Below are 57,377 nucleotides of genomic sequence, written 5' to 3' on the forward strand. Positions count from 1 at the left end.
GGGGGGGGGGGGGGGGGGGGGGGGGCGGGGGGGGGGGGGGGGGGGGGGGGGCCGGGGGGGGGGGGGGGGGGGGGGGGGGGGCGGGGGGGGGGGGCGGGCCCCACCCCTCCTTCGTACCGGGCTACTTGAGCTGCTTCAGGCAGAGCACGTAGTCCAGGGCCGGGAGGTTGGGGTGCTTGCTGGTGTACCAGCTGTCCGACTTCGGCTGCTTCTCGCAGGCCTTCTCGTCGGAGGTGGCGAGGTACTTGAAGACGATCTTGTACTGCGCCTTGGTGTCGGTGCAGGGCACCACGGTGATCTTCGGGTTGGTGTCGGTGGTCTCGCTGGTGCCGTTCGCGTTGCGCAGGCAGTCACCGGGGTTGGCCGAGTCCACCTTGCTGTCCGAGTCGGTCGGCGTGGTGACCGGCGGGAACGTCAGCGTCGGGACCGGCAGCGTGAAGGTCGGCATGGGGATGACCGGTGACGTGTAGGTCGGCTTCGGCAGCGGCATGGGCGAGAAGGTCAGCACGGTGGGGGACGGCGTCGGGTCGGCGACCGGGTCGCCCTTCTTCGGGCCGAGCACCCCGGTCGCGGCCAGGGCCACGGTGACCGCCAGCGAGACCGGCACCAGCAGCATCGCGATGTGCGGCCGGCGGGTCAGCGGAACGCCCGGGTTCAGCTGGGGGCCGTGGCTGCCCGGGACGGGCGGCGGCAACTGCTTGAACTTGTTGTGCGGGCCGAGGTTCAGCAGCAGCGTGATCGGGGTCAGCAGCCAGGACACCAGGCTCCACCAGCCCTGGACCAGCGTCCGGGCCGACATGTCGCGCACCGTCGCCGTTCCGCAGGTGCGGCAGAACGGGCCGGTCATCCGCAGCATCCGGTAGGCGATGATCAGGCCCTGGTGGCCGCGGACGGTGGCGTTCACCGCCGGGTAGCCGCCGCAGAAGCGGCAGGTGGTCCCGTCCGTCGGCGGCGGCGGGTACCCGTAGCCGTAGCCGTCCGGCGGGGGCTGGACCCCGTACGGCTGCTCGGGCGGCGGGGCGCCGGGGTAGCCGTATCCGGGCCCCGGCGGTGGTGCGCCGTATCCGGGCGCCGGCGGCGGTGGGGGCGGTGCGCCGTAGGAGCCGCCGGAGGCGTACGGGTTGCCGTCGCCCGGTGGCGGGCCGTACGGCATCTGCGGTGGAGGCGGAGCGGACAAGGGGGTCCCCCGGGAAGGAAAGGAGAGGCGGAAGGGGTCAGGACTTCTTCACCGGCGGGACGCCGGTGGTGGTGGGCGCCAGCGGGCCGAGGCAGAGCACGTACCGCTTCTTGTTCCAGCGGCGGCCGCTCTTGCCCGAGACCGCGCTCGTGGTCTGCGGCGTCTGCTTGCAGCGGGTCACGTCCGTGGTGCCCTCGAACTTCGACAGAACACGGTAATTCGCTTTGCTGTCAGTGCACTTGACGATCTCGACGTCGCGGGAGCCGCTCGCCCGCACACAGTCCCCGGGCTTGGCGCTGCTGACGCTGGGCCCGGCCACGAAGTAGCCCACGGCCAGTGCCACGCAGCCGCCGACCAGCCCGACGATCCGCAGCTTGGACCGGATGCCGCGCTTGGCGGCCGGCGCGGGCGGCGCCGCCGGGGCGGGCTGGGGCGGGCCGTACGGTCCGGCGGGCGGCTGCTGCCCGTACGGTCCGGGGGCCGGCTGCCCGTACGGCTGCTGTCCGTAGGGCGGTTGGCCGGGCGGCTGCTGCCCGTAGGCGGGCGGCTGTCCGTACCCGGGTGGCGGGCCGTAGCCGGGCGGGGCCGGTGGTGCGGGCTGCCCGTAGGCCGGCGGCGGTCCGTACGGCGCGGCCGGCGGGGGTGGCGGTGCCCCGTACGGCGTGGCGACGGGCGGCCCCACCGGGGCCGGGCCGTACGGATTCGGCGGTGTGCTCATCAGTTCGTCCCCCGAGACGGAGTTCTGTCGATCCGACAGGTTCGAGTACCTTAGCGAGTCGGTCGGACGCCGTCGGCCGCGAGCCCCGAGGGTTCCCAGGAGCCCTGGTCACCGGGGGAGCGGGCTCCGGCGGGCGGCGCGCAGGTAGAGGACCGCCGTCAGGGCGTATACCCCGGCGACCCCCAGCACCACCGCGACCGAGCGGCCGGACAGCGGCAGCACCAGTGCCGTGACCAGGGCGGCGGCCACGAAGGCGACGTTGAACAGCACGTCGTAGATGGCGAAGACCCGGCCGCGGTACTCGTCCTCGACCGACTCCTGCACCGCCGTGTCGGCGCAGATCTTGGTGCCCTGGGTGACCACCCCGAGCAGCAGGGCGGCGATCAGGCAGGGCACCAGGGTGAAGCTCAGGCCCAGGGCGGGGACGAAGGCCACGGGGGCGACCAGGCAGGCCGTCATCCACCCGGCCAGGCCCAGCCGACGGGTGCACCAGGGGCTGACCAGCGCGGCGACGAAGAACCCGGCGGCGGACAGACCCACCGCCTGGCCGAGGGTGACCAGCCCGGCCGCGCTGTCGGTCGGGTCGTTGAAGGTGTACCGGGCGAGCATCACCACGACCACGATCAGCACGCCGTAGCAGAACCGGGCCGCGGTGACGGCGGCCAGCGCGTGCACGGCGGGCCGGCAGTCCCGCACGAGGTGGCGCACCGCGGCGCCGAGTTCGACGGCGGCCCGGACCAGTGCCTGGCCGAGCGCCGGGCGGCCCTCGTGCTGCTCCGGGCCGAGCAGGTCGCGGTCCATCCGCCGGGCGGCCAGCGCGGCCGACAGGTAGAGCAGCGCGGCCACCGTGACCAGGGCGGCGTCGGCCCGCGGCCCGGGAGCCATCAGCTGGTGCAGCGCGAAGCCGATGCCCCCGCCCGAGGCGGCGGCGACCGTCCCGAGGGTGGGGGAGAGGGCGTTGGCGGTGACCAGCTGGTCCTGCTCCACCACCCGGGGCAGGGCGGCGGACAGGCCGGCCAGGATGAACCGGTTGAGCGCGGTGACCAGCAGGGCCGAGGCGAAGAACAGCCAGGTCGGCGCCTGCGCCAGCAGTAGCGCGCCGGTGCCCAGGCCCAGCACGAAGCGGGCCAGGTTGCCGAAGTAGAGCACCTGGCGGCGGCGCCAGCGGTCCAGCAGCACGCCGGCGAACGGGCCGATGACCGAGAACGGCAGCAGCATCACGGCCAGCACCGAGGCGATGTCGGCGGGGGAGGACTGCTTCTCGGGGGAGAACACCACGTACGCGGCGAGCGAGACCTGGAAGACGCCGTCCGAGAGCTGGGAGAGCACCCGGGCGGTCAGCAGCCGCCGGAAGTCGCGGCCCTTCAGCAGGTCCAGGAGCGTGGCGCGGGGCGCGGACTGGTGGGTGCTGCCGTTCTCGGTGATCGCCACCCGCCCAGAGTGCCATGGAACCGGCCACTGTTTCACGTGAAACATTGGCCGCGAGAACGTGAAGGGCCCACGATCCGAAGACCGTGGGCCCTTCCTACGGCTGTGCGAGCCGTGAGCGGTCAGCCGCTCAGCGCTCGACCTCGCCGCGGATGAACTTCTCGACGTTCTCGCGGGCCTCGTCGTCGAAGTACTGGACCGGCGGGGACTTCATGAAGTACGAGGAGGCCGACAGGATCGGGCCACCGATGCCGCGGTCCTTGGCGATCTTCGCGGCGCGGACGGCGTCGATGATGACACCGGCGGAGTTCGGGGAGTCCCAGACCTCCAGCTTGTACTCCAGGTTCAGCGGGACGTCGCCGAACGCGCGACCCTCCAGGCGGACGTACGCCCACTTGCGGTCGTCCAGCCAGGCCACGTAGTCCGAGGGACCGATGTGGACGTTCTTGGCGCCCAGCTCGCGGTCGCGGATCTGCGAGGTGACGGCCTGGGTCTTGGAGATCTTCTTGGACTCCAGGCGCTCGCGCTCGAGCATGTTCTTGAAGTCCATGTTGCCGCCGACGTTCAGCTGCATGGTGCGCTCGAGGATGACACCGCGGTCCTCGAACAGCTTGGCCATCACGCGGTGCGTGATGGTGGCGCCGACCTGGGACTTGATGTCGTCACCGACGATCGGCACGCCGGCCTCGGTGAACTTGTCCGCCCACTCCTTGGTGCCCGCGATGAACACCGGCAGGGCGTTCACGAAGGCGACCTTGGCGTCGATGGCGCACTGGGCGTAGAACTTGGCCGCGTCCTCGGAACCGACGGGCAGGTAGCAGACCAGGACGTCGACCTGCTGGTCCTTGAGGACCTGGACGACGTCGACCGGAGCCTCGTCCGACTCCTCGATGGTCTCCAGGTAGTACTTGCCCAGGCCGTCGAGGGTGTGGCCGCGCTGGACGGTCACGCCGGTCGGCGGCACGTCGCAGATCTTGATGGTGTTGTTCTCGCTGTTGCCGATGGCGTCGGCCAGGTCGAAGCCGACCTTCTTGGCGTCGACGTCGAAGGCGGCGACGAACTCCACGTCACGGACGTGGTAGTCACCGAACTGGACGTGCATCAGCCCGGGGACCCTGCCGGCCGGGTCGGCGTCCTTGTAGTACTCGACACCCTGCACCAGCGACGCGGCGCAGTTGCCCACGCCCACGATGGCTACGCGAACCGAACCCATTCCGGTTGCTCCCTGTGATCTCATGAGGACCGCCGGGGTCGGCGGAACTCGTCCTGCTTCTTCGATGACTGCATGTACGGGCGCGAGGCGCCCGATCCTGCCGCGCGGCACAGGGCTGGCGCGGTGTCAGCGCTCCTGGGCGGAGCGCCCCGGGCGGTCGTACGGTGGCCCGGGCGGGTCCTGGGACCCGTCCTCCTGGCCACGGCCGTCCGAAGTCTTGTGGGGGCCGGCGGCGGGGCCGCCGGCGTCGGAGCCGGTCCGACCGGTGCGGTTGGACCGCTCGGTCTCGATCAGCTCGTTGAGCCAGCGGACCTCGCGCTCCACCGACTCCAGTCCGTGCCGCTGGAGTTCGACGGTGTAGTCGTCGAACCGCTCGCGGGCGCGGGCCAGCGAGTTGCGCATCCGCTCCAGCCGCTCCTCCAGCCGGCTGCGGCGTCCCTCCAGGACGCGCATCCGCACGGCCCGGTCGGTCTGGCCGAAGAAGGCGAAGTGCACGCCGAAGTGCTCGTCCTCCCAGGCGTCCGGGCCGGAGTCGGCGAGCAGTTCCTCGAAGCGCTGCTTCCCCTCGGCGGAGAGCCGGTAGACGATCTTGGACCGCTTGCCGTTGAGCGCGGTGGCCGGGACGTACTCGACGTCCGGGTTGTCCTCGACCAGGAAGCCCTGGGCGACCAGGCTCTTCAGGCAGGGGTAGAGCGTTCCGTAGGAGAGCGCCCGGAACGTGCCGAGCAGGATGTTCAGCCGCTTGCGCAGCTCGTAGCCGTGCATCGGGGCGTCGTGGAGCAGTCCGAGGACGGCGAACTCCAGCACTCCTGAGCGTCTGCCCATTGCCTTCGTCCTCCTCCCGCTCGGTGTCCGTCCGGCCGCCGCATCCGGCGGTATTCCGCTTCGATGTATCGGCTCGATATATCGAGAACAGTAAACCCGGCCCTCGGAACGAGCAAGGGGGGCACGCGTGAATGTGATCACAAGCCGACGCGCAGGTGAGGTTGGCAACGGGCTTGTAATGATCTGTTGCCGTTTTGCGGGCATTGGCAACTGATGTCCGATTAGTTGTATATCCGTGCTGCGTACGCTGTCGCGTGTGCACGAGGACCACCTCCGGGATCAGGGCGGTTTGCGGGCATCGGACGTGAACCCTGCCTTCAGGCTGGAAACGCCTGGCGAGGAGTGGCTGGAAGATGAGCGAGCGACGGCGAAGGACGCCCAACCCGGGCGGTGACGGGCAGCAGCCCCCGGGAGGCGGCGGCCGTCGGGGAGGTGGGTCGGAGCCCGACGAGCTGAGCTCGGACGGCGTCGGCCGACGCCGCCCCTCGGGGGTGAGGGAGACCGCACAACAGCCCCGGATGACCCGTGCGGAGATGCGCAAGGCTGCCCAGAAGAAGGGCAAGGGGGGCGGCCGGCGCGGTGACGCCGCGGCCTCCGCCGCCGCGGCCGCGGGCCCCGGCAAGAAGCGCTTCATCGACTACCCGCGGTTCGGCAAGAGCGGCATCCGGCGCTGGCTGCCGTCCTGGAAGCAGTGGCTGAGCGGCTTCCTGCTGGTCTTCGGCTGCTTCGTCGGCCTGGTGTTCTACCTGTACCAGAGCACCAAGGTCCCGGAGCTGAACGATCTGGTGCAGAACCAGAACACGATCTACTACTGGGCCGACAACACGGAGATGACCCGCAAGGGCCAGACCAACCGTCAGATCGTCGAGCTCAAGGACATCAGCCCCAACCTCCAGAACGCCGTCATCGCCGCGGAGAACAAGAGCTTCCAGACCGACAGCGGCATCGACCCCAAGGGCATGCTCCGCGCCGTCTGGAACATGGCGAAGGGGGGTGAGACCCAGGGCGCCTCGACGATCACCCAGCAGTACGTGAAGAACGCCTACCTGAGCCAGGAGCAGACCCTCAGCCGCAAGGTGAAGGAGTTCTTCATCACGCTGAAGATCAACCAGGAGAAGAAGAAGCCCGAGATCCTCACCGGCTACCTGAACACCAGCTGGTTCGGCCGCGGCGCGAACGGCGCCCAGGCGGCCGCCCAGGCGTACTACGGGGTGGACGCCAAGGACCTCAACGTCTGCCAGAGCGCCATGCTGGCCGGTCTGCTCAAGGGTGCGGCGTACTACGACCCCACCAACCCGGACAACAAGGAACGGGCCCAGGGCCGGTGGAGCTGGATCCTGGACCAGATGGTGGACACCAAGGCCATCACCCCGGACGAGCGCGCCAAGTGCAACGTGTTCCCGGACCCGATCCCGCAGAAGCCCAGCTCCAACATGAACGGTGAGATCAGCTACCTGGTCGACACCGCCAACAAGTACGTGATGGCCACCGACAAGTCGATCAACCCGCAGATGATCGACCGGGGCGGCCTGAAGATCTACACCACCTTCGAGAAGGACAAGGTCGACGCGCTGAAGAGCGCCGTCGACGCCGTCAAGTCGGAGAACCTCAACCCGCAGAAGCGGCCGGACAACGACACCAACATCCAGTTCGGCTCCGCCAGCATCCGCCCCGGCGACGGCGCGATCGTCGCCCTCTACGGCGGCGACGGCGTGGAGAACGGCCACTTCGACAACAACGCCGACGCCACCGGCGTCCAGGTCGGCTCGACCTTCAAGCCCTTCGTGCTGGCCACCGCGATGCAGACCGGCGTGCAGACCGCGAAGGACGACAAGGGCAAGCCGAAGCGGATCAACGCCGACAGCCGCTACCTCGCCGACGACATGTCCGAGATCCGCAAGCCGGACGGCTCGCTGGTGATCGGCGACGACGGCAAGCCGTACCGGCAGAAGAACGAGGACTCCGGCAAGCGCGGCTACGTCTCGCTGCGGCAGGCCATGCAGTACTCGTACAACGTGCCCTTCGTCCAGCTCAACCAGGACGTCGGCGGCCAGAACGTGGCCGACATCGCGGTGCAGATGGGCGTCAAGAAGGAGAGCCTCGCCGACCCGAAGACGGCGACCTTCCCGCTCGGCACCTCCACCATCAGCCCGATCCGGATGGCCACCGCCTACGGCACCCTGGCGGCCAGCGGCAAGGAGGCCGAGCCGTACTCGGTCACCAAGGTCGAGGTGAGCGGCGTGGAGCGCCCGGGCTTCGGCAAGAAGGAGCCCAAGGTCGCGCTGGAGCCGGCCGTCGCCGACAACGTCACCGACGTGCTGGTGAACGTGGCCGTGAACGGTACCGGAAAGAAGACGAAGGACCTGGGCCGCCCGGTGGCCGGCAAGACCGGTACCACCGACCAGAACAAGTCGGCCTGGTGGGTCGGCTACACCCCGCAGCTGGTGACCAGCGTCGCGATGTGGCGCGAGGACCCGACCAAGCACGAGCGGCAGTCGCTCAACGGGACCGGCGGCAAGGAGTCCATCCACGGTGGTGACATCCCGACCGACGTCTTCACCCGGTACATGAGGGCCGCACTGGCCAACGAGAAGAAGATGGACTTCCCGACCCCGCAGCCGGTCGGCACCGAGGTCGACTCCTCCGGTGCGCCGTCCACGGCCTCCGCGACGGCCACCCCGACCACGGCCGACACCCCGACGGCCCCGGCGCAGCCCCAGTCGCAGGCGCCGCAGCCGCCGGTGCAGCCGCAGCCCACCCAGACCTGCGTGCCCGGCGTGGACTGCCCCGGCGACCAGCCCAGCCCGTCCAGCACCAAGAACCCGCACCCGGGCAACAGCTGTCTGCCGTTCGTCGGCTGCCAGACGCAGCCCCCGGGACCGACGGACAGCTCGTCGCCGGGCGGCGGCGGAAAGCCGGGCGGTGGCGGCAGGCCGACGCCGAGCAGCACCGGCGGCGGCCAACAGGGCGCGGCAGCCGGGCAGTAGCCCGGTCCCGGCTCGACCCCGAACGGCGGTGGCGGTCCTCCTCGGAGGGCCGCCACCGCCGTTTTCGTCCGGATCACCGCCGTTTCCGGGCCGGCCGTCGCGTCGCGACCGGCGGCCCGCCCGCCGTGCGGGGGCGCGGACCGTTGCGGGGGCCTCCTCGTCCCGACGGGATCGGTGCGGCAGGATGTCCGGCATGACGTCGAGCGATCGTGACGAAACCGCCGGCCCGGTCGGGTCCGGCGCCGCCGCAGGGCCCCTCCCGGCAGCCGTCGCCACGGCCGCGCCACCGGTCAACACCGTGGTCGTCCCGGCCGACGAGGACCCGGTGGCGGCGGCCGGCAGCGAGGTGTTCGGCGGGCCGCCGGGCCGCCGGGCGCTGCTCGGCGTCTCCTGGTGGATCCCGGCGCGCTTCCTGGCGCTCGCGGTGATCGTGGTGTCGGTGCTCGGCATGGTGCAGAAGCTGCCCTGCTACGAGCAGGCCTGGTTCCAGCCGGGCTCGCCGCAGTACATCCACGCCTGCTACAGCGACATCCCGCACCTGTTCTCCGGACGCGGCTTCGCGGCCGGGCTGCACCCGTACGTGGACCGCATCCCGGGCTCCTCGGGGGACCTCCAGTACCTGGAGTACCCGGTGCTGACCGGCCTGTTCATGCAGGTCGCGGCCTGGCTGACGCCCGGCGGCGGCGACCAGCAGAGCCAGGAGCAGTGGTTCTGGGCGATCAACGCCGGGCTGCTGATGGCCTGCGCCGTGGTCGCCGCGGTGGCGCTCTCGCGCACCCACCGGCGCCGCCCGTGGGACGCGCTGCTGTTCGCGCTCGCCCCGGTCCTGCTGCTCAACGGCACCGTCAACTGGGACCTGCTCGCGGTCGCCCTGGCCGCCGTGGCGATGGCCTGGTGGGCCGGTGCCCGGCCGGGCTGGGCCGGTGTCTTCATCGGTCTGGCCACCGCGGCCAAGCTCTATCCGCTGCTGCTGATCGGCCCGCTGCTGGTGCTCTGCTGGCGGGCCGGCAAGTGGCGCGAGTTCCGGGTGATGCTGGGCGGCGCGGTCGGGGCCTGGCTGGTGGTCAACCTGCCGATCATGCTGGCCAACTGGCGGGGCTGGTCGACCTTCTACGTGTTCAGCAAGCACCGCGGCGAGGACTACGGCTCGTTCTGGCTGATCCTGATGCAGCGCCGCGGCGCCGGGCTGGCCGACCTCGACGTCTACATCGGCGTGCTGATGGTGCTGGGCTGCCTGGCCATAGCGTGGCTCGGCTTCTCGGCCGCGCGCCGGCCGCGCTTCGCCCAGCTGGCCTTCCTGGTGGTCGCGCTGTTCGTGCTGGTCAACAAGGTGTACTCGCCGCAGTACGCGCTCTGGCTGCTGCCGCTCGCGGTGCTGGCCCGGCCGCGCTGGCGGGACTTCCTGATCTGGCAGGCCTGCGAGGTGCTCTACACCCTGGGCATCTGGTCCCACCTGGGCCTGGTCACCGGCTCCAAGCAGCACGGGATCAGCGAGGGCTGGTACCACTTCGCGATCGGACTGCACCTGCTGGGCACGCTCTACCTGGTCGCCATGGTGGTCCGCGACGTCCTCCACCCGGACCACGACCCGGTCCGCTGGGACGGCAGCGACGACCCCTCCGGCGGGGTGCTGGACCACGCCCCGGACGTGTCCGTGCTGGGCACCGCCCGTCGGCTGCGCGAGGAGGAGAGCTACGCCGCGTACGCGCCGGCCGGCCCCGGGCAGTGGCTCGACGAGCCCGAACTGCCGGAGCCGGCCGAGAAGCCGTAGCTCAGCGGTCCACCACGCGGTCGAAGTGCGTGGTGGTGTGCCGGACCTGGAGACCGAGCTCCTCGCCGATCGCGGGGGGCGTGGTCTCCCCGTCCAGGAACAGCAGCGAGACCTGCATGTGCGGCGGCTCGGCGAACCACAGCTGCTTGCCGGCCCAGTGGAACGGCGACTTGGTCTTGTTGACCGTCGCCAGGCCGGCCCGGGCGATGCCCTTGGCCCGCGCCCCCATGCTCTGGACGTACTTGGGCGCCTCCAGGCCGATGCCGTGCGCGGTGCCGCCGGCGACCACCAGGATGTGGCCGTCGGAGGGCGCCGGGTGCTGGCGGTAGCCGTAGCGGTCGCCCTTGCGCAGCTGGGTGACGTCCAGGACGGTGGCCCGGACCTCCAGTGCGGCGTGGTCGCCCAGCCAGAGCCGGGTGCCGATCCGGGCCCGGAAGACCGTCTGCGGGTAGCGCTGGGCCAGCTGGTCCAGCCCGGCCGCGCCGAGGTGGCTGACGAACACGGTGTGCACCGGGATGCCGGCCGCCCGGGCGGTGTCCACCCAGTACGCGACCTCCTCGACGGGGCTGGAGCCGTCCGGCCGGTCCATCGGCAGGTGCAGCGCCAGGCCCTCGAAGCTCACGCCCTCCAGCTCGGCGGCGACGGTGCGCAGGTCGTCCGCGCTCACGCCGTGCCGGCGCATGGTGGTCATGCACTCCAGCACCACCCGGGCGCCGTGCAGCGCGCGCAGCGCGTCCACGCTGGCCACCGTCCGGATCACCCGGGCGTGCGGCAGCGGCAGCGCCTCCTCGCCGACCCGGTACGGGGTGAGCACCAGCAGCTCACCGCCGTACCATTCGGCGGCGTCGGCCGCCTCGTACGCGGTACCGACGGCGAGCACCCCGGTGCCCAGCAGCGTCGCCTCCTCGGCCAGCCGGTGGTTGCCCAGGCCGTAGCCGTTCCCCTTGGCGACCGGCACCAGGCCGGGGAACTCGGCGAGGACGGAGCGCTGGTGGGTGCGCCAGCGTTCGGTGTCGAGGTAGAGCGACAGCGTCATCGGGGCAGCCTCCTCAGCGGCGGGACATGTAGAGGTCGAGGGCCTTGTGCAGCAGCTTGTTGAGCGGGAAGTCCCACTCGCCGAGGTACTCGGCCGCCTGGCCGCCGGTGCCGACCTTGAACTGGATCAGACCGAACAGGTGGTCGTCCTCGTCCAGGGTGTCACTGATGCCGCGCAGGTCGTACACCCCGCCGCCGAGGGCGTAGGAGTCGCGCATCATCCGCCACTGGATGGCGTTGGACGGCTTGACCTCGCGCTTGTGGTTGGCCGAGGCGCCGTAGGAGTACCAGACGTGCTCGCCGACCACGAGCATCGTGGTGGCGGCCAGCGGCTCGCCCTGGTGGTAGGCGATGTAGAGCCGCATGCGGTTCGGGTCCTCGGCCACGAGGGCCTTCCACATCCGCTGGAAGTAGGCCAGCGGGCGCGGGGTGAACTTGTCGCGCTCGGCGGTGACCAGGTAGAGCTGGTGGAAGATCGGCAGGTCGTCGTAGCCGCCCTGGACGACCTCGACGCCGCTCTTCTCGGCCTTCTTGATGTTGCGGCGCCAGAGCTGGTTGAAGTTCTTGTGGATGTCGTCCAGCGAGCGGTTGGCCAGCGGCACCTGGAAGACGTAGCGGGGCTGGACGTCGCCGAAGCCCGCGCCGCCGTCCTCGCCCTGGAGCCAGCCGGCCTTGCGCAGCCGGTCGGCCACCTCGAAGGCGCGGGCCTCGTACCAGTCGGCCTCGACGTCGCGCAGGCGCTTGGCCTGCTTGGCGGCGATGGCCTCCTTGATGGTGGGGGCGTTCCAGCGGCGGATGACGATCGGCGGGCCCATCTTCACCGAGAACGCGCCCTGCGACTTGAGGTGCGCCAGCATCGGGGAGAGCCAGCGGTCGAGGTCGCGGTCGAACCAGTCGATGACCGGGCCCTCGGGCAGGTAGGCGAGGTAGCGCTTGAGCTTGGGCAGCTGGCGGTACAGGACCAGGCCGGCGCCGACGAGCTGGTTGGCCTCGTCGAACCAGCCGATCGACTCGGACCGCCACTCGGCCTTCACGTCACCCCACGACGGCACCTGCATGTGGCTGGCCGAGGCGCGGCTCCTGATGAAGGCGAGGTGCTCCTCGCGGGTGATCGTCCTCAGGCGCAGGCTCATTGCTCGGTGCTCCTCGTCGGTCGGGCTGCGGTGGCCCCAGTTCTCGGGCTGACCCTATCGTCCGGGGCTCGGGCACCCGTCGTGGTGGGCACGACGGCGCCCCCGCCGGGTACCTGTCTCCTCTGCAGATACGCGACGGGGGCGGCGAGGGTTCCGGGCGGGCCCTGTGGGCTCGGTCCCAGTGGCGGTGGCGCGGGGCGGGCGCGGGGGAGGGGTCAGCCCCAGAGACCGCCCCGGGCGATGCCGAGGTAGAAGCCGAGCGCGGCGGCGCCGAGCGAGACCATCAGGACGAAGCGCTCGGCGGTGGTGACCGAGACGAACATGCCCCACAGGCCCGTGACGATGCCGAACAGGCCGGTCCACGAGGTCAGCAGGTGCAGGTTGTGGAAGAACGAGGTGGTGAACGCGATCACGCCCAGCAGGGCGGTGACGCCCACCAGGGTGTTCTCGCGGGGGTGCGGGTGGCCGTCGGTGTTCAGCGTGAGGGCGGGCATGCGGTGGACGGACTGGGCCATGGGTCCCACCTCCTGGCGTGGAGACGAACGGGCAGGAATCCCGTTCCGTCCAGATTGCGGTGCTTGGGTCGCTCTCACAACCCCTATGCGTTTTGTTCGGCCGTCCGGGTGCAGGTAGGCTGTGCCGTCTGCACTGGTGTAGTTGTGCCCCCTTTGCGTCCGCTTCCGGGCGACGACCACTTTCGGGTGGAGCAGGGGGCCGACTGTCCGACCCGGCCGCTACGGTGGGCCGGAGTCGTCACTGCTCCGGTGCCGACGCTACGCACAACCCTCCTGCCACGGAGAGACCGTGGCCGCTGAGTCCAAAGGAGGTGGGTTACTCATGCGTCACTACGAGCTGATGGTCATCCTCGACCCCTCGGTCGAGGAGCGCGCTGTCTCCCCCCTGATCGAGAGCTTCCTCGCCGTCGTCCGCAACGCGGGTGGCAAGGTGGAGAAGGTCGACACCTGGGGTCGCCGCCGTCTGGCTTACGAGATCAACAAGCAGTCCGAGGGCATCTACTCGGTCATCGACCTCAAGGCCACGCCTGAGGTCGTCAAGGAGCTCGACCGCCAGCTGGGCCTGAGCGAGTCGGTTCTGCGGACCAAGGTCCTGCGCCCGGACACCCACTGAGCCACCTCTGAGGCCTTCGGGTCTCGGGTAGCTCGCGTCCGCTGTTTCACGTGAAACAGCGGCGAACGGACATCTTCCCGAGAGGTCATCACCACCATGGCAGGCGAGACCGTCATCACCCTCGTCGGCAATCTCGTCGACGACCCCGAGCTGCGCTTCACCCCGTCGGGTGCGGCGGTCGCGAAGTTCCGCATCGCGTCCACCCCCCGCACCTTCGACCGTCAGACGAACGAGTGGAAGGACGGCGAGAGCCTCTTCCTCACGTGCAACGTCTGGCGGCAGCCGGCGGAGAACGTGGCCGAGTCGCTGCAGCGCGGCATGCGCGTCATCGTGCAGGGCCGACTGCGCCAGCGGTCTTACGAGACCAAGGAAGGCGAGAAGCGGACGGTCTTCGAGGTCGAGGTCGACGAGGTCGGTCCGAGCCTGCGTTCGGCGACCGCCAAGGTCACCCGGGCCAACCGGTCCGGCGGCCCCGGTGGCGGCTTCGGCGGCCAGCAGGGCGGCGGCCAGCAGGGCGGCGGTAACTGGGGCGGCGGCGGTGGCGGCCAGCAGGGCGGCGGCAACTGGGGTGGAAACTCCGGTGGCGGCCAGTCCGGTCCCTCCGACGACCCCTGGGCCTCCAGCGCCCCGTCCGGTGGAAACCAGGGCGGCGGCTGGGGTGCCCCGTCCGGTGGTAGCGGTTTCTCGGAAGAGCCCCCGTTCTAAGAGCTGACAGATTTCGTGCGGCCCGGCGGCCGGCGTCCTCGGACGCCCGCCGGGCCGTGAACCCCAAATGGAGCACACAATGGCGAAGCCGCCTGCTCGCAAGCCGAAGAAGAAGGTTTGCGTCTTCTGCAAGGACAAGGTCAACTACGTTGACTACAAGGACACGAACCTGCTGCGGAAGTACATCTCCGACCGCGGCAAGATCCGTGCCCGTCGGGTGACCGGCAACTGCACCCAGCACCAGCGTGACGTCGCCACGGCCGTGAAGAACAGCCGTGAGATGGCGCTGCTGCCCTACACCAGCACCGCGCGCTAAGAGAGGGTGACCAAGTAATGAAGATCATCCTCACGCACGAGGTGCCGGGTCTCGGCTCCGCCGGCGAGGTCGTCGAGGTCAAGGACGGCTACGCCCGCAACTACCTGGTCCCGCGTGGCTTCGCCATCCGCTGGACCAAGGGTGGTCAGAAGGACGTCGACGCCATCCGTCGCGCCCGGAAGATCCACGCCATCCAGACCCTCGAGGCCGCCAACGAGGTCAAGGGTCAGCTCGAGGGCGTCCAGGTCAAGCTGGCCGTCCGCTCGGGCGAGGCCGGCCGTCTGTTCGGCTCGGTGACCCAGTCCGACGTCGTCGAGGCCATCAAGGCCGCCGGCGGCCCGGCCGTGGACAAGCGCGCCGTCGCGATCGGCTCGCCGATCAAGACCGTGGGCTCCCACAAGGTCTCGGTCAAGCTGCACTCGGACGTCGTGGCCAACCTCGACGTCGCCGTCGTGGCTGCCTGAGCTCCGTAGCCAAGGCCCGAGGGCCGGACTCCTCCGGGAGTCCGGCCCTCGGTCATTTCCGGACGGGACCCCCGAGGGAGTCCCATCCGGAGGCGTTTCAGCCGCGCACCGCCCCGGTGACCAGCCACTTGCCGCCGCGGGCGCGCCAGGCCAGGAAGCCGGCCCGCAGCAGCATGAACAGGTTCATCGCCCACCAGAGCCCGGCCAGTCCGGTGCCGGTGGCCGGGACCGCCAGCGCCACCGGGACGAACACCGCCAGGGTCGCGAGCCCCGCCCACGCGAGGTACGGCCCGTCCCCGGCGCCCATCAGCACGCCGTCCAGCACGAAGACCAGGCCGGCCACCGGCTGGGTGAGCGCGAGCAGCAGCAGGGCGGTGTCCAGCTGGGCCCGGACGGCCGGATCGGGCGTGAACAGCGGGACGTACAGCGGGCGGGCAAGGACCACCAGCAGGCCGAGCACCAGCCCGGAGACGATGCCCCACTCGACCATCCGCCGGGTGGCGGCCCGGGCGCCGGGGGCGTCCGAGGCGCCGAGGTAGCGGCCGATGATGGCCTGGCCGGCGATCGCGATGGCGTCCAGCGCGAAGGCCAGGAAGTTGAACAGCGTCATGGTGATCTGGTGGGCGGCCACCTGGTCGTCGCCGAGCCGGGCGGCCACCGCGGTGGCGGTCATCAGCACCGCGCGCAGGCTGATCGTCCGGACCAGCAGCGGGCCGCCGGCCCTGGCACTGGCCCGGATGCCCGCCGTGTCCGGCCGCAGCGAGGCCCCTTCCCGGCGGGCGCCGCGGACCACCACGACCAGGTAGGCGGCGGCCATCCCGGTCTGGGCGAGCACGGTGCCCCAGGCCGACCCGGCCACCCCGAGCCCGGCGCCGTACACCAGGCCGACGTTCAGGCCGATGTTGGCGGCGAAGCCCGCGACGGCCACCACCAGCGGTGTGCGGGTGTCCTGGAGGCCGCGCAGCACACCGGTGGCGGCCAGCACCATGAGCATCGCCGGGATGCCCAGGGAACTGATCCGCAGGTACGTCACCGCGTGCGGCGCGGCGGTCGCCGAGGCGCCCAGCACGTCGGCCGCCCAGGGGGCCAGCAGCAGGGTGAGGAGCACGACCGGGACGGCCAGGCCCAGGGCGAGCCAGATGCCGTCGATGCCCTGCTGCACGGCGCCCCGGCGGTCTCCGGCGCCGATCCGGCGGGCGACCGCCGCGGTGGTGGCGTAGGCGAGGAAGACGAACACGCCGGTCGCGGTGGAGAGCGCGGCGGAGGCGACGCCCACCCCGGCCAGCTGGGGGGTGCCGAGGTGGCCGACGATCGCCGAGTCGGCCATCAGGAAGAGCGGTTCGGCGACGAGCGCGCCGAAGGCCGGGACGGCCAGGGCGAGGATCTCCCGGTCGTGCCGGCGTCGCGAGGGGGCCGGGGTCGGGGTCGTGGGCGAGGCGGTCATGGGCTCCAGGCTACTCATCCACAGGTAATGGATGTAAGTGCTATGTGACCATTACTCGAAATCTTGAGCGGTGCGGTTCGCCCGCTCTGTGCCCACAGCCGTTCGGAGGTGTGTGAAGAATTTCTCATGCACAGGCCCGGAACGAGGTAATCCCAGGTCAACAGGTTGACGGTGGATCGATGGTCCGGTTATCCACAGGAGCGTCCACAGGGGTGTCCACAGCTTTGCGGCAGTTCTCCACAGGAGAGGGCCGGTCATCCACACCCCCTGTGGATAACCGCCTTGGCGCAACGGCGTCCGGCGCCTTAGCGTGGGCCCTCCGCCCGACACTCCCGCCGCACCGGCGTCCGATTTGTCGGAGCCGTGGCGTACAAAGAGGAGCGGATCCGCTCCACCCAGCCACCGGCAAGCCCGCTCCAACTTCGCACCACTCGCTGATCGGGGAACACGCGTGACCGGCCCCCAGTACGACGACCACGACGCCCCGCCGCCGGAGGAGGACTGGCAGACCGCCGAGGACCCCTTCCCGGCCGGCGCCTTCGACGACGCGCCCTTCCCGGACGGCCCGGGGGACCGGCTGCCGGTCTCGCGCGGCCGCGGCGAGGGACGTCAGGGCGGTGGCCGCGACGGCTTCCAGAAGGGCGGCTTCCAGAAGGGCGGCAAGGGCGGCCGGTCGGATGGCGGCCGGCAGCGCCGGGACGAGGGCGACGGCGACGGCGGCGGCGGGGCGGACGGCTTCGAGCGCGTCCCGCCGCAGGACCTGGCCGCCGAGCAGTCCGTCCTGGGCGGCATGCTGCTCTCCAAGGACGCCATCGCCGACGTGGTCGAGGTGCTCAAGCCGGCCGACTACTACCGGCCCGCGCACGAGATGGTGCACGGCGCGATCCTCGACCTCTACGCCCGCGGCGAGCCGGCCGACCCGATCACCGTGGCCGGCGAGCTGACCAAGCGCGGCGAGCTCCAGCGGGTCGGCGGCGCCTCGTACCTGCACACCCTGGTCAACTCCGTCCCGACCGCGGCCAACGCCGAGTACTACGCCCAGATCGTGCACGAGCGCGCGGTGCTGCGCCGGCTGGTCGAGGCGGGCACCCGGATCGCCGGCATGGGCTACGCGGCCGAGGGCGACGTGGACGAGATCGTCAACGCCGCCCAGGCGGAGATCTACGCCGTCACCGAGCAGCGCACCAGCGAGGACTACGCGCCGCTCGCCGACATCATGGAGGGCGCCCTCGACGAGATCGAGGCGATCGGCTCCCGGCAGGGCCAGATGTCCGGCGTGCCGACCGGCTTCGCCGACTTCGACCAGCTCACCAACGGGCTGCACCCGGGCCAGATGATCGTCATCGCGGCCCGTCCCGCGATGGGCAAGTCCACCCTCGCGCTGGACTTCGCGCGGGCCTGCTCGATCCAGCACAAGCTGCCGAGCGTCATCTTCTCGCTCGAAATGGGCCGCAACGAGATCGCCATGCGCCTGCTCTCCGCCGAGGCGAGGGTGGCGCTGCACCACATGCGCTCCGGGAACATGACGGACGACGACTGGACGCGGGTGGCCCGCCGGATGCCCGACGTCAGCGAGGCGCCGCTGTTCATCGACGACTCGCCGAACCTGTCGATGATGGAGATCCGGGCCAAGTGCCGTCGGCTGAAGCAGCGCAACGACATCAAGCTGGTCGTCATCGACTACCTCCAGCTGATGCAGTCCGGCGGCTCCCGGCGGGCCGAGAACCGTCAGCAGGAGGTCTCGGACATGTCCCGTAACCTCAAGCTGCTGGCCAAGGAGCTGGAAGTCCCGGTCATCGCGCTGTCCCAGCTGAACCGTGGTCCCGAGCAGCGCACCGACAAGCGGCCGATGGTCTCCGACCTCCGCGAGTCCGGCTCGATCGAGCAGGACGCCGACATGGTCATCCTGCTGCACCGCGAGGACGCCTACGAGAAGGAGTCCCCCCGCGCGGGCGAGGCCGACCTGATCGTCGCCAAGCACCGAAACGGTCCGACCGCGACCATCACGGTGGCCTTCCAGGGCCACTACTCGCGCTTCGTCGACATGACCCGGGACTGAGCCCGGAGCGCGCGGGGCCCGGTCAGACGGTGACGGTGGCGCGGAACAGCGTGCTGCCGGTGCCGCGGAGGCGGGTCGGGGTGCCGGTGGCGGGGAGGAAGGCGCACTGGCCGCGGGCCAGGTCCAGGACGGTGCCGTCGGCGGCGGTCAGGCGGGTGGCGCCCTCGGTGCAGAACAGGATCTGCGGGGTGCGGCCGTCGATCCCGCGCTCCGTGCCGTCCAGGACGAAGCGGGAGAGCCGGAACTCGTCGATCGGGACGGGGTAGAGCTCCTCGCCCGGGGTGCCCGGGACCGGGGCCGGTTCCAGCACCTCGGGGGCGCCGGCCTCGAAGACCACGACCTTCAGCAGCTCCGGCACGTCGATGTGCTTCGGGGTGAGGCCGGCCCGCAGCACGTTGTCGGAGTTGGCCTGGAGCTCCACGCAGACGCCGGACAGGTAGGCGTGCGGCACGCCGGCGCCCAGGTAGAGCGCCTGGCCGGCCCGCAGCCGGACGTGGTTGAGCAGCATGCCGGCGATCACGCCGCGGTCGTCCGGGAAGTCCTCGGCGATCCGGGCGTACGGGGCGTACTCCCCGTCGGGGTCGGTCAGCGCCAGCACCTCGACGGTCCGCCGGACGGTCTCCCCGTCCAGCGTGAGGGCGGCGGTCAGGGCGCCGCGCAGCGCCTCGGACTCTCCCCCGGCCTTCGGCCGGGAGGTGCCCCCACCGGCGGCCAGCCGCTCGATCACGGGGGCGAGCCCGGGCACCGCGAGTCCGGTCAGCAGCCGGGCCGCCCCGGCGGGCCGGCGGAAGCCGCACAGGCCCTCGAAGTCGCCCAGCGCGCAGACCATCTCGGGCTTGTGGTTGGCGTCCCGGTAGTTGCGCTCGGGGGCGTCCAGGGGGATCCCGAGGGCGTTCTCGGCGGCGAAGCCGGCCCGGGCCTGGTCGAGGGTGGGGTGGGCCTGGATGGACAGCGGGATGCCCGCGGCCAGGACCTTGAAGAGGAACGGCAGGGCCGGGCCGAACCTGGCGACGCTCGCGGCGCCCAGTTCGCCCTCGGGGTCGGCGGCGATCAGCTCGTCCAGCCGGCGCGGGCCCTCGCCGCGGTCGGCGCGCGACGGCGCCCCGGGGTGGGCGCCCATCCACAGCTCGGCCTGCGGTTCACCGGTCGGCCGCTGCCCGAGCAGCTCGGGCAGGGCGGTGAGCGACCCCCAGGCGTACGGGCGGACGGTGTTGACGAGCCTGTCCATGCGCGCGGTCCTACTCCTTCGCTGTCTGGGCGGCCCCGGATGTCCCGAGTCCGGATCGCCGGGATGGTCCCGGCGGTGCGGGCGGTCCGGGCACGGGCAAGGGAAACGACCCTAGCCGACCGGTGTCACCCAACGGGAAACGGCGGGCATCGGGTGGGAGTGCCACGGTCGGGCGGGCGGTTCCCGGCGCGGTAGTAGGATGCCAGGACGCAGTAGCCTCCGCCCTGCGCGCAGTTCGCCACCGGGTCCTCCCCGGCGGGTTGCCGGCGGAGCCGCGTTCCAGAGTGCGGGCGCCGGTGTTCCGAGACCCCCGCCATCGGCCGAGAGGTTTGTACGTGACCGTGAACCAGCAGAGTTTTGCTGATCTCGGCAAGGTCCTGGTGATCATCCCGACCTACAACGAGGCGGAGAACGTCGAGCGGATCGTCGGCCGGGTCCGTGCCGCCGTGCCCGAGGCGCATGTGCTGGTCGCCGACGACAACAGCCCCGACGGCACCGGCGAACTGGCCGACAAGCTGGCCGTCGAGGACGAGCACGTCCACGTCATGCACCGCAAGGGCAAGGAGGGCCTGGGCGCCGCCTACCTCGCGGGCTTCCGCTGGGGCATCGACAACGGCTACGACGTCCTGGTCGAGATGGACGCGGACGGCTCGCACCAGCCCGAGGAGCTGGACCGGCTGCTGGGCGCGCTGCGCGGCGCCGACCTGGTGCTGGGCTCGCGCTGGGTGCCGGGCGGCCGGGTGGTGAACTGGCCGAAGTCGCGGCTGCTGCTCTCGCGCGGCGGCTCGACCTACTCGCGGCTGATGCTGGGCGTGCCGATCCGGGACGTCACCGGCGGCTACCGGGCGTTCCGCAAGGAGACCCTGCTGGGCCTGGGCATGGACGAGGTCGCCTCGGCCGGGTACTGCTTCCAGGTCGACCTGGCCTGGCGCACCGTGAAGGCCGGGTTCAAGGTCGCCGAGGTGCCGATCACCTTCGTCGAGCGCGAGCTCGGCGCGTCCAAGATGAGCCGCAGCATCGTGGTCGAGGCGCTGTGGCGGGTGACCACCTGGGGCGTCACCGACCGGCTGGCCCGGCTGGCCCGGCTGCGCGGCGCCCGGCGCTGACCGACCGAACAGCCCTCGCCGTGGCCGAAGGGCCCGTCCGCCGGAACCGGTGGACGGGCCCTTCCGCATGTGATCCACCGGGACCTCGCCGCCGAGCGGGCCGCCGTCTTCGCGCCGCGCGGGCAGGTGAGGGCCGAGCCGGAGCGGGCCGCCCGCCGGGCCGAGGGACCGGCCGCCCGGAGCGCGGTGTGACGTGGAGCGGAGGCGCGCCCCGCCGGGCGCGCCTTCCGCGCATTCGGCCGCCGGTGCTCCCATGCTGTAGGGCGCAGGACATCCGACCGCCGACCAGAGGGAGCAGCCCGTGACGACGTCCCCGTCCGAGGAGAGCGCCGGCGCGGAGCGTGCCCAGGCCGGGCCGGACCGCTCCGGCGGGCCCGCCGGGCCGGCCGCGGGCGCCGAGCCGCCGGAGGCCGGACAGCCGGCCCGGCCGCTGGAGGTCGCCGTCTTCACCGGCCCCGAGTCGGCCTTCTTCGCCACCTCCACCCTGATCCTCGGCGAGCGGACCGCGATCCTGGTGGACGCCCAGCTGACCCGCAGCGCCGGTCGCGAGCTGGCCGAGTGGGTCGCCGGCAAGGGCAGACGGCTGCTCGCCGTGGTGGTCACCCACCAGCACCCGGACCACTACTTCGGCGCCGAGGAGGTGCTGCGGCTCTTCCCCGACGCGCAGCTGCTGGCCGCCCCGGCCGTGGTCGAGGGCATCCGGCGCACCGTCGCCGCGAAGGTCGCGCAGTGGAAGCCGGTGTACGGCGACGACATCCCGGACCACCCGCTGATCCCCGCCCCGCTGCTGCCGCAGCCGCTGATGCTGGACCGCCAGGTGATCCCCGTGCTGCTGCTCGGCCAGGCCGACTGCGGGGACTCCACGGTCGTCCACGTGCCGAGCGTCCGCACCGTGATCGCCGGGGACTTCGTCCACAACGGCACCCACGTCTGGACCGCCGACACCACCCCGGCCCAGCGCACCACCTGGGGGCACAACCTCGGCCGGATCGCCGACCTCGGCGCGGACCGGGTGATCGCCGGCCACCGCGCCCCGGGCCAGGGCGACGACGCCGCCCGGGTGCTGGCCTTCACCGGCGAGTACCTCCAGGACTTCGACCGGCTGCTGGCCGAGCACCCGGACGACCCGGAGGCGCTGGTCACGGCGATGAACGAGCGGTACGGGGAGCTGACCCTGCCGTCCATCCTGGAGCTGGGCGCGGCGGCCAACACCGCCCGCGCGGCCGGGGCCGCGCCCGGCGCGGACGCGCAGGACGCGCAGGAGGCGCAGGACACGCAGGAGCGGCCGGAGGACGACGGGACCGCGGCGCGGTAGGGCGGATACTGGCCGCATGACGCCGTACGACGTGATCGTTCCGGCGGGCGGGGCCGCCCGGCGCCTCGGCGGCGCCGACAAACCCGGGCTGACCGTGGGCGAGACCACTCTGCTGGACCGGGTCCTCGCCGCCTGCGCGGGCGCCCGTACCGCCGTCGTGGTCGGCCCGGCCCGGCCGACCGAGCTCGGCGGCGTCCACTGGACCAGGGAGCGGCCGCCCGGCGGCGGGCCGGTGGCCGCCGTCGCCGCCGGGCTCGGCCTGGTCACCGCGGACACCGTGCTGCTGCTCGCCGCGGACCTGCCCTTCCTGGACCGGCGGACGGTGGAGCGGCTGGTCGCCGCCCTCGACGGGGCCGGCGCGGCCGCGGACGCCGCCGTGCTGGTCGACGCGGGCGGCCGCGACCAGCCGCTCGCCGCCGCCTACCGCACCGGCCCGCTGCGCGCCGCGCTGGCCGCGCTCGGCGATCCGGCCGACCAGCCGCTGCGCCGCCTGGTCGGCGGGCTGGCCCGGCTGCGGGTGGCCGACACCGACAACGTCGCCTACGACTGCGACACCTGGGAGGACCTGGAGCAGGCCCGCGAGCGCGACCGGACCTGACCCTCACCGGCACCGTCACCGGCGTGTGAGCGAAACGACGCGCGCCGCACCCGGGGCGAACACCTCGGCGAACCGGCCATCGGGCAGCATGGGCGCATGGAGCGCACGCTGGATGACTGGATCGCCGAGGTCAAGGCCGACCTGGGCATCGACCTGGACGTCGACGTCCGTGGTCTGCTCGACACGGCCCGGGTGGTCGCGCACGGAGTGGCCCGGCCGGCCGCACCGCTGACCGCCTTCCTGATCGGCTACGCGGCCGCCCGGCAGGGCGGCGGGGCGCAGGCCGTCGCCGAGGCGGCCCGGCGGACCGAGGCGCTCGCCGAGCGCTGGGTCGCCGCCGAGCGGCCGGACGAGTCGTGAGCGCGGTCGGACAGTCCACCGTGGCCGCACCGTCCACCGGCCCCGGCGTGCTGAGCTGGCCCCGGGCCCGGGAGACCGCGCGCCGGGCCGGGCTGCGCCCGCTGCCCGGGGTCCGGGCCCCGCTGGCCGAGGCGCTCGGCCGCACCCTCGCCGAGCCGCTCTCCGCGCTGACCGACCTGCCCGCCTTCGACACCTCCGCGATGGACGGCTGGGCGGTCGCCGGCCCCGGTCCGTGGCGGGTCGCCGGCCGGGTGCTGGCCGGCCGGGCCGAACCGGCCGCGCTGGCCGACGGCACCGCCGTGGAGATCGCCACCGGCGCCCAACTCCCGCCCGGAGCCACCGCCGTACTGCGCCGTGAGCACGGGCGGACGGACGGCTTGCTGCTGCACGACCGCGGTCCGCAGCCGCTGACCACCGGCCAGGACGTCCGCCCGCGCGGCCAGGAGTGCCGCCGGGGCGAGGAGTTGCTGCCGTCCGGCGCTCCGGTCGGGCCGGCCGTGCTCGGCCTGGCCGCCGCCTGCGGCCACGACCGGCTGTCGGTCCACCGCCGCCCGGAGGTCCAACTGCTCGTCCTGGGCGACGAGTTGCTCACTGCCGGGGTGCCCGGTCCGGGGCTGGTCCGGGACGCGCTCGGGCCGCTGCTGCCGCCCTGGCTGCGGGCGGCCGGCGCCGACCCGGCCGAAGTGGGGTACGTCCGGGACGACTTCGGGCTGCTCCGGGACGCGCTGCGGCACTCCACCGCGGACCTCGTGGTCACCACCGGCGGAACGGCCGCCGGGCCGGTCGACTTCCTGCACCGGGCGCTCGCCGACGTCGGCGCCCGGCTGCTGGTGGACGGCGTCGCCGTCCGGCCGGGCCACCCCATGCTGCTGGCCGAACTCCCCGGCGGACGCCACCTGGTGGGCCTGCCCGGCAACCCGCTGGCCGCCGTCGCCGGGACGGTCACCCTCGTCCTGCCGTTGCTGCACGCCCGCAGCGGGCGGACCGTCGGCGCCCCCGTCCTCGCCCCGGCCGCGGCGGCCCTGCCCGGGCACCGGACGGACACCCGGCTCCACCCGGTCCGGCGGACCGCCGAGGGCGTCCTGCCGCTGGCCTTCGACGGACCGGCGATGCTGCGCGGGCTCGCCCGGGCCGAGGCGCTGGCCGTGGTGCCGCCCGGCGGGGCGGCGGCGGGCGAGCCGGTCGAACTCCTGGAGGTGCCGTGAACCGATTCCGACGCAACCTGGCCCCGGGGACGGAGCCGTGGGCGGACGCCGGGATCGTGCTGCCCGCCCGGCGGGCCGATCCCGCCGTCCGGCAGGTCGGCTTCCGGCTGCTGCTGGCGCTCGCCGTCCTGGTCGCCACCTCGTTCATCGTCTACCTGGACCGGGCCGGCTACAACGACAACGCCGGGGGCGAGCTCAGCTTCCTGGACGCGGCGTACTACGCCACGGTGACGCTCTCCACCACCGGGTACGGCGACATCACCCCGTTCAGCGACAGCGCCCGGCTCACCAACATCTTCGTGATCACCCCGCTGCGCGTGGTGTTCCTGATCATCCTGGTCGGCACCACCCTGGAGGTGCTCACCGAACGGACCCGCCTGCAATGGCGGTTGAACCGCTGGAGGTCCACCGTGCGCGAGCACACCGTCGTCATCGGCTACGGGACGAAGGGCCGCAGCGCCGTCGACACCCTGCTCGGACAGGGGGTGAAGAAGGAGGAGATCGTCGTCGTCGACCCGCAGCGCAAGGTGATCGACCACGCCGCCCAGCACGGCCTGGTCGGGGTGGTCGGCGACGCCACCCGCACCGACACCCTGGTGCGCGCCGCGCTGCCCACCGCCGCCCGGGTGGTGGTCGCACCGGAGCGGGACGACACCGCCGTGCTGATCACGCTGACGGCCCGGCAGCTGAACAAGGCCGCCACCGTGGTCGCCGCCGTCCGGGAGGACGAGAACGCGCCGCTGCTGCGGCAGAGCGGGGCCGACGTCGTGGTCACCAGCTCCAGCTCGGCCGGACGGCTGCTCGGGATGTCGATGCTCAGTCCGCACGCCGGGGCGGTGATGGAGGACCTGCTGACGTACGGCAACGGGCTGGACGTGGTGGAGCGCCCGGTCACCCGGGCGGAGGCCGGGCACAGCCCGCGCGAGTGCGCGGACCTGGTGGTCGCGGTGGTCCGGGGCCGACGGGTGCTCAACTACACCGAGCCGGAGGCCGCCGTGCTCCAGCTCACCGACCGGGTGATCGTCATCAAGTCCAGTACGGTCCTGCCGACCGGCTGAGCCGTACCGCGCAACCGCCCCGGCCCCGCAGTAGGTTCGGGGCATGCATGCGATGACGATTCCCGTACCCGGAGGTCCCGAGGCGCTGGTGTGGGCCGAGGTGCCCGACCCGGTGCCCGCCGAGGGCGAGGTCCTGGTCGAAGTGGCGGCCACCGCCGTCAACCGCGCCGACCTGCTCCAGCGGCAGGGCTTCTACAACCCGCCGCCCGGCGCCTCGCCCTACCCGGGGCTGGAGTGCGCCGGGCGGATCGTCGCGCTCGGCCCCGGGGTGTCCGGCTGGGCGGTCGGCGACGAGGTGTGCGCCCTGCTGTCCGGCGGCGGCTACGCGCAGCTGGTCGCGGTGCCCACCGGGCAGCTGCTGCCGCTGCCCGCGGGGCTGTCCGTCGAGCAGGCCGCGGCGCTGCCCGAGGTCGCCTGCACGGTGTGGTCCAACGTCTTCCTCACCGCGCACCTGCGGCCCGGCGAGACGGTGCTGCTGCACGGCGGCGCGAGCGGGATCGGCACGATGGCGATCCAGCTGGCCAAGGCGGTCGGCGCGCGGGTCGCGGTCACGGCGGGCAGCCGGGAGAAGCTGGCGCGCTGCGCCGAGCTGGGCGCGGACATCCTGATCGACTACCGCGAGCAGGACTTCGTCGAGGCGCTCCGGGAGGCCACCGGCGGGGCCGGGGCGGACGTGATCCTGGACATCATGGGCGCCAAGTACCTCCAGCGGAACGTGGACGCGCTGGCGGTCAACGGGCGGCTGGTGATCATCGGACTCCAGGGCGGGGTGAAGGGCGAGCTCGACCTCAACGCGCTGCTGCGCAAGCGCGGCGCGGTGATCGCCACCAACCTGCGCGGGCGGCCGCTGGCGGAGAAGGCGGCGATCGTGGCGGCGGTGCGGGAGCACGTGTGGCCGCTGGTCGAGTCCGGGGTGGTGCGGCCGGTGGTGGACCGGGTGCTGCCGCTGGCCGACGTGGCCGAGGCGCACCGGGTGCTGGAGCGCGGGGAGCAGGTCGGGAAGGTCGTGCTGCGGGCCTGAGAAGGGGGGCGGCCCGGCGGCGCGGCGACACCGGTCAGGGCGTGAAATCGCCCGAAATGCCGTACCGCCGGGGGCGTGCGAATCTGGTCCGGAGCAGTCCCGCCGCCGATCCCGCCCCCGGGCGCCGTCGGCCGTCGGAAGGACTCCGACCGTGGCCGCATCACCGCACGCATCCCTCGGGCCGCTGCCCGTCGCGCCGCACCACCGTCGTACTTCCCGCCGCTCCCCGGGCCGTGTCCAGCGGCTGGTCGCGGCGGCCGTGCTGGGGCTCACGCTCCCACTGGCCGCCGCCTCGGCGGCGATGGCACTGCCCTCGTCCGCGGTGCTGTCCCCGCCGGAGGCGGCTCCCTCGCCGGACGCGGGGGCGAGCGCCGGGCAGGGCGGGGAACCGGACACCTCCGGGCCGGTGGCCGCGCCGCGGCGGCGGCCGGTGCCGCACCCGCATCCGAAGCCGGACGGCGACCTCCCGCAGGCCCACCGGCACCACCCGGCCTCGCTGCCCGAGCGCTCCGACGCCGCCGTGGAGCAGGCCCCCGAGCAGGCACCCGAGCAAGCGCCGGAGCAGGCGCCGGAGCAGGCGCCGGACCGGACCGCCGACCGGGCCGTCGAGCAGGCTCCGGAGCAGGGCCCGGAACAGAATCCGGAGCAGAATCCGGAGCAGGCCCCCGACCGGGCCGCCGAGCAGGCCCCGGAGCAGGGCGTCGAGGCCGAGTCGCCGGAGACCGACGGGAAGGCGGCGGAGGGCGAGGCCCCCGGCGATGCCGCCGCCCCGGACCCGGCCGCCGTGGACACCGCGGACGCCGCCACTGCCGCCGGACAGCCGGTCGCGGCCGTCGCCGCCGTGCCCGCGATCTTCCCCGTCCACTGGCAGGACGCCTCCACCACCCAGCTGCCGCTGGGCGTCGGTCTGGGGCTGATCGGCTGCGGCCTGGGACTGGTCGGCGTGCGGCTGCGCAAGGGCTGAGGCGCCGGTGCCGCGACCGGGTGCGGTGGCGCGGGTGCCCGCGGCGCTGGTGCCACGGCTAGGGGACCGCGTCCGGGCGGGCGGCTCCGGGGCTGAGGGGCGGAACCGGAGCGTTCCCGGGGGCGGCGCGCCCGGTGCGGGGCCGGGATTCCGGCGGGCGCGCGGCGGCGGGCCGGTGCGGTCCGGTCCGGGGCACCGTCGGCGGGCGCGCGGCGGCCGGGGAGCGGGAACTGAGTATCCGTACGGATTCCCGTGCGGCGGCCGGGGGCGTACCTTCGTCACGGGTGGCGCAGGACGGCGGGACGACCGGGGGCTTCCGCCCGACCAACCCCAGTGAGAGAGAATGTTGTTCATGACGAATCCGATGAACGAGCGCCCGTCGCAGGAGCCCTTCCGGGCCGCCGGCGGGCAGTCGCAGGACGGCCAGAAGGTGCTGATCGTCGGACCGGACGGGCTGCCCGTGGGCCAGGGGTTCGCCGGCACGGTCGGGGACGGGGACGACGAGGGCGACGTGCCGCGCGAGCTCCCGGTGACCGAGATGGTCGAGCAGCCCGCCAAGGTCATGCGCATCGGCAGCATGATCAAGCAGCTGCTGGAGGAGGTCCGGGCGGCGCCCCTCGACGAGGCGAGCCGGGCCCGGTTGAAGGACATCCACGCGAGCTCGATCAAGGAGCTCGAACTGGGACTGGCCCCGGAGCTGGTCGCCGAACTGGAACGGCTGTCGCTGCCGTTCACCGACGACACCATCCCGACCGAGGCCGAGCTGCGGATCGCCCAGGCCCAGCTGGTCGGCTGGCTGGAGGGCCTCTTCCACGGCATCCAGACGGCCCTGTTCGCGCAGCAGATGGCGGCTCGGGCCCAGCTGGAGCAGATGCGGCGGGCACTGCCGCCCGGTCTGAACAGCGGCGAGTCGGACGAGGACGAGCCGGGACCGGGCCGCGGCATCCGCTCCGGCCCCTACCTGTAGCCGCGACCGGCGGGTACCCGCCGGCGGGTACCCGCCGGTCCGCCCGGACCGCCGCCGGACCGGACGTACCACGACGGTCCGCCCCGGCCCCGGCCACCGGGACCGGGGGGCGGCGGCCCGGGACCGCTCCCCGGCCCTGGGCCGATCACCGTCGGCGCGAGCCGATACCCTGACCCCTGTCGCCGGCCGGTGGAACCGCCGCGACAGGGGCCCGCCGGGCCAGCGGGCCGGGCCCACCACGCACGGACGAGACCGAACGTCAGGCTGCGGCGAGCACGCCCGCGCCGAGGGGGAGCAGAGGACCATGAGCGAGCACGGCAACGCGGCGGTCGAGGGCTTCTCGCTGGGCAACGGCCGCTATGTGCTGCAGCGGCTGCTGGGCGAGGGCGGCATGGCCTCCGTGCACCTCGCCCACGACCGCGTGCTGGACCGGCAGGTCGCGCTGAAGAGCATGCACAGCGAGCTGGGCCGGGACGACTCGTTCAAGGAGCGGTTCCGCCGCGAGGCCCAGGCCGTGGCCCGGCTGGAGCACCCCAACATCGTCACGGTGTACGACAGCGGCGAGGACGTCGCCGCGGACGGCTCCAGCACGCCGTACATCGTCATGCAGCTGATCGACGGCAAGGGTCTGCGCGAGGCGATCAACGAGGCGATCGGCCAGTACGGCGCGATGCCGGCCGAGGAGGCCCTGAAGGTCACCATCGGCGTGCTGAACGCGCTGGAGGCCTCGCACGACATGGGCCTGGTGCACCGCGACATCAAGCCCGGCAACGTCATGTTCGACCGCAAGGGCAACGTCAAGGTCATGGACTTCGGCATCGCCCGTGCGCTGGAATCCGGCGTCACGTCGATGACCCAGACCGGCATGGTGGTCGGCACCCCGCAGTACCTCTCGCCCGAGCAGGCGCTCGGCAAGCCGGTGGACGCCCGCTCCGACCTGTACTCGGTCGGCGTGATGCTCTTCGAGATGATCACCGGGCAGCTGGTCTTCGACGGCGACTCGGCGTTCTCGATCGCCTACAAGCACGTCCAGGAGGAGCCGCCGGCCCCCTCCACCCTCAACCGCTCGGTCACCCCCGAGGTGGACGCCTTCGTCGCCCAGGCGCTGCGCAAGGACCCGGCGCACCGGTTCCAGAGCGCGGCGGCGATGCGGGACGAGGCGGAGCGGCTGATCGAGGCCGCCAAGGGCGGCGGCAACGGGCAGTGGCTGCAGGCCAGCACCCCGCTGGTGATCAACGAGGGTCCGCGCTCGGTGCACGCCGCCCCGCAGGCCCCGCAGGCGCCGCACAACCCGCAGACGCCTCAGCCGCAGTACCTCCAGCAGGGCGGGCCGCAGCAGTACCGGACCCCGCCGCCGGCGTACCCGACGCCGCAGCCGCAGACCCCGCACCCCTTCCCGCAGCAGTACCAGACCCCGCCGCCCGCCTTCCAGCCCCCGCGTCCGCAGGCACCGCACACCCCGCACCCGCAGTTCCTGCAGCAGGGCGCGCCGCAGGCGCACACCCCGCCGCCGCAGCCGATGCCGCCGTACCAGCAGCCCAAGGCGCCCAGCGGCGGCGGCTGCTCGACGGCCGTGGTCGTGATCGGGATCATCGTCGGCGTGCTGGTGCTCGCGGGCATCATCATCGCCATCGTGGTCAACAAGGCGGACGTGAAGACCGGCGGCAAGTACAGCCACGGGGAGCGTCCCGCCAACGTGCTGGTCGTCGACCTCCCCGCCGACCGGAATGGCCTGCTCTGACGGATTCCGGCCGGTTCGGGGGTGCCGCGTCCGTCCGCCGGAAGCGGTAGCGTTCGGGGATACGTAAGCGACAGGGCAGCGCGATCCGAGCGAACGCCCGGGGCGAGGAGCGATGGCACAGACGCAGCAGCCGGACGACGACGCGGGTGTCCGAGCGGTCGGCCGGACCGGCGGGACCCCGAGGATTCCCGAGCCCGGCAGCGAGGCCCAGACCTCGGCGCTGCCGCCGTTCGGCGGTCCGCAGACCCCGGGCCGCGGCACCGCCGTGCCGCTGAGCACCGTCGGCGACGGCCGCTACCGGCTGACCTACCGGCTCGGCCGTGGCGGCATGGCCGAGGTGTTCGCCGCCGAGGACGTGCGGCTCGGCCGCACCGTCGCGGTCAAGCTGCTGCGCGGCGAGCTGGCCCAGGACGACGTCGCCCGGCTGCGCTTCACCCGCGAGGCACACGCCGTCGCCGCGCTCAACCACCACTCGATCGTCGCGGTCTACGACACCGGCGAGGAGTACGTCGGGGACGAGTCCACGCCGTACATCGTGATGGAGCTGGTCGAGGGCCGCACCGTCCGCGAGCTGCTGGCGGACGAGGAGGCGCCGCCGGTCGACCAGGCGCTGATCATCATCGCCGGGGTGCTGGAGGCGCTCGCCTACAGCCACCGCAACGGCATCGTCCACCGTGACATCAAGCCCGCCAACGTGAGCATCACCAACGCCGGCGCGGTCAAGGTGATGGACTTCGGCATCGCCCGGGCGCTCACCGGCGGGGCGACCACGATGACCCAGACCGGCATGGTCATGGGCACCCCGCAGTACCTCTCGCCCGAGCAGGCGCTCGGCAAGCCGGTCGACCACCGCTCGGACCTGTACGCGGCCGGCTGCATGCTCTACGAACTGCTCACGCTGCGCCCGCCGTTCACCGGTGACACCCCGCTGTCCGTGGTCTACCAGCACGTCCAGGACCCGCCGCTGCCGCCCTCGCAGGCCAACGGCCGGGTGCCGACCGGGCTCGACCCGCTGGTGCTGCGCTCGCTCGCCAAGAACCCGGACGACCGCTTCCAGGACGCCGACGAGTTCCGAGCCCACGTGCAGCACGCGCTGCGCGAGATGCACGGCGCGGGCGGGGCCGTCTGGGCGGGCGCGACGGCGGGCGACACCGGCGCGACCCAGGTGCTCCGGCCGGACCAGGCCGCGGCCACCGCGGCCTTCGGCGCGGTGGGCCCCGGCGACCAGACCTCCGTGCTGCCGTACCCGACGGGCGGCCCGCACACCCCCTCGTCGCCCTATCCGGCGGCCGGCGGCCCGTACGGCGACGGCGCGGGCGAGGAGGACGGCGGCGGCCGGCGGCGCGGGCCGTGGGCCTGGGTGGCCGGTGCGATCGCCGTGCTGGTCGCGGCCAGTGCGGGCATCGCCTTCGCGCTCAGCGGCAACGACAGGATCGACCCCACGGTGTCCCCGACGCAGCCCCCGGCGGTCACCAGCAGCGACACGCCCGTGCCGGTGCAGAGCGGCCTGACGCCCCCGCCCACCTCGGGCTCCGGCAGCAAGAAGCCGCAGCAGCCGACCGACCCCAACACCACCGGGAACACCACCGGGAACAGCGGCAACAACATGTCGCCGTCGCCCGGCTGGGGCAAGCACACGCCGACCCCGACGCCGACCGGGACCGCGAGCCGCACGCAGACGCCCGCCTCGACGGCGCCCACGACCGGTGGCGCGACGCCCGGCGGCGGGGGCGGCAACACGCCGCCGCCGAACCCGCTGCCGACCAAGACGAACCCGCCGGTGACGTTGCCGCCCTCGCTGCCCGCGCAGCCCGGGAACGGCTGACCGGCCGACCGACCGACGGGCCTCGACCGGCAGACCGGCTGACCCGCCTCGACCGGTCCTGCCGACCTCGCGGGTCGGCCGGACCGGCCGGTGGACGCGGTCAGTTGGCGAAGGCGTCCAGGACCTGTTCGTACTCCTGGCACCACCACGCCAGCTGCCCCGCGGAGGCGGGATAGAGCGGGTCGGCCCGGTGGTCGGCCCGCTGGTAGCGCCACTGCAGCATCCAGAAGTCGTTCAGCCGCTCCCACCAGACCCGGTGGACGGCGGCGGCCAGGTGCTCGGCGGTGGCGGCGCCGGAGGCCCGGTAGGCCTGTGAGTAGCGGCGGACCCGGACCAGGTCGAGGACGCCGGACGAGCGGTCGTTGAAGAGCAGCGTGGCGGCCCGGACCGCCTCCTCGGCGCGTGGCTGCGGGCCGAGCTTGTCCCAGTCCAGGACGGCCGTCACCCGGCCGCCCCGCGGGCCGTCGTCGTACAGCAGGTTGAGGCCGTGGAAGTCGCCGTGGGTCCAGCCGGTGGGGGGCGCGGCCGCCGGGGCGGGGCGGCGGTGGGCGTGCTCGGCGAGCAGTTCCAGCCGTTCCGTGAGCCGTTCCACCACCAGGGCGTCCAGCTCCCCGGCGGGGTGCTGCTCGCGGGCGCGGCGCCGCAGGTCGTGGGCGAGGGCGGCGCTGTCGACGGCGTCGGCGCTCCGGTATCCGGCGGGTTGTTCGAGGGGGGCGCAGACATCGTCGAGTGCGCCGTGCAGCCGGCCGAGCAGCGTGCCGAGCGCGTCGCACTGCGACGGTTCGAGCTCGCCGCCGTGCCGGTGCCGGCCCTCGACCCAGGGGAACAGCGCGAACAGCCGGCCGCCCCACGAGGCCACCGTGCCGGACCGTTCGGCGCAGGCCAGCGGGGGTGCGACGGGCAGTCCGAGGGCGTTCAGCGCGGCCATCGCGCGGTGGTGGGCGACGATCTTCGGGCGGCTGGCGGTGGCGGAGTCGACGTAGCACTTCAGGAAGTACGGACCGGCCTCGGTGGTGACCAGGTACCCCCGGTTCAGCAGGCCCTCGGCGACCGGTTCGGCGGTCAGCAGCCGTCCTGTCCGGTAGCGGGCCAGTACCTCGGCGAGCGCGCCCAGCGGGACGGGTGGGCTGAGGGTCCCCATCGGCGGTGCGGAGAGGTCGGGGCGGGCCGGGGCGCAGGCGAGGGTCTGGCTGAAAGTCACGTGCAGAGGTTATGGCCCCCTTGCGGGGGCCCTTGACAAGCCGTCAGTTCTGTGCAGTCGTGCGGTCAGTACTGGTGGTCGGCCTGGTGCCGCGCCACGAAGGCGGCTGCCTGGGTGCGCCGCTCCATGCCCATCTTGGCGAGCAGACTCGAGACGTAGTTCTTCACCGTCTTCTCGGCCAGGTGCAACTCGTTGCCGATCTGACGATTTGTCATACCTTCGCCGATCAAATCCAGGATCCGCCGCTCCTGCTTCGTGAGCTGGGCGAGCCGCTCGTCCTCCTTCTCCCCGCCGTCGCGCAGCCGGGCGAGCACCCTGCTGGTGGCGATCGGGTCGAGCAGCGAGCGGCCGGCCGCGACGTCCCGGACGGCGGTGATCAGGTCGGTGCCGCGGATCGCCTTCAGCACGTAGCCGGAGGCGCCGGCCATGATCGAGTCGAACAGCGCCTCGTCGTCCGAGAACGAGGTCAGCATCAGGCACTTGATCTCCGGCAGCCTGGACCGGATCTCGCGGCAGACCTCGACCCCGTTGCCGTCCGGCAGCCGGACGTCGAGCACCGCCACGTCCGGGTGGACCGCCGGGATCCGGGTGAGCGCCTCGGCGGCCGTGCCGGCCTCGCCGACCACCTCGATGTCGTCCTCGACCGAGAGCAGATCGTGCACGCCCCGCCGGACGACCTCGTGGTCGTCGAGCAGGAATACCCTGATTTGTCCGTTATCAGTCACGTCCAAAGCCTCCCATACCACCGTACGAAAGACCTATCACCCGTACCCCGGTCACGACGTGATCCGGCCAGAGCCGTCCGAAACCGATACCGAGAACCCCCTTACGCACGGGCTTCCGCCCGGATAACGTGCGCTGGTGTCCTGAAGGCGCTCGAATTGAGAGCTGCGTCACGCCGACCGTCACCCCCACCCTTCCGACGGCGAGCCGATCGCGGCACCCTCGGGGTTGTAGGCCCTGAACAAGTAGGACGTCCTAGCGCAAGCGCGTCGAGGGCGGACGCTGGGTAACGTTCTCGTGAGGGACGCCGTCGGAACAGGATCACCACCTGCCCCGCAGTGGGAGCGCACACCCACGCGCGCCCCGCGAGGCGGTGACCGGACCGGTCACCGGCGACCCCGGGCGGCCGGACAGACCGAGGAGTGAACGTGACCGTCAAAAGCACGGCGAGGGCTCGCAAGAAGGCGGCCCCCGGCGTCCCTGACACCCTCCGCGCCAAGGGCAAGGACGCCCAGCCGGAGCTCGTCCAGCTGCTCACGCCGGAAGGCGAGCGGGTCGAGCACCCTGACTACCCCCTCACCACCACTCCCGAGGAGCTGCTCGCCCTCTACCGCGACCTGGTGCTGGTGCGCCGGTTCGACGGCGAGGCCACCGCGCTCCAGCGCCAGGGCGAGCTGGGCCTGTGGGCCTCGCTGCTCGGCCAGGAGGCCGCCCAGGTCGGCTCCGGCCGCGCCATGCGCCCCGGCGACTACGCCTTCCCCACGTACCGCGAGCACGGCGTCGCCTGGTGCCGCGACGTCGACCCGCTGAACCTGCTCGGCATGTTCCGCGGCGTGAACCACGGCGGCTGGGACCCGAACGAGAAGAACTTCCACCTCTACACCATCGTGATCGGCGCGCAGGCCCTGCACGCCACCGGCTACGCGATGGGCATCACCAAGGACGGCGCCGACGACGCGGTGATCGCGTACTTCGGCGACGGCGCCTCCAGCCAGGGCGACGTCAACGAGGCCTTCACCTTCGCCTCGGTCTACAACGCGCCCGTGGTCTTCTTCTGCCAGAACAACCAGTGGGCGATCTCCGAGCCCACCACCACCCAGACCAAGATCCCGCTGTACCGCCGCGCCTCCGGCTTCGGCTTCCCCGGCGTCCGGGTCGACGGCAACGACGTGCTGGCCTGCCTGGCGGTCACCCGCTGGGCGCTCGACCACGCCCGCAGCGGCAACGGCCCGGTGCTGATCGAGGCGTTCACCTACCGGATGGGTGCCCACACCACGTCCGACGACCCCACCCGCTACCGGCACGCCGAGGAGACCGAGGCCTGGAAGGCCAAGGACCCGATCAGCCGGCTCCGCGCCCTCCTGGAGAAGGAGGGCCTGGCCGACGAGGCGTTCTTCGCCGCCGTCGACGCCGAGAGCGAGCAGCTGGGGCTGCGGGTGCGCGAGGGCGTGCGCGGCATGCCGGACCCGGACCCGACCCTGATCTTCGACCACGTGTACAGCGAGCCGCACACGCTGGTCGATGAGGAACGGGCCGAGTACGCCGAGTACGCGGCCTCCTTCGAGGCGGGGGAGAACCACTGATGGCCGGTCAGCTGAGCATCGCCAAGGCGCTGAACGGAGCGCTGCGCAAGTCGCTGGAGAACGACCCGAAGACCCTCCTGATGGGCGAGGACATCGGCAAGCTCGGCGGCGTCTTCCGGATCACCGACGGCCTCCAGAAGGACTTCGGCGAGGACCGGGTGATCGACACCCCGCTCGCCGAGTCCGGCATCATGGGCACCGCGATCGGTCTGGCGCTGCGCGGCTACCGTCCCGTCGTGGAGATCCAGTTCGACGGCTTCGTCTACCCGGCCTTCGACCAGATCGTCTCCCAGCTGGCCAAGATGCACGCCCGTGCGCTGGGCCACGTCAAGCTGCCGGTCACCGTGCGCATCCCCTACGCGGGTGGCATCGGCGCGGTCGAGCACCACAGCGAGTCGCACGAGGCCTACTTCGCGCACACCGCCGGTCTGCGCGTGGTCACCCCGGCCAGCGCGCACGACGCGCACTGGATGCTGCGGCAGTCGATCGAGTCCGACGACCCGGTCATCTTCCTGGAGCCCAAGCGCCGTTACTGGGACAAGGGCGAGGTCGGCGACGCCGCGGACCTGGGCCTGCACGACGCCCGGATCGTCCGGCCCGGCACCGACGCGACGCTGATCGCGTACGGCCCGATGGTCAAGGTCTGCCTGGAGGCCGCCGCGGCCGCCGAGGAGGACGGCCGCCGGCTGGAGGTCGTCGACCTGCGCTCGCTCTCCCCGGTGGACTTCGCCGCCCTGGAGGAGTCGGTCAAGCGCACCGGTCGGGCCGTCGTGGTGCACGAGGCACCGGTCTTTCTGGGCATGGGCGCCGAGCTGGCCGCCCGGCTGACCGAGAAGTGCTTCTACCACCTGGAGGCACCGGTCCTGCGGGTCGGCGGCTACCACGCGCCGTACCCGCCGTCCCGGGTCGAGGAGGCCTTCCTGCCCGACCTGGACCGCGTGCTCGACGCCGTCGACCGCGCGCTCGCGTACTGAACCGGGGAGCGAAGATGACCACCGAAGTTCGCTCGCTCCGCGAGTTCAAGATGCCCGACGTGGGCGAGGGCCTCACCGAGGCCGAGATCCTCAGCTGGTACGTCAAGCCCGGTGACACCGTCACCGACGGGCAGGTCGTCTGCGAGGTGGAGACCGCCAAGGCGGCCGTGGAGCTGCCCATCCCGTTCAACGGAGTGGTCGAGAAGCTGCACTTCCCCGAGGGCGCCACGGTCGACGTCGGCACCGTGATCATCTCGATCGCGGTCGCCGGGGAGGCGGGGGCCGCGGCTCCGGCCGCCCCCGCCGCGGCTCCGGCGCAGGCTCCGGCTCCGGCCGAGGAGGCCGAGCCCGAGCGGCGCGAGGTGCTGGTCGGGTACGGCCCGCGCACCGGCACCGCCCAGCGCCGGGCGCGGCGGACGACCACCACCAGGGTCGCCGCGACCACGCCGGCTCCGGCGGCCGCTCCGGCCCCGGTCGCCGCCCCGGCTCCCGCGGCGCCCGTGCCGGTCGCCGAAGTGCCCGGCGGGGAGCGCCCGTTGGCCAAGCCGCCGGTGCGCAAGCTGGCCAAGGACCTCGGCGTCGACCTGCGCGCGGTCACCCCGACCGGCCGGGACGGCGTGATCACCCGCGAGGACGTGCACGCCCACGCCGCCGCTCAGGCCGCTCCGGCGGCTCCGGCCGCCGCGGTGGCGGAGGTCGCCGGAACGGCCGTGGCCGAGCCGGCCGCGCCGCAGGTGCCGGTGCCCGCCGCGGGCGACGTCCGGGTGCCGATCAAGGGCGTCCGCAAGGCGACCGCGCAGGCGATGGTGGCCTCGGCCTTCACCGCCCCGCACGTCACTGAGTTCGTGCAGGTCGACGTGACCCGCACGATGAAGTTCGTCCGCCGGCTCAAGGAGAGCGGGGAGCTGGGCCGGGACGTCCGGGTCAGCCCGCTGCTGATCGTCGCGAAGGCGCTGCTCACCGCGATCAAGCGGCACCCCGGGATCAACGCGCAGTGGGACGAGGCGGCCCAGGAGATCGTCCTCAAGGGCCAGGTGAACCTCGGCATCGCCGCGGCCACCCCGCGCGGCCTGATCGTTCCGAACATCAAGGACGCCGGGTCCAGGACCCTCGCCGGGCTGGCCGCTTCGCTCGGCGAACTGGTCGAGACCGCCCGTCAGGGCAAGACCTCGCCGGCCGACATGCAGGGCGGGACGGTCACCATCACCAACGTCGGCGTCTTCGGCGTCGACACCGGCACCCCGATCCTCAACCCGGGCGAGGCCGCCATCCTGGCCTTCGGGGCGGTCCGGGAACTGCCGTGGGTGCACAAGGGCAAGGTGGTCCCGCGTCAGGTGACCACGCTGGCGCTCTCCTTCGACCACCGCCTGGTGGACGGGGAGCTGGGCTCCAAGGTGCTGGCCGACGTGGCCGGGCTGCTGGAGCGCCCGAAGCGCCTGATCACCTGGGGCTGACGGAACCGAAGAAAACGAAGAAACCGAAAAAGGGGCCCTCCTCCGCACCGCCGTGCGGAGGAGGGCCCCTTCGGTGTACCGCCCGTCGACTAGCGCTGGGGACGGAGTCGACGGACGGCGACCAGGACGCCCGCTCCGAGGGCGAGGAGGAGGGCGGAGCCGAGGGCGAGGAAGGTGTTGCTGGAGGAGGAGCCGGTCTGGGCCAGCTCGGGGGTGCCCGCGGGGGCGGTGGTGGCCGGGGCCGACGCCTTCGGGGCCTGGGTGGCGGGGGCGGTGTCCCCGGTCCGGTCGACGGCGGGCTCGGCGGCCTTGGCGGGCGCGTCCTTGGTGGGCGCGGGCTTGGGCTTGGCCGGGGTGGTCGGCTTGGCAGTGGTGGTCGGCTTGGCAGTGGCGGTGCCCTGGGGGTGGGTCACCTTGACCGTCTTGAAGGCCGAGCTGCCGGCGCCCTGGGAACCGGCCATCTCCGCCGAGGCGAACAGGTTGACCGCGGTCACGCCGGCGGGGGTGGCGGCGGCCAGCGAGTAGCGGAACTTGAAGGTCGCGGAGCTGTTGGCGGCCATGCGCTGGCGCTGGGAGCCGGTGACCTCGACGGAGCGCATGCAGCCGTCCTGCAGCTGGAGGTTCTTCCAGGCGCCGGTGTAGTCCAGGTACTGGATCCTGACGTCCTTGAGGCGGGCCGCGGCGCCCGGGCCCGGGGTGACGAGGCCGAGGAAGGGCTCCATGCCGTGGGCGTCCTCGGCGCCCTTGTTGGTGACCTTGAGGGAGACCTCGTTCCAGCTGCCGTCCGCGACCACCGAGGACCTGGCCGAGGTGATGGCGGTGTCGGGGGAGAGCCCGGGCACGTTGGTCGGGGCCTCGTACGCGCCGCCGAGCCGGTGGTCGCCGCAGGCCCAGGCGGTGTCGGTGGCGAGGAACTGGACGCCGCCGGCGAGGACGACGGTGGCGGCGACGGTGGCGATGCGGCGGCGGCCGGAGAGCGCGCGGTCGTTCTTCGCAAAACGGGTGATAACGGGCATGCGCATGACGTGAGTCCCCAGGGTCGACGTGCTGATGGTGTGAATGGGTGAAGACGACCGGCTCCGCTCCTCGTGAGCGGAAGCGCCCCCCGGCTCCGCCGGTCTCGCTCTCCGTGCCTTCATCCGTATAGACGCGCATCCCCGCGGGGGGTTGCAGACGGGTTCCGAAATTTTTTCGGGCTTCTCCGGCGGGTCCCGAGGACGGCCCGAGGAATGGTTGGTATGACCTGGATGATCCGAAATGTGCGGATCGTTCGGCCAGGTCGGTGACTTTTTCGCGGCCGGATAGGGGAGTCCCGGCCGCCCGGGTACGTCTCCGCTCCATCACCCGGGCGACACCGGGCGACCGGCTCCCGGAGGACGCACCCGTATGCCGCCTGGCAACCCTGGCCGTCTCGTCCGGAGTCTGGCCGCACTCGTGCTGGTGTCCGCCGCCGCCCTCCCGGCCGCCCTGGAACTGACCGGCCCCCCGCCGTTCGGCGTGATCGGTCCGGGTGCCCCGGCCGACCGCGCGGTGCCGCCGCACACGGCCCTCCAGGCCGACCAGCGGATATCCGCGGCCGCCCCGACGGTCGACATACGCCGCACCGGGGACCCGGCCAACCGGATCACCCTGGTGCTGATCGGCGACGGCTACACGGCCGACGAGCAGGAGCTCTTCCGGCAGCAGGCCGACAAGGCCTGGCACGCGCTGATGGACATCGAGCCCTTCCGCACCTACCAGGGCTTCTTCAACATCAGGCGGGTCGAGGTGGTCTCCCCGGTCTCCGGGATCGCCGAGTCCGAGAGCCGCGGCCGCAGGACCGCCACCCCGCTCGGCATGCACTTCTGGTGCGAGGGCACCGCCCGGCTGCTCTGCGCCGACGAGTCCGCCACCGCCCGCTACGCGGGCAACGGCGCGGGGCCGCAGTACCTGATAGCGCTGGCCAACTCCACCGAGTACGGCGGCGCCGGCGGCACCGGGGTGACCACCCTGGCGGGCGGCAGCCCGGACGCCGGGCGGATCATCCAGCACGAGATCGGGCACACCGTGGGGGATCTCGGAGACGAGTACGACAGCGCCCCGGACGACGCCGACTACCCGAACCTCGCCACCCTCAACGCCGACGACATGCGCAGGAAGCAGACCAAGTGGTGGCGCTGGCTGGGCGCCGAGTCCCCGGACGGGGCCGGCGTGATCGGGGCGTACCGCAGCGCCAACGGCCTCTACCGGCCCACCCCGGACTCGGTGATGCGCACCCTGGGCAGCGCGTACAACCTCCCCTCGCGCGAGGCGATCATCGAGGAGCTGTACCGCAGGGTCCGGCCGACCGACGCCCCGGTGCCGGCTCCCGGCGAGGTGTCCGGGCGGCCCCGGCTCGACGTCCGGCCGCTGCCGCTGACCGGCCCGCGGCAGCTGAAGGTGGAATGGAAGGTGGACGGCGTCCCGGTGGCCCCGCAGTCCGCCGACGGCTCCTGGCTGGACACCGCCCGGCTGGAGCTGGCCCCGGGCCGGACGGCCACCGTGACGGCGACCGTCCGGGACACCACCGACTGGGTGCGGGACGAGGCCTTCCGGGAGCGCTCCATGACCCGCTCGGTGTCCTGGACGCTGACCGGCTGACCGATTGCCGGCTGGGGCCGGTCGCGCGCCCCCGGGTCAGAGCGTCCCATCATGGGATGACTAATCTGGTCGGACTATGACCGTGGAGCCCGCTCGCCCAGCCCCGTCCCCGTCCGTCCCCGCTCCCCGGCTCATCGCCGACCCCCCGGCCGCGCCCGTTTCCGCGCCGGCGTCCGTGCTCGCGTCCGCGCCGCCCGGCGGCCGGGCGGCCTGGCTCGCCTGGTCCATCGGGGTCAGTGTCTACATCCTGGCCGTCATCCACCGCACCAGCCTCGGGGTGGCCGGACTGGACGCCGCCGACCGCTTCGGCATCGGCGCCTCGGCGCTCTCCACCTTCTCGATCCTCCAGGTGCTGGTCTACGCGGCCATGCAGATCCCGGTCGGCCTGCTGGTCGACCGGTACGGGCCGCGCCGGGTGCTGCTGTCCGGCGTCGTACTGCTGAGCGCCGGTCAGCTGGCCTTCGCGTTCAGCTCCGACTTCGGCCCCGCGCTGGCCTCCCGCGCGGTGCTCGGCTGCGGCGACGCGATGACCTTCATCAGCGTGCTGCGGATCGCCGCCCGGTGGTTCCCGGCGGCCCGGAACCCGTTCGTGGCCCAGCTGACCGGCCTGGCCGGGATGGGCGGCAACCTGGTCACCACCGTGGTGCTCGCCAGGGCGCTGCACAGCGAGGGCTGGACGCCCACCTTCACCGCGATCGCGCTGCTGGGCGCGGTGGTGTTCGCGCCGGTCGCGTTCCTCCTGCGGGACGCGCCCCACCAGGAGGCCGTCGTCCGGCCCGGGGCGGCCGCGGCGCGGCCGAAGGTCGGCCGGCAGGTCCTCGCCTGCTGGCGGGAGCCGGGCACCCGGCTCGGGCTCTGGATCCACTTCACCACCCAGTTCCCCGGCAACGCCTTCGGCCTGCTCTGGGGCCTGCCCTACCTGGTGCAGGCCCAGGGGATGTCCCGGGCCGGGGCCGGCGGGCTGCTGACGCTGCTGGTGCTCAGCAACATGACCTTCGGCTTCGTCTTCGGCCGGCTGCTCTCCGTCTCGGCGCGGGCCCGGATGCCGATCGTGCTGACCGTCGTCGCGACCACCGCGCTCGGCTGGGCGCTGGTGCTGGCCTGGCCCGGCGGCCACCCGCCGGTCTGGCTGCTGGTCGGGATCATCCTGGTGATGGGCAGCAACGGCCCGGCCTCGCTGGTCGGCCTGGACTACGCGCGCTCCCGCAACCCCGCGGAGCGGCTCGGCACCGCCTCGGGGATCGTCAACATGGGCGGCTTCATCGGCACGATGATCACCCTGTTCGGCATCGGCGTGCTGCTGGACGCGCTCTCCCCGGACGGCGCCGGGTCGTACTCGGCCACCGCCTTCCGCTGGGCGTTCTGCTGGCAGTACGTCCCGCTGGCGGTGGGCACGGCGATGATCCTGCGGCTGCGCCGGAAGGTCGCGGCGCAGGCGGGCTGAGCCCGGGGCCGGACGGGCCCCGGGCGACGGACCGTACGGCCCCGGGCCTCAGATGGTGACCGAGAAGTTGGCCAGCACCCGCTCGGCCAGCTCCCGGTCGCCCTCGACGGAGACCGGGCCGGGCCGGCCGCGGCCGCAGGCGAGCCGCAGGTAGGTCTCCCAGTCCATGGTGAGCTGGACGTCGGGGGCCAGGCTGATCGACTCGTCCACGGTGCAGTGGCCGGTGGCGTCCACCCGGACGGTGCGCAGGAACTCCACCGGGCCGGTGACGTCCAGCACCAGGGCCGTCCCGGCCGGGGCCCCGGCCTTGTTGGCGACGGCCTTGGGCAGCAGCTCCAGCAGCAGGTCCCGGGTGATCAGCGCGGCCGGGGCGTCCAGGTTGCCCGGGGTCTCCAGGGCCCGGCGCAGGTCCTGCTCGTGCACCCAGACGTCGAAGGCCCGCATCCGCAGCAGCTCGTGGTACGGGACGTCCCTGGCCAGCGGCCCGGCCGGCCAGCGCACCGGCTCCTCGGGCGTCTGCTTGGCGTTCCGCAGCGCCCGGGAGCGGCGGATGATCGTGTACTCCAGCTCGCCGGTCATCTCCAGCGCGGTGTGGCAGCGGCGCTTGTCGACCGGCAGCTCGACGTAGCGGGCGAACTCGGTGGTGACGTGACGGAGGTCACGCGGCAGCGAGTGGATCGGGCGCGGGTCGCCGAGCAGGTCGGACTCGACCGCGATCACGTGCGAGACGACGTCGCGGACGGACCAGCCGGGGCACTCGGTGGCCCGGTTCCAGGAGCCCTCGGGAAGGGGGGCGACCAGCTCCGATATGGACTCGATGGTCTGGGTCCACGCCTCGGTGTAAGCCTGCACGGTCTGGTTGTCCGTCACGGGAATCTCCGGCCCTCCGTCAGCTTCCTTGCCGCCTGCGCCCCGCCGTCACGGCCGACCGGGATGGTCCGGCTTTCCGGGCGCGCACGCTAACCGCACGTTACGCTGCCGGGAGACAGCTGGGCAGCGCTTTCGGGTGACGATCGTAGGTCTCTTGCCGTGGACGGTGGTACTGTGCGCGCTTCATTGATCCAACTCGCGGTCTCCGACGAGGAGCCGCCCGCCGAGCGGAGGGCTCGGGCGGCGGCCCTGGTACGGGCACAGCAGGGCGCCGACCTGGTGGTGCTCCCGGAGCTGTGGCCGCTCGGCGGCTTCGCCTACGACCTCTGGTCGGACGGTGCGGAGACGCTGGACGGGCCCACCTCGGACGCGATGTCGGCCGCCGCGCGGGCCGCCGGGGTCTGGCTGCACGCCGGTTCGGTCGTCGAACGCGATCCGGACGGGCCGATCTACAACACCTCGCTGCTGTTCTCCCCGGACGGCGAGCTGGTGCACACGTACCGCAAGATCCACCGCTTCGGCTTCGACAGCGGCGAGGCGGTGGTGATGGGCGCCGGGCAGGAGATCGTCACCGCGCCCACCGACTTCGCCACGCTGGGCCTGGCCACCTGCTACGACCTGCGCTTCCCGGAGCTGTTCCGGGCGCTGCTGGACGCCGGGGCGCAGCTGCTGGTGGTGCCGGCGGCCTGGCCCGCCCGGCGGCGCGAGCACTGGACGCTGCTGGCCCGGGCCCGGGCGGTGGAGGAGCAGGCCTTCGTGCTGGCCTGCAACACCGCCGGGACGCACGCCGGGGTCGAGCAGGCCGGGCACAGCATCGTGGTGGACCCGTGGGGCCGGGTGCTGGCCGAGGCGGGGGCGGGCGAGGAGGTCCTGACGGTCGAGTTCGATCCGGCCGAGGTGGCGAAGGCGCGCGCGGAGTTCCCGGTGCTGCGGGACCGCCTGCTGGGGATTCCGGCGCCGGTCCAGCGCTGAGCGGGGGTGGGCGGGGCGCCGGGGACGGCGTTCCGGAGGGTTGGTTCGTACCTGGGTCGGTCGGGTTTGAGAAGATGAGCACTCGTCGTGTTCCCCGCCGGCCCGGACGAGGGCCGGCACGGTAGGCCGCCCGAGGAGGTCGCCCCATGCCTGACAACGGCGCAGGCGACACCCCCCGCCCCGTCATCCACCGCAACAGCCTGCGCGAGCAGATCGCCGGCGCGCTGCGCGAGGAGATGATGGCCGGCCGGCTCGCGGCCGGCCGCAACTTCACCGTCAAGGAGATCGCCGAGCTGTACGGCGTCTCCGCGACCCCGGCCCGCGAGGCCCTGGTCGACCTCGGCGCGCAGGGCCTGCTGCGGGCCGAGCACCACCGCGGCTTCACCGTGCCCGAGCTGGGGTGGGACGACTTCCTGGAGATCTTCGAGTCCCGGGTGCTGATCACCGACAGCTTCCACCGCCAGTACGCCACCCGCCGGGCACTGCCCGACCTCGGCCGGCTGCCCTCGCTGCACCGGCGGGCCGACGCGGCGGTGCGGGCGGCCCGGGCCGGGAACCTGGACGTCATGGTGGGCTGCGACCGCCGGTTCTGGCAGGAGGTCGGCGCGCTGCTCGGCAACCGCCGGATCGCCGACTACCTGGACTGGCTGCGGGTGCAGTCCTGGATGTTCGCCGCGCCCTACCTGCGGGAGCTGCCCGCGCTGGGCGGGATCTGCTGGGAGCGCCACCCGGACCTGGTCGCGGCGATCGAGGCCCGCGATGCGCTCGGCGCGCACCGGATCATCTGCGAGTACAACCTGTACACCGTCCGGCTGCTGGCCGGGCTGGCCGGGCAGCCGCTGGAGTCGGTGACCGTGCTGGACCTGCTCACCGAGTTCGTCGGGGAGGAGCCGGCGCCGGTGCCGGTCGAACCGCCGCCCGCGCCGGCGGCCCCGCCGGAGCCGGGCGACGAGCCCGAGGCCGGTGCCGAGGCCGGTGCCGGGCCCGGTGCGGCCCGCACCGGGCGGACCCGCAGCGCCGAGGTGGGCCGGGAACTCGGCCGTGAGCTGGGACTGGGCCTCGGGCTGGTGCCGCAGCCGCGCACGGTGCCGTACGGCCGGTTCGGCCGACGGCTGTCCGAACCGCCCCCGGAGGGCCCTCGGGGACGGCCCGACCCGCACGCCGCGCCGGGCCGGTAGGGTGGGCGGTCATCGGACCGGGCGCCTCCTGAAAGGCCGTCCGGGTACCGACCCGACCCCCGTCGTCGCCCCGCCCGCGCGGGCGATCCCCGCCTCCGGAGAGGAACTGCCGGCCATGGCCTGCGACCTCTGGCTCGTCCCGCTGGTGGACGCGCTGAGCCACAGCCCCGACAACCCCTTCCGGGACGACCTCGCGCTCTACAACTCGGTGCTGGCCTCGCGCGGGCTGCCCGAGGTGCCGGTCTACCGGTTCGTCCCGGGCATCAGCGGCGCGGTCGAGCCGATAGCCGCCTTCGACTACGACTCGCTGCACTTCCTGCGCCGCGCCTACCTGTTGGGCCTCACCGGCCTGGACATCACCCCGGTCGACGCGCTCGGTGGCGACTACGAGCAGTTGCTGGAGATGTTCGAGAGCAGTGCCGAACAGTCGCACCTGGTCTGGCACTTCGACCACGCCGGCGCGTACGTGCCGGTCGAGTTCGCGGTGCCGCTGGTGGACGACACGCTGCTCGCCGCCGGCGGCCCGCTCGGCTCCAGCCACGGGCTGCTGCGCGAACTCCAGGCCGTCGCACCGGCGCTGGGCATCGACCCGCTCAACCCGCCGGACCCGACCCGGCCGCTCGGCCCGACCGGCCTGGAGCAGCCGTTCGGGCCGCCGATCGACGACGTCCACCCCTTCGCCCGGGAGCGGCACGCCTGGTCGGGCCTGTACGCGGCGGCGACCAGGAGCGTCACCCAGGGCTCGATGATCGTCTTCGCCTGACGCCGGGCGGACGGGCTCCAGGCGGACACGCCTTAGCGCAGCGGCCCCTCCGGCGGCCGCTGGCGCGGCATGGTCGGCCGGGTGCCCGGCGGCGGCAGCACCCGCACCTGGGCGCCCACCCCGGGCTCGCTGCGCCCGCCCCAGGCCCCGCCGGACTGGGTGGGCAGCTGGGTCATCGAGGCGCGGAACTCCAGCATCCACTCCGAGGTCTCGGAGCGGACCATGTCCGAGACGTCCTCGCAGAACCGGCGCAGCACGCCCAGGCAGCGCTCGGCGGCCTCGCCCGCGGTGCCCTCGGTCGGGCCGAGCACCTCGCGCACGCACTCCGAAGCCCAGTCGAACTGGAAGGCCTCCAGGCGGCGTTGCAGGGCCTGGCCGGTGGAGACGTCCCGCATCCAGCCGGAGGTGAGGCCGAAGACCCGGTCGGTGGCCAGGCAGGCGGCGGAGAGCGCGAAGCCGACGTAGCCCCAGCCGGTGCCGTGCGCGAAGGCGCCGGCCAGGTCGACCAGCGGGGCGGTCACCCCGCCCACCGCGAAGCCGGCCGCGCCGAACCGCAGCACGCGGGCCCAGCGGCGCTTCCAGACGCGGTCCCGGCGGTACCACTCGATCGCCTCGACCGCCCGCTCCTCGGACCAGCGGTAGAGCTCCTCCAGCCGTTCGGCGGGCTCGCCCCAGTCCCCCAGCGGGAACTGGCGGGTGCTCAGATCGGCCCGCTGGCGGGTGGAGGCCCGTCGGACGACGGCGGCGGCGGGCGGGTCCTCCTCACCGATCTCCTTGCCCCAGGCACTCTCCTCGGGCTGCATTTCCGGCTGGCTCACCTGTGGGGCTCCCTGTGGCGGGCGGACTGCTGGCTCTGTCGGCGCAACGGCTGACGTGGTGTCCGCCGGTGGTTCTCCAACAGCACTTCTTACCGCCAAATGGCTGACCGTGGGGGCGCTTCTCCGCTGATCGTTACCGGTTTCGGCCAACGGAACCCGAGGTGGGCGGGTTGCGGGAGGCGGCGAGATTTCACCCGTCCGAGCGAGGGGTCGGTGACCCGACGTCGTGACCCGACCACCCACCGCCGAACCGGCCCCGTCGGGCTTGGAGGATCCTCCGACATCGTCGGCGTACGGAGATCCTCCGCTGGAGGATCCGACGGGACCGGAGAGCGGCCGGAACAGGCCACCGACTACGCTGCCAGGCGTGAAGGTCCTCGTCATCGGCGGCGGCGCCCGCGAACACGCCCTGTGCCGCTCCCTGTCCCAAGATCCCGCAGTGACCGAACTGCACTGTGCCCCGGGCAACGCCGGGATCGCGCAGGTCGCGACGGTCCACCCGGTCGACCAGCTGGACGGCGCGCAGGTCGCCGCGCTGGCCGGCCGGCTCGGTGCCGCCCTGGTGGTGGTCGGCCCGGAGGCCCCGCTGGTGGCCGGCGTCGCGGACGCCGTGCGCGCGGCCGGCGTCCCGGTGTTCGGCCCGTCCGCCGCGGCCGCCGAACTGGAGGGCTCGAAGGCCTTCGCCAAGGATGTGATGGCCGCGGCCGGCGTCCCCACCGCCCGGTCCTACGTCTGCACCACCGCGGCCGAGGCCGCCGAGGCGCTGGACGCCTTCGGCGCCCCGTACGTGGTCAAGGACGACGGCCTGGCCGCCGGCAAGGGCGTCGTGGTCACCTCCGACCGCGAGGCCGCGCTGGCGCACGCCGCCGGCTGCGAGCGCGTGGTCATCGAGGAGTACCTGGACGGCCCCGAGGTCTCGCTGTTCGCGATCACCGACGGCACCACCGTCGTCCCGCTCCAGCCCGCCCAGGACTTCAAGCGCGCGCTGGACGGCGACGAGGGCCCGAACACCGGCGGCATGGGCGCCTACTCCCCGCTGCCGTGGGCGCCCGCCGGGCTGGTCGAGGAGGTCATGGAGACCGTCCTCCAGCCGACCGTGGACGAGCTGCGCCGCCGCGGCACCGAGTTCTCCGGCCTGCTCTACGCGGGCCTGGCGCTCACCTCGCGCGGCACCCGGGTGATCGAGTTCAACGCCCGCTTCGGCGACCCGGAGACCCAGGTCGTGCTGGCCCGGCTGCGCACCCCGCTGGCGGGCGTGCTGCTCGCCTCCGCCACCGGAAGCCTGGACCAGCTGGAGCCGCTGCGCTGGGACGAGGGCGCGGCCGTCACCGTGGTCGTCGCCTCCGAGGGCTACCCGGACGCCCCGCGCACCGGCGACCCGATCGAGGGCCTGGCCGAGGCGGAGGCGGACGGCACCGCGTTCGTGCTGCACGCCGGGACGAAGGCGGACGAGGACGGCCGGGTGCTGAGCGCCGGCGGCCGCGTCCTGTCGGTCACCGCGACCGGCACCGACCTGGCCGAGGCGCGCGACCGCGCGTACGCCGCGGTGGACCGGATCTCCCTCAAGGGCGGCCAGCACCGCACCGACATCGCGCTGAAGGCGGCCACCGCCTGAGCCCCCCGCCCGCTCTGCCCGCGGCCCCCGTGCGAACCGTTCGCACGGGGGCCGCGGTGCGTGCCACCGCGGTGCGGGCGGCGGCCCGCAGCCGCCCGTACCAGCAGGGGCGAGCGGGATTCGAACATCCGAGCCCACCGGTCAACCCCATGGGCGCAGCGTTCCCGGCGTTTCGGGGCTGGAGCGGTTGCGGGGGCCGACGCACCGTTCGGCCGACGGATTCCAGCCCATCGGGTGACAGCACCCGCATCCGGCTGACGCAACCGGCCGCGCGGCCTTATGGTGCGCTGGATCGCGGTGCGCGGGGCCCGTGCGCCGGGGTCGCCGCCGGGTAGCGGTGCTCCCACGGGGGGATGCTGGACGGCGTCCGGCCGGTCGGTCGTCGGGGTGCTTCGCACCGGACCGGTCGCCGGCGTCCGGGCGGTGTCACCGGAACACCCGGGCGGCGTCACCGGAACAACCGGGCGGTGTCACCGGGACGAGTGGAATCCGGGGTGATCCGGAACGCCCACCCGGACCGGGGCGTCGAAAATGTCAGTAGCGCCACGCAGCATGCACTACCGGGATCGGACGCCTCCGCTTCCCGGTCGGAACTGATCGTTTCGAGTCGGCTCAGGGCCCGAAGCCGGGCGCCCGAGGGCTCCGAAGGGGGTGCCGCACCGTATGGCCGCAATCGACATCGCGCGCGCTCACGCCCAGGTGGTGCTGCGGATCCGAGGCCTCGCCCGGGCCGCCGCCGCCCTGCCCGCCGCCGTGGCGGTGGTCCTGCTCGCCGGCCGGTTCACCGGCCGGATCGGTGCGCCCGGGGCCGCCGACGCCGCGGGCTGGGACGCCGCCCGCTGGGCGGTCTGCGCGGTCGCCGCGCTGACCCTGGCGGTGGCCGGGCTGACCGCCCGGGCCCTGCACCGGACCGTCCCGCCGCGCACCCCGGCCGTCCCGCTGGAGCGCGCCGAGGCCCCCGAGCTGTACCGGCTGATCGGCGAGCTGGCGGACCGGCTGGAGGTGCCCGCGCCCTCCGCCGTGGCCCTCACCCCGGACTGCGACAGCTGGCTGGAGGACGTCCCGCCGAGCCGGCGGACGGCTCCGTCGCGGCGGGACCCGGGGGCGCCCGCCCCCGTCCTGGTGATCGGCTCGCCCTTCCTGTGGTGGATGCGGGCCGGTGAACTGCGCGCCCTGCTCGCCCCCGTGGTGGCCGGCACCGCCGCCTCCGCCGACCCGGAGATCGCCGCCGCCCGGCGCTTCCTGCGCAGCCTGGACGCCTGTCTGGACTCCGGCGCCGGCGCGGCCCCCGGTCTCGGCGGCGCCACCCTGGCCGCCCCGCCCCGGCCGCCCCGGCGCGGTCCGGCCGCGCTCGCCGACCGGATCGTCCGCAGGGTCGTGCGCCGCCTGCTCGGCGCCTGCCGGGGCCACTCCGCCGAGCTGGAGCGCTCGGTCGCGAGCTGGGCCTCCGAGCAGGCCAGGACGGTCGACTACGGACTGCGGATCGCAGCCCAGGAGCAGGTCGGCCTGGCCTACGCGGGCTGGGACCGGCTGCTCACCCGGGTCGCGCTGCCCGCCTGGCGGCTCGGCCGCCACCCGGCCCACCTCAACGCCGGCGTGGTCGCCGCGCTCACCGAGCTGTCCCGGCGCGACCGGCTGGCCGACGGCTACGGCAGCCGGCTCGGCGACCGCCCCGCCTGCGACCTGCTGGAGGAGCCCGGCACCGTCGACCGGGCGGTCTCCCGGCTCGCCGCCGACCTGTTCTTCGGCCGCCCGGCGGCCGGCGCCTGGCGCGAGCTGGAGTGGGCCGACTACCCGGCCGAGGTGGTGGACGCCGGCTGGCGGGCGGGCGCCGCCACCCTGCAGACCGCCCTGGACCGGCTCGCCCCGCAGTCCCGCCCCGGCGCCCCGACCCTCACCCGGCTGCTGGGCCGGCTCGCCGAGGGCGACGGAGAGCTGCTGGCCGCCGCGCTCGCCGCCCAGCTGGCCCGCACCACCGCCCCGGCCCCGCTGCTCGAACCCGACCGCAGCGGCCGCGACCTGCTGGTCGACCACGTCACCGCGATGGTCTGCTGCGCCGCCGTGGACACCGCCGGCGGCGCCCCCGGCCTGGACTGGCTGGACGGCCCGGTGCTGCTGCTCGGCGGGGTGCGCCGCACCGACCTGGCCGGTCCGGTCGCCCAGGCCGTGGAGCAGGGCCAGGACGGTCCGCTGCGCGCCTGGCTGGACGCCGCCGACGTCCGTCTTGAGAAACCCGTGCGCCTCTGACGTCCCGGGCGTCACAGGAGGGCGCTCGGCACCGCCGCACGCGCCCCCAAAAGGGCCGGCCGCCGGGCGTTTTCGCAGGCCGGAGGCCCCTCCCGGGAGGCGCGCGAGATTCCCCGCACCAATCGCTACCGGAGGGTGACGCTGCGCCAGCAGTCTGTGGTGTATTAGACCGCACGCACATCCGGGGGGCACGTGCCAACCGGGCGGAAGTGCACCTGGGAGGGGCGCGTGGGGACCGAACTCAACCGCCGCTGGGAGTCGGGGACGCACGCCTACAGCGTCTCCGACCCCTTCGGCCAGGGCCCGCTGCCCTGGCTGCGCAGCCCGGACCAGTACCTGGCCGGGGCGGAGGGCGCCGTGCCCTGGTACGTCTCGGTGGGCGCGCCGGGCCAGCAGTCGCTGACGGCCGGAGTCCGCAGGAAGCCGTCCGTCGGAACCCCGCAGGGCGCCAACGACGTGGACCAGCAGATCAAGGGCTTCGCCTCGGCCGGGGTGGTCCGCCCCGGCGGCTCGGTGGACTTCCGGGTCACCGTCAACCCGCCCCGCGAGTTCACCGTGAACATCTTCCGGATCGGCCACTACGGGGGTGACGGCGCCCGCCACATGACCTCCAGCCCGTCGATCGCCGGCCTCGCCCAGCCCGCCCCGCTGGTGGTCGACCGGACGGTCTCCTGCCACCACTGGTGGCACTCCTGGCGGCAACAGATCCCGGCGCACTGGAAGCCCGGCGCCTACGTCGCCGTGCTGACCACCGCGGACATGCTGCACCGCAGCCACATCCCCTTCACCGTCCGGGACTTCGAGGACCGGGCGCGCACCGCCGAACTGCTCCTGGTGCTCCCGGACGTGACCTGGCAGGCGTACAACCTGTTCCCCGAGGACGGCCGGACCGGCGCCAGCCTCTACCACGCCTGGGACGGCCGGGGCGGCCTGGTCGGCGAGCCGGAGGCGGCCGTCACCGTCTCCTTCGACCGCCCGCACGCCACCGCCGGACTGCCGCTGCACGTCGGCCACGCGTACGACTTCATCCGCTGGGCCGAGCGCTTCGGCTACGACCTCTCCTACGCCACCGCCACCGACCTGCACGCCGGCCTGGTGGACCCGTCCCGGCACCGGGCGCTGGTCTTCCCCGGCCACGACGAGTACTGGTCCGAGCCGATGCGCCGGGCCGCCGAGCGGGCCAGGGACGGCGGCACCTCGCTGGTGTTCCTCTCCGCCAACACCATGTACTGGCGGGTCGAGCTGACCGCCGCCGCCTCCGGCGAGCCCAACCGGCTGCTCAACTGCCGCAAGCGGCAGAAGGTCGGCGCCGGCAGCCCGGCCGCCGGGGCGCCCGGCGCGGCCAGCGCGCTGTGGCGGGACGCCGGGGAGCCCGAGCAGCACCTGCTCGGGGTGCAGTACTCGGGGCGGGTCGCCGCGCCCGTCCCGCTGGTCGCCCGGCACACCGCGCACTGGCTCTGGGACGGCACCGGCCTCCAGGAGGGCGACGAACTGCCCGGGCTGGTCGCCGGCGAGGCCGACCGCTACTACCCCAAGGTGGCGCTGCCCGAGCACGTCGAGCGGGTGCTGCTGGCGCACTCGCCGTACCAGGACCCGGCCGGCCGCACCCGCTACCAGGAGACCTCGCTGTACCGCGCGCCCAGCGGCGCGTACGTCTTCGCGGCCGGCACCTTCGCCTGGTCGCCCGCGCTGGGGCGCCCGGGGCTGACCGACGAGCGCATCCAGCGGGCCACCGCCAACCTGCTGGACCGGCTCTGCAAGAACCAGCCGCACTGACCACGGTGGCCGGGAACCGGCGCTCGGTGGCCGGAGGACCGGCGTTCCGGCGGGCGTGAAAGACTGCGGGGGCAGTGACCTCCCCTTTCGCGGTGCCCCCGCCCGTGAACGACCCCTGAGGACTGAACACCTTGAGCGGATTTGTCACCAAGCCCGAGCCGGTCCAGGTACCCGGCCTGGTCCACCTGCACACCGGCAAGGTGCGCGACCTCTACCGCACCGGTTCGGGCGAGCTGGTCATGGTGGCCAGCGACCGGACGTCCGCCCACGACTGGGTGCTGCCGAACGAGATCCCGGACAAGGGCCGCATCCTCACCCAGCTGTCGCTGTGGTGGTTCGAGCGGATCGCCGACATCGTTCCCAACCACGTGATCTCCACCGAGGTCCCGGCCGGCGCCCCGGCCGACTGGAAGGGCCGCACGCTGGTCTGCCGCAGCCTGGAGATGATCCCGGTCGAGGCGGTCGCCCGCGGCTACCTGGCCGGCTCCGGCCTGGCCGAGTACCAGGAGAGCCGCACGGTCTGCGGCATCGCGCTGCCGGAGGGCCTGGAGAACAGCTCCGAGCTGCCCGCCCCGATCTACACCCCCGCGCTCAAGGCCGAGGTCGGCGAGCACGACGAGAACGTCTCCTACGAGGAGACCGCCCGCCGGATCGGCGCCGAACTCGCCGCGCAGTTGCGCCGCACCACCCTGGACGTCTACGCCCGGGCCCGGGACATCGCCCGCGAGCGCGGCATCATCCTGGCCGACACCAAGTTCGAGTTCGGCCTGCTGGACGGCGAGCTGGTGATCGGCGACGAGGTGCTCACCCCGGACTCCTCCCGCTACTGGCCGGCCGACGGGTACGAGGCGGGCCGCTCGCAGTCCTCCTTCGACAAGCAGCTGATCCGCGACTGGCTGGTCTCCCCGGACTCCGGCTGGGACCGCTACAGCGAGCAGCCGCCGCCGGCGCTGCCGGCCGAGATCGTCGAGCTGACCCGCGCCAAGTACATCGACGTGTACGAGCGGCTGACCGGGACCACCTGGGCCTGACCCGCTCGACCGCCCGCGGGCACGGCCTCAGATCCAGCCGTGCTCGCGGGCGATCCGCACCGCCGCGTGGCGGTTCTCCGCGCCCAGCTTGGTGGCCGCCGAGGACAGGTAGTTGCGCACGGTGCCCTGGGAGAGCGAGGCCCGTTCGGCGATCTCGGCGATCGGGGTGCCGTCGGCGGCCAGCTCCAGGACGTCCGTCTCGCGCGGGGTCAGCGGGGTCTCGCCGGCGCTGATCGCGTCCGCCGCCAGCTCGGGGTCCACGTACCGGCCGCCGGAACGCACGGTGCGGATGATGCCGGCCAGGTCCGCCGCCGAGACGGTCTTCGGCAGGAAGCCGCGCACCCCGACCTCCAGCGCCCGCTTCAGGTAGCCGGGGCGGCCGTGGCCGGTGACGATCATGCAGCGGCAGTCCGGCAGCGCCAGCCGCAGCTGGGCGGCCACCTCGATGCCGTCCTTGCCCGGCATCTGGAGGTCCAGCACCGCGACGTCCGGGCGGTGGGCCAGCGCCATCGCCAGCGCCTCGGTGCCGGAGCCGGCCTGGGCGACCACCTCGATGTCGTCCTCCAGCGAGAGCAGCGCGGCCAGCGCGCCCCGGATCAGGTGCTCGTCGTCGGCGAGCAGGACGCGGACGGGCGCGGCGTTCTCGGTCATCGGGCGGTCTTTCTTCCTCAGCGGGGGAGCGGGACGGTGGCGAGCATCCGGAAGACGCCCGCCTCGGCGGTCGACACGGTCAGTTCGCCGTCGTGGGCGGCGAGCCGCTCGCGCAGTCCGCGCAGCCCGGTGCCGCTGCCCTGGGAGGGGAACGGGATGTCGGGCACCCCGTCATTCTCCAGCTCCAGTACGGCCCGACCGTCCTCGGTCCGCAGCCGGATCAGGCAGCGGCCGGCCTCGCTGTGCCGCAGCACGTTGGTGGTGGCCTCGCGGATCACCCAGCCGAACACCGACTGGACCGGGCCCGGCAGCCGGTCGGCGTGCTCGCCGAGGTCGATCTCGCAGGAGACGTCGGCCGAGCGCAGCACCGCCCGGGCGCCGATCGCCTCGGCGTGCAGGTCGGCGGTGCGGTAGCCGCGGATGACGTCCCGGACCTCGCGCTGCGACTCCTGGGCGATCTTCTGCACCTCGGCCATCTGGTCGGCGGCCTCCTCGCGCCCCCGGCGGGCGAGCTGGACGGCGAGCTCGCTCTTCAGCGCGATGGTGGTGAGGTTGCGGCCCATCACGTCGTGGAGGTCGCGGGAGAAGCGCAGCCGCTCCTCGGCCACGGCCAGCCGGGACTGGGCCTCGCGGGCGGCGTCCAGCTCCCAGACGATCGAGGTGAGCCAGGCGAAGCTGCGGCAGCTGGGGCCGAGGAGGGCCATCCCGACGGTCAGTCCGGTCAGGTAGCCGGCGGTGCCGGCGGGGTCGATCCCGGCGAGTACCGCGGCCGGGAAGACGGCCAGCAGCATGCCCAGCCCGACGACGGCGGCCCGGCGGGGAGTCAGCGCCACGCACACCGGGCCGTGGGTGAACAGCAGCAGGGTGCTGGTGACGAACAGGGTGAAGGGGAGGCCGCCCGGGCTATCCGGTCCGCCGTCGGCGGGGCCGAACAGCAGGACGGTCCAGGAGCCCGCCACCGCGAGGCCGACCGAGAGGGCGAGCCAGAGCCGGGGGTCGGTGGGGCGGCCGAGGTAGTGGTCCATCGCGACGCGGTAGGTCCGCAGCAGGACCAGGGTGGTGGCGAGCCCGATCAGCACGGAGATCCGGATCACCGGGATGTTCCCGGTCTGGCCGACGGCGCTCCCGGCGCCGAGCAGGACGCCGGGCAGGACGAACATCGCCATCAGGTAGAGCGACCAGCGCAGGTACAGCTCGGTGCGCTGGGGTTTGCTCAGGCCGGCCCAGTGCCGATGCGGCGACCGCATTCTCAATTCTTCCGCCCCCAGTTCGACCACGATCCTGCTTGCTGCCTTCATATCAGAGGCCGTACCGGGGGCGTTCCTTCGGATTACTGCTGGATGCTCAGCGGCGCGGTTCCCAGCGGAAGTAGCGCACCGCGCCCCAGACCGCCAGGCCCAGCCAGATCGCCCCGGTGACCAGGTGCGAGCCGGCGGCGCCCCAGGAGCCGGCGAAGCCGGTCGCGGCGGCCGAGCCGTCGGTGCCGAACCAGCCGACGCGGATCAGCTGGAAGGCCGGGGTGGTCGGCAGCAGGCGGCAGATGTCGGCCAGCTGCTTGGGCATGACCTCCAGCGGGATGAACAGCCCGGAGCCGAGCTGCATCAGCAGCATGATCGGCAGGGTGGTGATGCCCGCGCTCTCCACGGTCCTGGTGAAGGCGCTGGACAGCGCGGCCAGGGCGATCATGGTGGCCAGCGCCAGCAGCAGGCCGACCAGCATCAGCACCGGGTTGACCGGCACGGCCAGGTGGAGGCCGAGGCTGCCGCCGATCCCGATCAGGGCGGCCATCATCAGACCGAGCGCGACCGAGGGGACGGCGGTGCCGAGCAGGATCTCGATGTCCCGGGCCTCGCCGGTGCGCAGCCGCTTGAGGACCAGCTCGCCGCGCCGCCCGACGTACGCGGCGGTCAGGTTGTAGTACACGACGAAGGCCAGGATCATCCCGACCGAGCCGTAGACCAGCAGCGAGTCGACGTCCAGTCCGGGGTTGGACTCGGCCTGCTGGGAGAGCACGCCCTTCAGGGTGAAGACCAGGAACAGCGGCAGCGCCAGGGCGGTGAACAGGGCCGTGCGGTTGCGCAGCAGCAGGGTGGCCTCGGCCCGGCCGAGGGCGAGCAGCCGGCGGGCGGCGGTGCTCTGCGGACCGGTGGCGGCGGTGGCGACGGTGGTGGTCATCGGGCGGATCCGATCAGGCGGCGGCGGGCGGGGCGGTCGGCGGCGGGCGCCTGCGGGGGGTTCTGGTGGGCGGCCTCGGAGGCGATCGCGAGGAAGGCCTCCTCCAGCGAGGCGCTGCGGGCGTCCAGGGCGCCGAGCGCGATCCCGTGGTGCCGGGCCCAGCCGAGCAGGTCGGTGAGGGTGTCCTGGAGCGTGAGGGTCTGCACGGTGACCTTGCGGCCGTCGAGCGCGAGTTCGGCCCCGGCGAGGACGGGCAGTGCGGCGCCGGTGAACTCGGGAAGCTCGAAGCCGATCCGGGCGGGCCGGTCGGCGATCACCTCGGCGACGGTGCCCGAGGTGACGACCCGGCCGCCGTGCATGATGGCCAGCCGGTCGGCGAGCTCCTCGGCCTCCTCCAGGTAGTGGGTGGTGAGCAGCACCGTGGTGCCCTGGGCGCGCAGCTCGCGGACCAGCTGCCAGACGGCGGCGCGCGCCTCGGGGTCGAGACCGGTGCTGGGCTCGTCCAGGAAGAGCACCTCGGGGCGGCCGAGCAGGGCCATCGCGAGGTCCAGCCGGCGCTTCTCGCCGCCGGACAGCTGCTTGACCCGGACGTTCGCCCGGTGGCCGAGGCCGACCAGCTCCAGCGCCTCCGGCACCGGGCGGGCGCCGCTGGTCATCCCGGCCCAGACGCGGCCGGTCTCGGCGGCGGTGAGCTCGCCGGGGAAGCCGCCCTCCTGGAGCATGATGCCGATCCGCGGGCGGACGGCGGCGCGCTCCTTGTGGGGGTCCAGGCCGAGCACCCGGACGGTGCCGCCGGTGGGCGCGGCCAGGCCCTCGATGACCTCCATGGTGGAGGTCTTGCCGGCCCCGTTGGTGCCGAGCAGGGCGAACAGCTCGCCGCGGCGGACGGTCAGGTCGACGCCGCGCACGGCGTGGTACCCGGTGGTGCCGCCGCCGTAGTGGCGGTGCAGGTCGGTGACCTCGATCACGTCTTCGCTGGGGCGGGGCGCCCGGCTCGTCTCCATGCCCCAAGCCTTCCGCCGACCGGGCCGCGCGGGCAGTGCGGGCCGTCATGACATCGCGGTGGGGATCCACGGGTCGGCGATGACAAATGTCATGGCCGATATCGCCGGCGCCCGGGGCACCGCCGTGCCAGGAGTGCGGGGAGGAATGCCGAAGGGCCCCCTCAAACGAGGGGGCCCTTCGTATCGGAGCGGACGACGAGATTCGAACTCGCGACCCTCACCTTGGCAAGGTGATGCTCTACCAACTGAGCCACGTCCGCAGGTCAAACTATTGAGTTGTGCTGTGCTCGCGCACTGCGAGCGGACGACGAGATTCGAACTCGCGACCCTCACCTTGGCAAGGTGATGCTCTACCAACTGAGCCACGTCCGCATGGTGCCTGGTGGGGCACCCGCCGCCTCTTCGGATCTCTCCGTTGCGGCGACGAGGAATACTCTACAGCATCGTTCGGGGTGGTCGCCCCACCCTTTCGGTCAGGGCGGGCGGGG

General features: G+C 73.3%; 48 protein-coding genes, 2 tRNA genes and 1 pseudogene. 30 read left to right on the forward strand and 21 right to left on the reverse strand.

Annotated features, from left to right (window positions below; all coding sequences use genetic code 11):
• Window positions 1-121: 121 nt before the first annotated feature.
• From ACGFSC_RS00500 to ACGFSC_RS00520, 5 genes are all read right to left on the reverse strand, one after another.
• Window positions 122-1,177, reverse strand: a complete 1,056-nt coding sequence (locus tag ACGFSC_RS00500) for a hypothetical protein (protein WP_359909495.1) — start codon at window positions 1,175-1,177, stop codon at window positions 122-124.
• A gap of 37 nt (window positions 1,178-1,214) precedes the next feature.
• Window positions 1,215-1,895: a hypothetical protein gene (locus ACGFSC_RS00505; protein WP_359909492.1), complete on the reverse strand. Its 681-nt coding sequence runs from the start codon at window positions 1,893-1,895 to the stop codon at window positions 1,215-1,217.
• Between the two features lie 108 nt (window positions 1,896-2,003).
• Entirely contained in the window at window positions 2,004-3,326 is a 1,323-nt protein-coding gene (locus tag ACGFSC_RS00510) for an MFS transporter (protein WP_359909489.1), read from the reverse strand.
• Between the two features lie 127 nt (window positions 3,327-3,453).
• Entirely contained in the window at window positions 3,454-4,536 is a 1,083-nt protein-coding gene (locus ACGFSC_RS00515; RefSeq protein WP_359909486.1) for an inositol-3-phosphate synthase, read from the reverse strand.
• A gap of 126 nt (window positions 4,537-4,662) precedes the next feature.
• The gene (locus ACGFSC_RS00520) at window positions 4,663-5,361 is read right to left on the reverse strand and encodes a PadR family transcriptional regulator (RefSeq protein WP_359909483.1); all 699 of its coding nucleotides are present in this window, start codon (window positions 5,359-5,361) and stop codon (window positions 4,663-4,665) included.
• Between the two features lie 518 nt (window positions 5,362-5,879).
• Between ACGFSC_RS00520 and ACGFSC_RS00525 the strand changes: the two genes are divergently transcribed.
• Window positions 5,880-8,348, forward strand: coding sequence for a transglycosylase domain-containing protein (locus tag ACGFSC_RS00525; protein ID WP_359909480.1), 2,469 nt, complete (start codon window positions 5,880-5,882; stop codon window positions 8,346-8,348).
• 193 nt (window positions 8,349-8,541) lie between these two features.
• Window positions 8,542-10,119 (forward strand): glycosyltransferase 87 family protein, encoded by a 1,578-nt coding sequence (locus ACGFSC_RS00530; protein ID WP_359909477.1) that lies wholly within the window; start codon window positions 8,542-8,544, stop codon window positions 10,117-10,119.
• A gap of 1 nt (window position 10,120) precedes the next feature.
• Here the strand turns inward: ACGFSC_RS00530 and ACGFSC_RS00535 are convergent, their stop codons facing one another.
• From ACGFSC_RS00535 to ACGFSC_RS00545, 3 genes are all read right to left on the reverse strand, one after another.
• Complete coding sequence (locus ACGFSC_RS00535) at window positions 10,121-11,155, reverse strand: alanine racemase (protein ID WP_359909474.1); 1,035 nt, start codon at window positions 11,153-11,155, stop codon at window positions 10,121-10,123.
• A 13-nt stretch (window positions 11,156-11,168) separates the two neighbouring features.
• The gene (locus ACGFSC_RS00540) at window positions 11,169-12,287 is read right to left on the reverse strand and encodes a peptidoglycan bridge formation glycyltransferase FemA/FemB family protein (RefSeq protein ID WP_359909471.1); all 1,119 of its coding nucleotides are present in this window, start codon (window positions 12,285-12,287) and stop codon (window positions 11,169-11,171) included.
• Window positions 12,288-12,502: 215 nt separating this feature from the next.
• Complete coding sequence (locus ACGFSC_RS00545) at window positions 12,503-12,802, reverse strand: hypothetical protein (RefSeq protein WP_359909468.1); 300 nt, start codon at window positions 12,800-12,802, stop codon at window positions 12,503-12,505.
• Window positions 12,803-13,124: 322 nt separating this feature from the next.
• On the opposite strand from ACGFSC_RS00545, the gene rpsF reads away from it, so the two are divergent.
• The 4 genes from rpsF to rplI all read left to right on the forward strand — a co-directional run bounded on the left by rpsF (window position 13,125) and on the right by rplI (window position 14,900).
• Window positions 13,125-13,415, forward strand: coding sequence for a 30S ribosomal protein S6 (gene rpsF, locus ACGFSC_RS00550; protein ID WP_188298654.1), 291 nt, complete (start codon window positions 13,125-13,127; stop codon window positions 13,413-13,415).
• Window positions 13,416-13,511: 96 nt separating this feature from the next.
• Complete coding sequence (locus ACGFSC_RS00555; RefSeq protein WP_359909464.1) at window positions 13,512-14,120, forward strand: single-stranded DNA-binding protein; 609 nt, start codon at window positions 13,512-13,514, stop codon at window positions 14,118-14,120.
• A 79-nt stretch (window positions 14,121-14,199) separates the two neighbouring features.
• The gene (gene rpsR, locus ACGFSC_RS00560; protein WP_030059640.1) at window positions 14,200-14,436 is read left to right on the forward strand and encodes a 30S ribosomal protein S18; all 237 of its coding nucleotides are present in this window, start codon (window positions 14,200-14,202) and stop codon (window positions 14,434-14,436) included.
• Window positions 14,437-14,453: 17 nt separating this feature from the next.
• Window positions 14,454-14,900 carry a 50S ribosomal protein L9 gene (gene rplI, locus ACGFSC_RS00565; RefSeq protein WP_359909461.1) on the forward strand — a complete coding sequence of 149 codons (447 nt, stop codon included), beginning with the start codon at window positions 14,454-14,456 and terminating at the stop codon, window positions 14,898-14,900.
• Between the two features lie 97 nt (window positions 14,901-14,997).
• On the opposite strand, the gene ACGFSC_RS00570 is transcribed toward rplI, so the two are convergent.
• Window positions 14,998-16,344 carry an MATE family efflux transporter gene (locus tag ACGFSC_RS00570; RefSeq protein WP_359909458.1) on the reverse strand — a complete coding sequence of 449 codons (1,347 nt, stop codon included), beginning with the start codon at window positions 16,342-16,344 and terminating at the stop codon, window positions 14,998-15,000.
• A 577-nt stretch (window positions 16,345-16,921) separates the two neighbouring features.
• Between ACGFSC_RS00570 and dnaB the strand changes: the two genes are divergently transcribed.
• Window positions 16,922-18,403 carry a replicative DNA helicase gene (gene dnaB, locus ACGFSC_RS00575; RefSeq protein ID WP_359909527.1) on the forward strand — a complete coding sequence of 494 codons (1,482 nt, stop codon included), beginning with the start codon at window positions 16,922-16,924 and terminating at the stop codon, window positions 18,401-18,403.
• 22 nt (window positions 18,404-18,425) lie between these two features.
• Here the strand turns inward: dnaB and manA are convergent, their stop codons facing one another.
• Complete coding sequence (gene manA, locus ACGFSC_RS00580; protein ID WP_359909455.1) at window positions 18,426-19,631, reverse strand: mannose-6-phosphate isomerase, class I; 1,206 nt, start codon at window positions 19,629-19,631, stop codon at window positions 18,426-18,428.
• A 335-nt stretch (window positions 19,632-19,966) separates the two neighbouring features.
• Between manA and ACGFSC_RS00585 the strand changes: the two genes are divergently transcribed.
• The 11 genes and pseudogenes from ACGFSC_RS00585 to ACGFSC_RS00635 all read left to right on the forward strand — a co-directional run bounded on the left by ACGFSC_RS00585 (window position 19,967) and on the right by ACGFSC_RS00635 (window position 31,791).
• A complete protein-coding gene (locus tag ACGFSC_RS00585) occupies window positions 19,967-20,737 on the forward strand; it encodes a polyprenol monophosphomannose synthase (RefSeq protein ID WP_359909452.1) in 771 nt (256 codons plus the stop codon).
• Between the two features lie 69 nt (window positions 20,738-20,806).
• Window positions 20,807-20,929, forward strand: a complete 123-nt coding sequence (locus ACGFSC_RS00590; protein WP_359909449.1) for a hypothetical protein — start codon at window positions 20,807-20,809, stop codon at window positions 20,927-20,929.
• Between the two features lie 109 nt (window positions 20,930-21,038).
• Window positions 21,039-22,052: an MBL fold metallo-hydrolase gene (locus tag ACGFSC_RS00595; RefSeq protein WP_359909447.1), complete on the forward strand. Its 1,014-nt coding sequence runs from the start codon at window positions 21,039-21,041 to the stop codon at window positions 22,050-22,052.
• Between the two features lie 16 nt (window positions 22,053-22,068).
• Window positions 22,069-23,010, forward strand: a pseudogene (locus ACGFSC_RS00600) (NTP transferase domain-containing protein).
• Window positions 23,007-24,215, forward strand: a complete 1,209-nt coding sequence (locus ACGFSC_RS00605) for a molybdopterin molybdotransferase MoeA (RefSeq protein WP_380630626.1) — start codon at window positions 23,007-23,009, stop codon at window positions 24,213-24,215. Before ACGFSC_RS00600 ends, ACGFSC_RS00605 begins: the two are co-directional and overlap by 4 nt.
• A complete protein-coding gene (locus ACGFSC_RS00610; RefSeq protein ID WP_380353381.1) occupies window positions 24,212-25,273 on the forward strand; it encodes a potassium channel family protein in 1,062 nt (353 codons plus the stop codon). Before ACGFSC_RS00605 ends, ACGFSC_RS00610 begins: the two co-directional genes overlap by 4 nt.
• A 43-nt stretch (window positions 25,274-25,316) precedes the next feature.
• On the forward strand, window positions 25,317-26,294 hold the full coding sequence (locus tag ACGFSC_RS00615; protein ID WP_359909438.1) for an NAD(P)H-quinone oxidoreductase: 978 nt from the start codon (window positions 25,317-25,319) through the stop codon (window positions 26,292-26,294).
• A gap of 151 nt (window positions 26,295-26,445) precedes the next feature.
• Complete coding sequence (locus ACGFSC_RS00620; RefSeq protein WP_359909435.1) at window positions 26,446-27,258, forward strand: hypothetical protein; 813 nt, start codon at window positions 26,446-26,448, stop codon at window positions 27,256-27,258.
• A 352-nt stretch (window positions 27,259-27,610) separates the two neighbouring features.
• On the forward strand, window positions 27,611-28,225 hold the full coding sequence (locus ACGFSC_RS00625; RefSeq protein ID WP_380353386.1) for a bacterial proteasome activator family protein: 615 nt from the start codon (window positions 27,611-27,613) through the stop codon (window positions 28,223-28,225).
• 304 nt (window positions 28,226-28,529) lie between these two features.
• A complete protein-coding gene (locus tag ACGFSC_RS00630) occupies window positions 28,530-29,966 on the forward strand; it encodes a protein kinase (RefSeq protein ID WP_359897690.1) in 1,437 nt (478 codons plus the stop codon).
• 112 nt (window positions 29,967-30,078) lie between these two features.
• Complete coding sequence (locus ACGFSC_RS00635; protein ID WP_359897691.1) at window positions 30,079-31,791, forward strand: protein kinase; 1,713 nt, start codon at window positions 30,079-30,081, stop codon at window positions 31,789-31,791.
• A 100-nt stretch (window positions 31,792-31,891) separates the two neighbouring features.
• Here the strand turns inward: ACGFSC_RS00635 and ACGFSC_RS00640 are convergent, their stop codons facing one another.
• Together ACGFSC_RS00640 and ACGFSC_RS00645 are read right to left on the reverse strand one after the other, a co-directional pair.
• Window positions 31,892-32,992 carry a phosphotransferase gene (locus ACGFSC_RS00640; RefSeq protein WP_359897692.1) on the reverse strand — a complete coding sequence of 367 codons (1,101 nt, stop codon included), beginning with the start codon at window positions 32,990-32,992 and terminating at the stop codon, window positions 31,892-31,894.
• Between the two features lie 65 nt (window positions 32,993-33,057).
• Window positions 33,058-33,717, reverse strand: coding sequence for a response regulator transcription factor (locus ACGFSC_RS00645; protein WP_359897693.1), 660 nt, complete (start codon window positions 33,715-33,717; stop codon window positions 33,058-33,060).
• A 426-nt stretch (window positions 33,718-34,143) separates the two neighbouring features.
• On the opposite strand from ACGFSC_RS00645, the gene pdhA reads away from it, so the two are divergent.
• The 3 genes from pdhA to ACGFSC_RS00660 are packed head-to-tail and all read left to right on the forward strand — an operon-like array spanning window position 34,144 to window position 37,726.
• Window positions 34,144-35,298 (forward strand): pyruvate dehydrogenase (acetyl-transferring) E1 component subunit alpha, encoded by a 1,155-nt coding sequence (gene pdhA / locus ACGFSC_RS00650; protein ID WP_380353393.1) that lies wholly within the window; start codon window positions 34,144-34,146, stop codon window positions 35,296-35,298.
• Entirely contained in the window at window positions 35,298-36,272 is a 975-nt protein-coding gene (locus tag ACGFSC_RS00655; RefSeq protein WP_380353395.1) for an alpha-ketoacid dehydrogenase subunit beta, read from the forward strand. Before pdhA ends, ACGFSC_RS00655 begins: the two co-directional genes overlap by 1 nt.
• 14 nt (window positions 36,273-36,286) lie before the next feature.
• On the forward strand, window positions 36,287-37,726 hold the full coding sequence (locus ACGFSC_RS00660; RefSeq protein WP_359897695.1) for a dihydrolipoamide acetyltransferase family protein: 1,440 nt from the start codon (window positions 36,287-36,289) through the stop codon (window positions 37,724-37,726).
• An 89-nt stretch (window positions 37,727-37,815) separates the two neighbouring features.
• On the opposite strand, the gene ACGFSC_RS00665 is transcribed toward ACGFSC_RS00660, so the two are convergent.
• Window positions 37,816-38,748, reverse strand: a complete 933-nt coding sequence (locus ACGFSC_RS00665; protein ID WP_359897696.1) for an LAETG motif-containing sortase-dependent surface protein — start codon at window positions 38,746-38,748, stop codon at window positions 37,816-37,818.
• A gap of 364 nt (window positions 38,749-39,112) precedes the next feature.
• On the opposite strand from ACGFSC_RS00665, the gene ACGFSC_RS00670 reads away from it, so the two are divergent.
• Both ACGFSC_RS00670 and ACGFSC_RS00675 read left to right on the forward strand, forming a co-directional pair.
• Window positions 39,113-40,345: a M64 family metallopeptidase gene (locus ACGFSC_RS00670; protein WP_359897698.1), complete on the forward strand. Its 1,233-nt coding sequence runs from the start codon at window positions 39,113-39,115 to the stop codon at window positions 40,343-40,345.
• Window positions 40,346-40,427: 82 nt separating this feature from the next.
• Complete coding sequence (locus ACGFSC_RS00675; protein WP_380630649.1) at window positions 40,428-41,789, forward strand: nitrate/nitrite transporter; 1,362 nt, start codon at window positions 40,428-40,430, stop codon at window positions 41,787-41,789.
• 48 nt (window positions 41,790-41,837) lie between these two features.
• On the opposite strand, the gene ACGFSC_RS00680 is transcribed toward ACGFSC_RS00675, so the two are convergent.
• Complete coding sequence (locus ACGFSC_RS00680) at window positions 41,838-42,659, reverse strand: maleylpyruvate isomerase family mycothiol-dependent enzyme (RefSeq protein ID WP_359897700.1); 822 nt, start codon at window positions 42,657-42,659, stop codon at window positions 41,838-41,840.
• A 174-nt stretch (window positions 42,660-42,833) separates the two neighbouring features.
• On the opposite strand from ACGFSC_RS00680, the gene ACGFSC_RS00685 reads away from it, so the two are divergent.
• From ACGFSC_RS00685 to ACGFSC_RS00695, 3 genes are all read left to right on the forward strand, one after another.
• On the forward strand, window positions 42,834-43,631 hold the full coding sequence (locus ACGFSC_RS00685; protein WP_359897701.1) for a carbon-nitrogen family hydrolase: 798 nt from the start codon (window positions 42,834-42,836) through the stop codon (window positions 43,629-43,631).
• 146 nt (window positions 43,632-43,777) lie between these two features.
• Complete coding sequence (locus tag ACGFSC_RS00690) at window positions 43,778-44,809, forward strand: GntR family transcriptional regulator (RefSeq protein ID WP_359897702.1); 1,032 nt, start codon at window positions 43,778-43,780, stop codon at window positions 44,807-44,809.
• 115 nt (window positions 44,810-44,924) lie between these two features.
• Window positions 44,925-45,572: a hypothetical protein gene (locus tag ACGFSC_RS00695; RefSeq protein ID WP_359897704.1), complete on the forward strand. Its 648-nt coding sequence runs from the start codon at window positions 44,925-44,927 to the stop codon at window positions 45,570-45,572.
• Window positions 45,573-45,604: 32 nt separating this feature from the next.
• Here the strand turns inward: ACGFSC_RS00695 and ACGFSC_RS00700 are convergent, their stop codons facing one another.
• Complete coding sequence (locus ACGFSC_RS00700) at window positions 45,605-46,390, reverse strand: SLATT domain-containing protein (protein ID WP_359897705.1); 786 nt, start codon at window positions 46,388-46,390, stop codon at window positions 45,605-45,607.
• A 367-nt stretch (window positions 46,391-46,757) separates the two neighbouring features.
• Between ACGFSC_RS00700 and purD the strand changes: the two genes are divergently transcribed.
• From purD to ACGFSC_RS00720, 4 genes are all read left to right on the forward strand, one after another.
• Window positions 46,758-48,005 carry a phosphoribosylamine--glycine ligase gene (gene purD / locus ACGFSC_RS00705; RefSeq protein ID WP_359897706.1) on the forward strand — a complete coding sequence of 416 codons (1,248 nt, stop codon included), beginning with the start codon at window positions 46,758-46,760 and terminating at the stop codon, window positions 48,003-48,005.
• 663 nt (window positions 48,006-48,668) lie between these two features.
• Window positions 48,669-50,252: a hypothetical protein gene (locus ACGFSC_RS00710; protein WP_359897707.1), complete on the forward strand. Its 1,584-nt coding sequence runs from the start codon at window positions 48,669-48,671 to the stop codon at window positions 50,250-50,252.
• Between the two features lie 228 nt (window positions 50,253-50,480).
• The gene (locus tag ACGFSC_RS00715; protein ID WP_359897708.1) at window positions 50,481-52,028 is read left to right on the forward strand and encodes a N,N-dimethylformamidase beta subunit family domain-containing protein; all 1,548 of its coding nucleotides are present in this window, start codon (window positions 50,481-50,483) and stop codon (window positions 52,026-52,028) included.
• Between the two features lie 131 nt (window positions 52,029-52,159).
• Window positions 52,160-53,059, forward strand: a complete 900-nt coding sequence (locus tag ACGFSC_RS00720) for a phosphoribosylaminoimidazolesuccinocarboxamide synthase (RefSeq protein WP_359897709.1) — start codon at window positions 52,160-52,162, stop codon at window positions 53,057-53,059.
• Between the two features lie 27 nt (window positions 53,060-53,086).
• On the opposite strand, the gene ACGFSC_RS00725 is transcribed toward ACGFSC_RS00720, so the two are convergent.
• From ACGFSC_RS00725 to ACGFSC_RS00750, 6 genes are all read right to left on the reverse strand, one after another.
• Window positions 53,087-53,710 (reverse strand): response regulator transcription factor, encoded by a 624-nt coding sequence (locus tag ACGFSC_RS00725; protein WP_359897711.1) that lies wholly within the window; start codon window positions 53,708-53,710, stop codon window positions 53,087-53,089.
• Window positions 53,711-53,727: 17 nt separating this feature from the next.
• Entirely contained in the window at window positions 53,728-54,957 is a 1,230-nt protein-coding gene (locus ACGFSC_RS00730) for a sensor histidine kinase (protein WP_359897712.1), read from the reverse strand.
• A 97-nt stretch (window positions 54,958-55,054) separates the two neighbouring features.
• Window positions 55,055-55,885 carry an ABC transporter permease gene (locus ACGFSC_RS00735; RefSeq protein ID WP_359897713.1) on the reverse strand — a complete coding sequence of 277 codons (831 nt, stop codon included), beginning with the start codon at window positions 55,883-55,885 and terminating at the stop codon, window positions 55,055-55,057.
• On the reverse strand, window positions 55,882-56,889 hold the full coding sequence (locus ACGFSC_RS00740) for an ABC transporter ATP-binding protein (RefSeq protein WP_359897714.1): 1,008 nt from the start codon (window positions 56,887-56,889) through the stop codon (window positions 55,882-55,884). The genes ACGFSC_RS00735 and ACGFSC_RS00740 overlap by 4 nt, the downstream gene beginning before the upstream one ends.
• 187 nt (window positions 56,890-57,076) lie before the next feature.
• A tRNA-Gly gene (locus ACGFSC_RS00745) sits at window positions 57,077-57,149 on the reverse strand.
• A gap of 39 nt (window positions 57,150-57,188) precedes the next feature.
• Window positions 57,189-57,261 (reverse strand) — tRNA-Gly (locus tag ACGFSC_RS00750).
• Between the last annotated feature and the right edge of the window lie 116 nt (window positions 57,262-57,377).

Source organism: Kitasatospora sp. NPDC048715 (assembly GCF_043198905.1).
Lineage (GTDB): Bacteria > Actinomycetota > Actinomycetes > Streptomycetales > Streptomycetaceae > Kitasatospora > Kitasatospora lactacystinica.

Coding starts and splice junctions, on each gene's coding strand:
- ACGFSC_RS00665 (WP_359897696.1), bottom strand. CDS start 38,748: ATGCGCATGCCCGTTATCACCCGTTTTGCGAAGAACGACCGCGCGCTC.
- manA (WP_359909455.1), bottom strand. CDS start 19,631: ATGGACAGGCTCGTCAACACCGTCCGCCCGTACGCCTGGGGGTCGCTC.
- rpsR (WP_030059640.1), top strand. CDS start 14,200: ATGGCGAAGCCGCCTGCTCGCAAGCCGAAGAAGAAGGTTTGCGTCTTC.
- ACGFSC_RS00555 (WP_359909464.1), top strand. CDS start 13,512: ATGGCAGGCGAGACCGTCATCACCCTCGTCGGCAATCTCGTCGACGAC.
- ACGFSC_RS00695 (WP_359897704.1), top strand. CDS start 44,925: ATGGCCTGCGACCTCTGGCTCGTCCCGCTGGTGGACGCGCTGAGCCAC.
- ACGFSC_RS00710 (WP_359897707.1), top strand. CDS start 48,669: ATGGCCGCAATCGACATCGCGCGCGCTCACGCCCAGGTGGTGCTGCGG.
- ACGFSC_RS00505 (WP_359909492.1), bottom strand. CDS start 1,895: ATGAGCACACCGCCGAATCCGTACGGCCCGGCCCCGGTGGGGCCGCCC.
- ACGFSC_RS00670 (WP_359897698.1), top strand. CDS start 39,113: ATGCCGCCTGGCAACCCTGGCCGTCTCGTCCGGAGTCTGGCCGCACTC.
- ACGFSC_RS00615 (WP_359909438.1), top strand. CDS start 25,317: ATGCATGCGATGACGATTCCCGTACCCGGAGGTCCCGAGGCGCTGGTG.
- ACGFSC_RS00515 (WP_359909486.1), bottom strand. CDS start 4,536: ATGGGTTCGGTTCGCGTAGCCATCGTGGGCGTGGGCAACTGCGCCGCG.
- ACGFSC_RS00660 (WP_359897695.1), top strand. CDS start 36,287: ATGACCACCGAAGTTCGCTCGCTCCGCGAGTTCAAGATGCCCGACGTG.
- ACGFSC_RS00630 (WP_359897690.1), top strand. CDS start 28,530: ATGAGCGAGCACGGCAACGCGGCGGTCGAGGGCTTCTCGCTGGGCAAC.
- ACGFSC_RS00690 (WP_359897702.1), top strand. CDS start 43,778: ATGCCTGACAACGGCGCAGGCGACACCCCCCGCCCCGTCATCCACCGC.
- ACGFSC_RS00735 (WP_359897713.1), bottom strand. CDS start 55,885: ATGACCACCACCGTCGCCACCGCCGCCACCGGTCCGCAGAGCACCGCC.
- ACGFSC_RS00540 (WP_359909471.1), bottom strand. CDS start 12,287: ATGAGCCTGCGCCTGAGGACGATCACCCGCGAGGAGCACCTCGCCTTC.
- ACGFSC_RS00530 (WP_359909477.1), top strand. CDS start 8,542: ATGACGTCGAGCGATCGTGACGAAACCGCCGGCCCGGTCGGGTCCGGC.
- ACGFSC_RS00740 (WP_359897714.1), bottom strand. CDS start 56,889: ATGGAGACGAGCCGGGCGCCCCGCCCCAGCGAAGACGTGATCGAGGTC.
- ACGFSC_RS00725 (WP_359897711.1), bottom strand. CDS start 53,710: ATGACCGAGAACGCCGCGCCCGTCCGCGTCCTGCTCGCCGACGACGAG.
- ACGFSC_RS00635 (WP_359897691.1), top strand. CDS start 30,079: ATGGCACAGACGCAGCAGCCGGACGACGACGCGGGTGTCCGAGCGGTC.
- ACGFSC_RS00655 (WP_380353395.1), top strand. CDS start 35,298: ATGGCCGGTCAGCTGAGCATCGCCAAGGCGCTGAACGGAGCGCTGCGC.
- ACGFSC_RS00730 (WP_359897712.1), bottom strand. CDS start 54,957: ATGCGGTCGCCGCATCGGCACTGGGCCGGCCTGAGCAAACCCCAGCGC.
- ACGFSC_RS00570 (WP_359909458.1), bottom strand. CDS start 16,344: ATGACCGCCTCGCCCACGACCCCGACCCCGGCCCCCTCGCGACGCCGG.
- ACGFSC_RS00545 (WP_359909468.1), bottom strand. CDS start 12,802: ATGGCCCAGTCCGTCCACCGCATGCCCGCCCTCACGCTGAACACCGAC.
- ACGFSC_RS00625 (WP_380353386.1), top strand. CDS start 27,611: ATGACGAATCCGATGAACGAGCGCCCGTCGCAGGAGCCCTTCCGGGCC.
- ACGFSC_RS00535 (WP_359909474.1), bottom strand. CDS start 11,155: ATGACGCTGTCGCTCTACCTCGACACCGAACGCTGGCGCACCCACCAG.
- ACGFSC_RS00520 (WP_359909483.1), bottom strand. CDS start 5,361: ATGGGCAGACGCTCAGGAGTGCTGGAGTTCGCCGTCCTCGGACTGCTC.
- rplI (WP_359909461.1), top strand. CDS start 14,454: ATGAAGATCATCCTCACGCACGAGGTGCCGGGTCTCGGCTCCGCCGGC.
- rpsF (WP_188298654.1), top strand. CDS start 13,125: ATGCGTCACTACGAGCTGATGGTCATCCTCGACCCCTCGGTCGAGGAG.
- ACGFSC_RS00525 (WP_359909480.1), top strand. CDS start 5,880: ATGACCCGTGCGGAGATGCGCAAGGCTGCCCAGAAGAAGGGCAAGGGG.